This window comes from Methylocapsa palsarum (genome assembly GCF_900114285.1).
Lineage (GTDB): Bacteria > Pseudomonadota > Alphaproteobacteria > Rhizobiales > Beijerinckiaceae > Methylocapsa > Methylocapsa palsarum.
In genome coordinates, this window is record NZ_FOSN01000021.1 from 1 (window position 1) to 43,733 (window position 43,733).

At 61.0% G+C, this 43,733-nt stretch carries 48 protein-coding genes; 11 read left to right on the plus strand and 37 right to left on the minus strand.

Annotation, left to right across the window (positions count from 1 at the left end):
* Window positions 1-354 (minus strand): cupin domain-containing protein (locus BM177_RS16750; protein WP_139223689.1); only part of this gene is annotated, 354 nt, incomplete at its 3' end.
* Window positions 355-545: 191 nt separating this feature from the next.
* Between BM177_RS16750 and BM177_RS16755 the strand changes: the two genes are divergently transcribed.
* Window positions 546-776, plus strand: a complete 231-nt coding sequence (locus BM177_RS16755) for a hypothetical protein (protein ID WP_091685912.1) — start codon at window positions 546-548, stop codon at window positions 774-776.
* A 416-nt stretch (window positions 777-1,192) separates the two neighbouring features.
* Here the strand turns inward: BM177_RS16755 and BM177_RS16760 are convergent, their stop codons facing one another.
* Window positions 1,193-2,779 (minus strand): beta/gamma crystallin family protein, encoded by a 1,587-nt coding sequence (locus BM177_RS16760; RefSeq protein ID WP_175492665.1) that lies wholly within the window; start codon window positions 2,777-2,779, stop codon window positions 1,193-1,195.
* A 404-nt stretch (window positions 2,780-3,183) separates the two neighbouring features.
* Between BM177_RS16760 and BM177_RS16765 the strand changes: the two genes are divergently transcribed.
* Window positions 3,184-3,426 carry a hypothetical protein gene (locus BM177_RS16765; protein ID WP_139223690.1) on the plus strand — a complete coding sequence of 81 codons (243 nt, stop codon included), beginning with the start codon at window positions 3,184-3,186 and terminating at the stop codon, window positions 3,424-3,426.
* 687 nt (window positions 3,427-4,113) lie between these two features.
* Here the strand turns inward: BM177_RS16765 and BM177_RS16775 are convergent.
* From BM177_RS16775 to BM177_RS16860, 18 genes are all read right to left on the minus strand, one after another.
* A complete protein-coding gene (locus BM177_RS16775; protein WP_342028934.1) occupies window positions 4,114-4,701 on the minus strand; it encodes an SOS response-associated peptidase in 588 nt (195 codons plus the stop codon).
* Between the two features lie 584 nt (window positions 4,702-5,285).
* Window positions 5,286-5,729, minus strand: a complete 444-nt coding sequence (locus tag BM177_RS16785; RefSeq protein ID WP_139223691.1) for a hypothetical protein — start codon at window positions 5,727-5,729, stop codon at window positions 5,286-5,288.
* 249 nt (window positions 5,730-5,978) lie between these two features.
* On the minus strand, window positions 5,979-6,269 hold the full coding sequence (locus tag BM177_RS19640) for a hypothetical protein (protein WP_139223692.1): 291 nt from the start codon (window positions 6,267-6,269) through the stop codon (window positions 5,979-5,981).
* A 157-nt stretch (window positions 6,270-6,426) separates the two neighbouring features.
* Window positions 6,427-8,520: a hypothetical protein gene (locus tag BM177_RS16790; protein WP_091685924.1), complete on the minus strand. Its 2,094-nt coding sequence runs from the start codon at window positions 8,518-8,520 to the stop codon at window positions 6,427-6,429.
* Complete coding sequence (locus BM177_RS16795; protein ID WP_091685926.1) at window positions 8,520-10,268, minus strand: hypothetical protein; 1,749 nt, start codon at window positions 10,266-10,268, stop codon at window positions 8,520-8,522. Before BM177_RS16795 ends, BM177_RS16790 begins: the two co-directional genes overlap by 1 nt.
* Window positions 10,261-11,190, minus strand: a complete 930-nt coding sequence (locus tag BM177_RS16800) for a tail fiber domain-containing protein (RefSeq protein WP_175492666.1) — start codon at window positions 11,188-11,190, stop codon at window positions 10,261-10,263. The genes BM177_RS16795 and BM177_RS16800 overlap by 8 nt, the downstream gene beginning before the upstream one ends.
* Window positions 11,191-11,285: 95 nt before the next feature.
* A complete protein-coding gene (locus BM177_RS19645) occupies window positions 11,286-11,630 on the minus strand; it encodes a hypothetical protein (RefSeq protein WP_139223693.1) in 345 nt (114 codons plus the stop codon).
* Window positions 11,624-11,923 (minus strand): helix-turn-helix domain-containing protein, encoded by a 300-nt coding sequence (locus BM177_RS16805; protein ID WP_091685930.1) that lies wholly within the window; start codon window positions 11,921-11,923, stop codon window positions 11,624-11,626. Before BM177_RS16805 ends, BM177_RS19645 begins: the two co-directional genes overlap by 7 nt.
* Window positions 11,920-12,120 (minus strand): hypothetical protein, encoded by a 201-nt coding sequence (locus BM177_RS20960; RefSeq protein WP_280140578.1) that lies wholly within the window; start codon window positions 12,118-12,120, stop codon window positions 11,920-11,922. The genes BM177_RS16805 and BM177_RS20960 overlap by 4 nt, the downstream gene beginning before the upstream one ends.
* A complete protein-coding gene (locus tag BM177_RS20180) occupies window positions 12,044-12,841 on the minus strand; it encodes a hypothetical protein (RefSeq protein WP_175492667.1) in 798 nt (265 codons plus the stop codon). Before BM177_RS20180 ends, BM177_RS20960 begins: the two co-directional genes overlap by 77 nt.
* Window positions 12,838-13,248: a hypothetical protein gene (locus BM177_RS16820; protein ID WP_091685934.1), complete on the minus strand. Its 411-nt coding sequence runs from the start codon at window positions 13,246-13,248 to the stop codon at window positions 12,838-12,840. Before BM177_RS16820 ends, BM177_RS20180 begins: the two co-directional genes overlap by 4 nt.
* Window positions 13,248-13,541 carry a hypothetical protein gene (locus tag BM177_RS16825; protein WP_091685936.1) on the minus strand — a complete coding sequence of 98 codons (294 nt, stop codon included), beginning with the start codon at window positions 13,539-13,541 and terminating at the stop codon, window positions 13,248-13,250. The genes BM177_RS16820 and BM177_RS16825 overlap by 1 nt, the downstream gene beginning before the upstream one ends.
* Before the next feature lie 63 nt (window positions 13,542-13,604).
* The gene (locus tag BM177_RS16830; protein WP_175492668.1) at window positions 13,605-15,002 is read right to left on the minus strand and encodes a toprim domain-containing protein; all 1,398 of its coding nucleotides are present in this window, start codon (window positions 15,000-15,002) and stop codon (window positions 13,605-13,607) included.
* Window positions 15,003-15,203: 201 nt separating this feature from the next.
* On the minus strand, window positions 15,204-16,037 hold the full coding sequence (locus BM177_RS16835) for a helix-turn-helix domain-containing protein (RefSeq protein ID WP_091685941.1): 834 nt from the start codon (window positions 16,035-16,037) through the stop codon (window positions 15,204-15,206).
* 241 nt (window positions 16,038-16,278) lie between these two features.
* Complete coding sequence (locus tag BM177_RS16845; protein WP_091685947.1) at window positions 16,279-16,713, minus strand: hypothetical protein; 435 nt, start codon at window positions 16,711-16,713, stop codon at window positions 16,279-16,281.
* A 65-nt stretch (window positions 16,714-16,778) separates the two neighbouring features.
* Complete coding sequence (locus BM177_RS16850) at window positions 16,779-16,988, minus strand: helix-turn-helix domain-containing protein (protein ID WP_091685949.1); 210 nt, start codon at window positions 16,986-16,988, stop codon at window positions 16,779-16,781.
* Window positions 16,989-17,092: 104 nt separating this feature from the next.
* Complete coding sequence (locus BM177_RS19650) at window positions 17,093-17,719, minus strand: hypothetical protein (RefSeq protein WP_139223694.1); 627 nt, start codon at window positions 17,717-17,719, stop codon at window positions 17,093-17,095.
* Window positions 17,720-17,815: 96 nt separating this feature from the next.
* Window positions 17,816-19,120: a tyrosine-type recombinase/integrase gene (locus BM177_RS16860; protein WP_091685953.1), complete on the minus strand. Its 1,305-nt coding sequence runs from the start codon at window positions 19,118-19,120 to the stop codon at window positions 17,816-17,818.
* Window positions 19,121-19,559: 439 nt separating this feature from the next.
* On the opposite strand from BM177_RS16860, the gene BM177_RS16865 reads away from it, so the two are divergent.
* The 6 genes from BM177_RS16865 (at window position 19,560) to BM177_RS16885 (ending at window position 27,502) form a co-directional block, all read left to right on the plus strand.
* On the plus strand, window positions 19,560-20,312 hold the full coding sequence (locus BM177_RS16865; protein ID WP_091685955.1) for an ImuA family protein: 753 nt from the start codon (window positions 19,560-19,562) through the stop codon (window positions 20,310-20,312).
* Window positions 20,227-21,750: a Y-family DNA polymerase gene (locus tag BM177_RS16870; protein WP_091685957.1), complete on the plus strand. Its 1,524-nt coding sequence runs from the start codon at window positions 20,227-20,229 to the stop codon at window positions 21,748-21,750. The genes BM177_RS16865 and BM177_RS16870 overlap by 86 nt, the downstream gene beginning before the upstream one ends.
* Window positions 21,747-24,989 (plus strand): error-prone DNA polymerase, encoded by a 3,243-nt coding sequence (locus BM177_RS16875; RefSeq protein WP_091685960.1) that lies wholly within the window; start codon window positions 21,747-21,749, stop codon window positions 24,987-24,989. Before BM177_RS16870 ends, BM177_RS16875 begins: the two co-directional genes overlap by 4 nt.
* Window positions 24,990-25,272: 283 nt before the next feature.
* Window positions 25,273-25,590, plus strand: coding sequence for a tyrosine-type recombinase/integrase (locus tag BM177_RS20770; RefSeq protein ID WP_244532401.1), 318 nt, complete (start codon window positions 25,273-25,275; stop codon window positions 25,588-25,590).
* Window positions 25,591-25,760: 170 nt separating this feature from the next.
* Window positions 25,761-25,925 (plus strand): hypothetical protein, encoded by a 165-nt coding sequence (locus BM177_RS20185; protein ID WP_175492669.1) that lies wholly within the window; start codon window positions 25,761-25,763, stop codon window positions 25,923-25,925.
* Window positions 25,922-27,502 (plus strand): SIR2 family protein, encoded by a 1,581-nt coding sequence (locus tag BM177_RS16885; protein ID WP_091685962.1) that lies wholly within the window; start codon window positions 25,922-25,924, stop codon window positions 27,500-27,502. The genes BM177_RS20185 and BM177_RS16885 overlap by 4 nt, the downstream gene beginning before the upstream one ends.
* On the opposite strand, the gene BM177_RS21190 is transcribed toward BM177_RS16885, so the two are convergent.
* The 6 genes from BM177_RS21190 to BM177_RS16910 all read right to left on the minus strand — a co-directional run bounded on the left by BM177_RS21190 (window position 27,492) and on the right by BM177_RS16910 (window position 31,226).
* On the minus strand, window positions 27,492-27,731 hold the full coding sequence (locus tag BM177_RS21190) for a GcrA family cell cycle regulator (RefSeq protein WP_175492670.1): 240 nt from the start codon (window positions 27,729-27,731) through the stop codon (window positions 27,492-27,494). The genes BM177_RS16885 and BM177_RS21190 overlap by 11 nt on opposite strands.
* Window positions 27,728-28,204, minus strand: a complete 477-nt coding sequence (locus BM177_RS20195; RefSeq protein ID WP_175492671.1) for a hypothetical protein — start codon at window positions 28,202-28,204, stop codon at window positions 27,728-27,730. Before BM177_RS20195 ends, BM177_RS21190 begins: the two co-directional genes overlap by 4 nt.
* A gap of 186 nt (window positions 28,205-28,390) precedes the next feature.
* Window positions 28,391-29,080: a hypothetical protein gene (locus BM177_RS16895; RefSeq protein WP_091685967.1), complete on the minus strand. Its 690-nt coding sequence runs from the start codon at window positions 29,078-29,080 to the stop codon at window positions 28,391-28,393.
* Between the two features lie 69 nt (window positions 29,081-29,149).
* Window positions 29,150-29,644, minus strand: coding sequence for a hypothetical protein (locus BM177_RS16900; protein WP_091685970.1), 495 nt, complete (start codon window positions 29,642-29,644; stop codon window positions 29,150-29,152).
* 51 nt (window positions 29,645-29,695) lie between these two features.
* Window positions 29,696-30,373, minus strand: coding sequence for a hypothetical protein (locus BM177_RS16905; RefSeq protein WP_091685972.1), 678 nt, complete (start codon window positions 30,371-30,373; stop codon window positions 29,696-29,698).
* 487 nt (window positions 30,374-30,860) lie between these two features.
* On the minus strand, window positions 30,861-31,226 hold the full coding sequence (locus BM177_RS16910) for a hypothetical protein (RefSeq protein ID WP_091685974.1): 366 nt from the start codon (window positions 31,224-31,226) through the stop codon (window positions 30,861-30,863).
* 454 nt (window positions 31,227-31,680) lie between these two features.
* Between BM177_RS16910 and BM177_RS16915 the strand changes: the two genes are divergently transcribed.
* Window positions 31,681-32,235 (plus strand): recombinase family protein, encoded by a 555-nt coding sequence (locus tag BM177_RS16915; RefSeq protein ID WP_091685976.1) that lies wholly within the window; start codon window positions 31,681-31,683, stop codon window positions 32,233-32,235.
* On the opposite strand, the gene BM177_RS16920 is transcribed toward BM177_RS16915, so the two are convergent.
* The 6 genes from BM177_RS16920 to BM177_RS20200 all read right to left on the minus strand — a co-directional run bounded on the left by BM177_RS16920 (window position 32,205) and on the right by BM177_RS20200 (window position 36,171).
* Window positions 32,205-32,603 carry a hypothetical protein gene (locus tag BM177_RS16920; RefSeq protein ID WP_091685979.1) on the minus strand — a complete coding sequence of 133 codons (399 nt, stop codon included), beginning with the start codon at window positions 32,601-32,603 and terminating at the stop codon, window positions 32,205-32,207. The genes BM177_RS16915 and BM177_RS16920 overlap by 31 nt on opposite strands.
* 6 nt (window positions 32,604-32,609) lie before the next feature.
* On the minus strand, window positions 32,610-32,951 hold the full coding sequence (locus BM177_RS16925; protein WP_091685982.1) for a hypothetical protein: 342 nt from the start codon (window positions 32,949-32,951) through the stop codon (window positions 32,610-32,612).
* A gap of 143 nt (window positions 32,952-33,094) precedes the next feature.
* Window positions 33,095-33,574 carry an HGGxSTG domain-containing protein gene (locus BM177_RS21195; protein ID WP_091685985.1) on the minus strand — a complete coding sequence of 160 codons (480 nt, stop codon included), beginning with the start codon at window positions 33,572-33,574 and terminating at the stop codon, window positions 33,095-33,097.
* Between the two features lie 334 nt (window positions 33,575-33,908).
* Complete coding sequence (locus BM177_RS16935; RefSeq protein ID WP_091685987.1) at window positions 33,909-35,363, minus strand: primase-helicase family protein; 1,455 nt, start codon at window positions 35,361-35,363, stop codon at window positions 33,909-33,911.
* Between the two features lie 158 nt (window positions 35,364-35,521).
* Entirely contained in the window at window positions 35,522-35,806 is a 285-nt protein-coding gene (locus BM177_RS16940; protein ID WP_091685990.1) for a hypothetical protein, read from the minus strand.
* Window positions 35,807-36,027: 221 nt separating this feature from the next.
* On the minus strand, window positions 36,028-36,171 hold the full coding sequence (locus BM177_RS20200; RefSeq protein WP_175492672.1) for a hypothetical protein: 144 nt from the start codon (window positions 36,169-36,171) through the stop codon (window positions 36,028-36,030).
* A gap of 14 nt (window positions 36,172-36,185) precedes the next feature.
* On the opposite strand from BM177_RS20200, the gene BM177_RS16945 reads away from it, so the two are divergent.
* A complete protein-coding gene (locus BM177_RS16945) occupies window positions 36,186-36,416 on the plus strand; it encodes a hypothetical protein (RefSeq protein ID WP_091685993.1) in 231 nt (76 codons plus the stop codon).
* Between the two features lie 66 nt (window positions 36,417-36,482).
* Here BM177_RS16945 and BM177_RS16950 read toward each other — a convergent pair whose 3' ends face one another.
* Entirely contained in the window at window positions 36,483-36,893 is a 411-nt protein-coding gene (locus tag BM177_RS16950; RefSeq protein ID WP_139223696.1) for a hypothetical protein, read from the minus strand.
* 338 nt (window positions 36,894-37,231) lie between these two features.
* Complete coding sequence (locus tag BM177_RS16955; RefSeq protein ID WP_244532402.1) at window positions 37,232-37,489, minus strand: hypothetical protein; 258 nt, start codon at window positions 37,487-37,489, stop codon at window positions 37,232-37,234.
* Between the two features lie 342 nt (window positions 37,490-37,831).
* Here BM177_RS16955 and BM177_RS16965 point away from each other — a divergent pair, with 342 nt between their 5' ends.
* Window positions 37,832-39,406: an alkaline phosphatase family protein gene (locus tag BM177_RS16965; protein WP_091686012.1), complete on the plus strand. Its 1,575-nt coding sequence runs from the start codon at window positions 37,832-37,834 to the stop codon at window positions 39,404-39,406.
* A 737-nt stretch (window positions 39,407-40,143) separates the two neighbouring features.
* Here the strand turns inward: BM177_RS16965 and BM177_RS16975 are convergent.
* The 3 genes from BM177_RS16975 to BM177_RS20205 all read right to left on the minus strand — a co-directional run.
* Window positions 40,144-41,937, minus strand: a complete 1,794-nt coding sequence (locus tag BM177_RS16975; protein ID WP_175492673.1) for an ABC transporter ATP-binding protein — start codon at window positions 41,935-41,937, stop codon at window positions 40,144-40,146.
* Between the two features lie 28 nt (window positions 41,938-41,965).
* Window positions 41,966-42,484 carry a hypothetical protein gene (locus BM177_RS16980; RefSeq protein ID WP_091686006.1) on the minus strand — a complete coding sequence of 173 codons (519 nt, stop codon included), beginning with the start codon at window positions 42,482-42,484 and terminating at the stop codon, window positions 41,966-41,968.
* A gap of 241 nt (window positions 42,485-42,725) precedes the next feature.
* On the minus strand, window positions 42,726-43,733 hold a 1,008-nt coding region (locus tag BM177_RS20205; RefSeq protein ID WP_175492674.1), incomplete at its 5' end, for a hypothetical protein.

Genomic DNA, 43,733 nt, shown 5'->3' on the forward strand with positions numbered 1-43,733 from the left:
ATCCTTGGCCGCAACGAAATGCGGAACGTTCGGCACCTCGGAAAAGAACGTTCCGGCCGGATAGGGCATCAATTTGCTGTCGTCAAATTGGTCGCAGAGAATGGCGGAGAAGCTGGCGTCAGGCTCCGCAAAGCCAAGTCGGAGAGCGCCGCGGAACTCACCCATCAAATCGAGGCCTTGGATGATAAGATCACTCAAATCAGCGTCACCGGTGAGCCCAGCCCCGAAACCGGCATGAATCAGTTGCGGAAAGCGTTGGCCAAAAATCAACGAACGAAGCTCAAGAACCGGCGCACAAAGATCAAAAGCGAGGAGTCGAAGTGAGCAAGGGCGTCGAAATCGAATTTCTTCCAATCGACGACGATCATGTCCGGGCGAGGATCAGTTGGCGTGAACAGGATGCCCGGGGGAGGCACGCTGACGGTTTAACGAGAGACTCAAGGCCGATGCGCTGGCTCTAGCAGTGCGCTTCGCCCCGATCGTTCGCCGACACGATCCAGGGCTGAGGATCCCAGATCAAAACCATAACCTTAGGGACCGACGCCGTGACGCTCTCGAAAGTATTCAACCTTGTCGCTGCCGTTCTGGGCATGCTCGGCGCTCTCATACTGTACAAAGGCTCCTTCGCCTATGAATCCCCAGGAGCTTACATGGACAACGCCATGGTCGACGCCATGCGTTCACGGAATACGCGCAGACTATTTGCTCAGCGCCTTGGGCTCGGCCTTATCTCGGCTAGCTTCGCCTTGCAGATCGCAGCGCTATTGCTCGAATGATCGGCGGCTGCCGGCGTAGAGTTCATGGCCGAGAATGGCGAAGGGGCAGGCGTGAGGTTGTAGATGGGCACTTATGAAGCGTCTCGACTCGGCACCGGGGGGAACCACGGCGCCAGCGCCTCGCGATCATCGGCGTCTTTCATAAGCGTAACTGCGATCAAAATCTCGCTTAAACGCCTCGGCGGCCTCGGCTTATGTGAAAGGCTAACCAGCATAGTGAGTGCTTCCGCGCATCCAGACAAGAGCCGGCACCTGACCGGGTAAGAATGCACTCTCCGTCTTGAGCCGGTAGTGGGTCTTCAAACCGACCCACTACCCTTTGGTGCATAGGCAAAGAATTATAGCGCCGGGGTCAAAGCCAACCCGGCTTTCACGCTTCTGAAAACCGAACCGCTCCTGATGCCTTGAATTGGTGGTTAATCGATCGATGGTAGCGTCAAGCTTGGCCCGTTAGCGTCTCCAAGGAAAGGCTGCGTAAACGGCGAGACAACGCAGCCCCCAGTCTGAGGATCATTAACCCCACCGCAGATGGTCGAGCCCGGATCGACCGCGACGAACTCTATCTGATGCCCGTTGGTCAGCTTGATGATGAAGGGGGACGCCGCTGCCGGGCAGGAGCCGCTCGCGTCGTATTGCGCCGGCGAGGACCCCTCCTCCTTGAAGGGCGCGCCGGATGTCAAGTCGCGCGTCCAGTAATGTACTGTCCGTTTTTCGGTTTGGCAGTTGAACACCGCGAGCTGGCTATAGCCTTTTGGAGGGGGCGCCGCCACCGCCTGGCAAAGAGCCCCCGGCGTCTGCACCTTAAGCGATGAGACAAGGTCGTTCTCGGCAATTAAGGGACTGTCGCTCGTATATTTCGAGCACATCGTGCCGAAGTTCTCGCCAGTGCAAATGCACGCCTGCGCGCCTGGTCCAAGTTCGAGCGATGAAATCGATTTATCGTCGAGGCCGATATGCGTATGGTCGTTATAATCGCCAACGCCGAGGCTTACGCAGGGCGCTAGAAAATCGGCGTGCATGAAGAACGAGGCTTGATTGGCGCGCGGCACGCAATCCCTAGCGCCGCGCGGCTGCACCTTCAGCGCCGTGATGGAGTCGTTGGGAACGCGGTCGCCACTTAGAAATCTGACGTCCGAGGTCAAGAGGATGCAATCGCCCTTGAACTGCGCATCGGTGCAGATCTCGACCTGCGCCTTACCGCCGATCCTCACCGAAGAGATCGAATCATTGGGCAGGCCGATCGCCTCCGATGTTGGATAATCGCCGATATTCTTCACCACGCAATTGCCGAGGAAATCAGCATTCGTGAAAAAGGACGCCTGATTTTCCGCGGGCTGGCATTCGCTGGTTCCGCGCGCCTGGACTTTCGCCGAGGAAATCTGGTCGTTGCCCACGCGGCTATCGTTGACGAAGGGAACATCCGCGGTGACCAGAATGCAATCACCCTGGAACCCTATATCTTTGCAGACGACCACCTGAACATTGGCGCCGACGTGGATAGCCGAGATTGAGTTGTCGCGGAGCCCGATCGCGCCTGAATTCGTATAGTCCCCGATCTCCTTGACGACGCAGGAACCGAGAAAATCGGCGTTCGTATAGAAGGAAACCTGATTGGCGTTGGGAATGCATTCAGCGAAGCCGAGCGGTTGCACCCTCAACGAGGTCGTGTTGTCATTGCCGACACGGTTGTCATGAACGAAGGACTCGCTCGCCTTCAACAGAATGCAGTCGCCGCCAAAATTGACATCCTTGCAGAGGACAACCTGCACATTGGCTCCGAGCTTGACCGACGAAATTGAATCGTTCGGCAGACCGATTGCGTTCGCATTGGGATAGTTGCCGACGCCCCTCACCGAGCAGGACCCGCCAAAATTGGCGTCCTTGAAAAATGCAGCCTGGTCGGCGCCGGGGTTGCACGCTGCGTAAGCGGCCGGACTAAACAATACCGTCAAAAGGAGCGCGCCTATTGCGACAACGCCACGCTTGTCAAGCAAGACTGACATCTTACCGAAAAATTCCTGGCCCATAGAGTCGCTCCTATATACGTAAATTTGCTGCCCACCTCCCTATTATCGCCAATCTCCCGTCGCGTCGTCCGCTGAACGGGTGAAACGGAGGAAGTGACACCATCAATTCGTACGACCGGTTCCATAACGGTCGCTTGTCACTCCCGTTCCTTGGGTCCTGCACGGTCGGTCATCAACAGCGCGTCGAAGCTTTTCCTCTTTCTACAAAAACCTCTCTTGCGTGTGTTTTTAGAGGAACAGCACGAGCGCTGCAGTGCAATATGGGTTGCAAATAAAGCGGCTGCCAGCATTGCTGCAAGGCCAAAGGCGATCGGCCTACTATCGCGGCAACCAACGCCGCCCTCGCCACGTTCACCGCGAAGTTAATGAAGGAGGTTTAGATGTGCACCCAAATTCGCCTCGCGGCCATGTGTTTGATTTTGTCGGTGGCTTTCGCCTCGGCGCAGCAGGCGGGAGTTACGACAGGTCCAGCTTCAGGAACGAATATTGAGCCCAGCACAGCAATTCAAAAGGACGCCTCCGGGCGCAGCGCGACAGAAGCCGGCGCGCCCGGTGTCGAGGCGAAGCCGGGCTCGGAGGGCGGCAGATCGCCCGAAAAGTCCGATCAATCCAAAATGAAGTAAATTCGTCAACACAGAACGCCGCGACGCGCGCGACCGCAGCCCTGTGAGGAACGGCGGAGGTTCTTTGGCGCGTGGCCGGAGAACGTGCTCCGGCTTATCCCTATCGCGAGCCACGCGCTCGGGAGGCGCAGGGGCTGCCTGAGCTGATCGGCGCTGTGGTTTTTGAGCAGGGTTGAAGGCCCACAAAAAAGCCGCTCATTTCTTTCGAAGAGCGGCTAGTTAAGGTTTTAGGGCGGCTCGTAGGGAGGAGATACGGGCCGCCCGCCCGCAACCTTTGAGGCACTTCAATTAATCCCAAAGCCGGGCTGAAGTTTCGCTGGCGCTAAAAATTCCATCGCCGCCCCCGCAGTCGCGACTAAAGCAGCCTGCCGGCATCGACAGGCTTTTTTGTCAGAATCGCGCCGACCTACCGCGTGCTTGGAAACCGTCGCGGCGCGCCGGCGGTCGAATACTGCAGCCGATCCCCGGACGGTCACGCCTCGCCCGCCGCATTTCGCGCAAACAAAGCGCCGCGCCTTCGGAATGTCGATCAGGATTAAATCGTCCGGCAGCTGGAGCGCGTCGGACAAAGCCGGAAATGCCGAGCGCGCGATGTGTCCGATCGTCGGGAGCTGGCCTAGCATGACCCGGAAGCCGCGAGAGGCATGGTTTCGGGCTGGTCACTTTTCGCGCCTGAGGCGACGATTTTTAACAGATCGTTGGACGCGGGCCTTTGCAGCGCCGTCGCTTCTTCGATCCGCCGAGCCAAATGTCCCATTCTTCGGGCGTCGTGAGCAGAACGGGCATGGCCTTGGCGTGAATTGGCCGGACGGTCTCGTTCGCCTCCGTCGTCAGGAACGAAAACGTGCGATGCTCCCGCGCCTCGCCCTTGCGTTCGCCGGTCCAGAGCCGCCAGATCCCGGCGAAGGCGAACAGCGGCCGGCGTTCGTCGAGAGCAAACCAGTTCGTGACCTTCGGCCGGCTGTCCGTCCATTCGCAGAACGACGTCGCCGGCACGAGGCACCGCCATTCGGCCTTGAGCCAGCCGCGCCAATAGGGCGAGCCCAGATTGCGGACATTGGTGACCGGCACTTTGCCGAGATTCGGCGGCGGTGGAAATCCCCAGCGCATCAAGGAAAGCTCGCGTTCTCCGTCTGGCGCGAGGCGCACGACGGGAGCCATCGTGTCAGGATAGATCGCCGGCAAAAGCGGCAGATTGCCGGACAGGTCGCGCCGGACCCTGAAGAGCTGCCGCATCGCGTCCTGGCTTCGGGTCAGCGAATAAAGATTGCACATTCGGAGAATTGAGCGGTTTTTCGGGGCCCGGTCAAAGCTTGGCTACGCGAAGAGTCCTCCCCTCCCCGCCCCCGCGCGAAGATGGCTTCGATCTAGCGTCATCGCCGAATTCCTTCGTCTCTGAACTTTGCGAGCAAAGAAGCGTTCTGGGGCCTTATCAGGAGGCGGTCAAATGGCGATGCTTGAGATGGATACGAAAGACAGTGAGAATCTTCCCGTTCCGTGTGTCCCTTGCGAGGTTACCGACAATAGCTTAGCCGCCCTGGCCGGGCTTTTCTTGGCCGTTTGCTTCGGTACGGCGGTTTTGGGAACGGCCTTCGCCATGGTGCCGCCCCCGATCCACGGATTCACGAGCCCAGTGCAGTAGCGGCGCCGAGCATCGGCTGCGGTCGCGGGGCGTCGTCTTCCTTCGCGTGCATCCGCGCACCGAAGCGCTGCGTGGCGAGGTCTATCTCAATTCTAGGCCTCCCAGCCTACCCTTGGCCCCGTTGCAAATTAATGCGGCGGGGCCTTTTTGCTTCTCCCGCAGCGTTACCGTCGGGGCGACGCCGATCGGTAAGGCCTGCGGAGACCAACGTGGGGTGTTATTTGTCCGTCTCCGGCGTCGCTAGGCCGCCTATACGGATAAGTGCGGCCGCTTGTGTTAGGCGATCCTGGTGGGCGCGTTCCGCATCTGTCGGGTTTGGAGGCAGCGGCCCAATCTCGCGATCTATGCGCGCGTAGTCTTCCTGAGCCGGCTTAACAGGCACAATAGGCGTGGCGAACATATTGGGGCTCATTGCTTGGGCAAGCTCTTTTGGGCCGTGCTCGGCCGGCGCGATCGGGGGCTTCGGCCCGCCCCCCTTCACGGCGGCCTCCTTCGCCTTTGCACCGTCGATAAGGAGGCTCGCTATTAGGTGGAGCTTGTCAGGCTCTTTGATCTCATCAACCAGCGCGCGGGCAATTTCCGCCGCTGTGTTCTTCGCAGGCTCGATCCGCAAACCCGCGGGCTTGACGGGCGGCCTGGTCGGCTGTTTGGGTTCGGTCATACCTAGAACATAGCACCGGGAGGACGGATTGGCCATGAAATGTCGATAAAGGTCAGACGTCCGGCAGATGCGTCGATTCGACCCGCCAGCTGCGGGGATGGAGTGGACGCTCGTAGTCCGAGACGAAGCCGGCCATGCCCCAGCGCGAATGTCGGCGAGCGTTGGGAGCTGGCTTCGATCTGGCGTCATGGCCTAAGACGGCTGCGACGAGGCGGCTAAAATTTGCCATCAACTAAAAATATGCAGGCGTCAATAAAAGAGCCGCCAGCATTGCTGCAAGCGGCCCAAGTCATGGGAGGAAACGCCCAAGGAGGGCATCCAGGAGCAAGCAAAAGATGTGCCGCGCAAGTGGCCAATTGCGGCCTGTTCGCGGGCTTGGCGCGGGTTTGGCGTCCCCGCGAGGTCTTGGAACGGTCCGCTCTGCTCACCGATAACCGCGCCCTCACCGACAAGCTGGTGAGCCAATGCGCGGACCTCGACGTTTTCCTGTAAACTCAGAAGAAAACGCCTGAGACCTTCGACGGTGGAAATTGAAGTCATGAAGTGGATTCTCTTTCAGACCACTATTATTAGTGTAATTTGTTGGGTAGTTTGGCCTGAAATCGCGCGCGGCCGCATCGATTTTATTGCTTTTTCAGTATTGGTTGCGTGGCTATTGACCGACGGTATTTCAGAAGCGGTAGACGGAACAAAACGTCTATGGCCTCGATTGCGAAATCGAACCCGTGCGGCCGGCAAGAAGAGCAGCGGCGAGGTCACGTTCCGCCCGCCCAACGGGGGCGGCGCGCTGGGCAGCTCCGATAGCAGCGAACGCTTCCTCAGGATTGGCAAGAAGAGCATTCGCAAGAGCCGATGAACGGCTGCCAAGCCGCGCGCGGGTCAGAGCGTCGGACGCTTTCCCCCAGATCGCGCCGGGGCTCAGCGTCATCAAGGCCTGCCCGAGCGCAGCGGCCGAACCCGGTTCGGATAGATTTTTTAGATCTTCCGCATTAAAAGCGGTGAGCGACCCTGGCGCTTGACGCTTCCCCGTGGCTTCGAGCGCCGTCAGCAAGTCGTGAACATCGGGGGCAACCGCCGCGCCGTTCGGGAGAGCCGTCAGACCGGCGTTCAAAGTCTCTCGCTGCAAAGGGTTCCCGGCAATCTGAGCGGCAAATTTAGCGCCGCCCCATTGGTTGTCGCCGGGGATATTATTCTGGCTGGCTTCAGAAAAGGCCGTCGCTAGATGTTGTCGCGCGAGCGCCGACGCGATAGCTGGGTTCTGCTGGTTCAAATGGCCGATCGCCTGCGACGTCTCGTCAGCCGCTCCTTCAAGTGGCGCTGACGGGAACAGCGCCGCGGTCTGCGCGCGAACAGCCGGCGTCTGGCTCATCGTCCCGAGCGGGCCAGCCTGCAACGGATCGAGGAATTGCTGGCGTCCAGCCCTCTGAAGTTGAAGCGCCGCGTCGTAATCTCCGCTGCCGCCGCGCGCCGGATCACGTGCAATGTCTCGTGCGTCTCGGGCACCGCCGCCATACGTCGCGGCCTCTTGCGGCTGAAAGCCTGGGTTTGCGGCGTTAGAGAGCGCCTGCCCCCGCGCCCGCATGTCCTTCGTCACCGCATCAATGACGCCGATCGAATTGTCTGGCAAATGAGCGTATTGCGGCGCCAAAACCGGATTAGCGCGGAGTCTGTTCAGCGACGCCTGAAAAGCCGGATTGGTCGCAATTGGCGCAAAATCGTGAGGGTCGATCTGCTGCGTCTCTGCGGCTTGATAATAGGGTCGAGACGCTTGATTGATCTGCCCATTGACGCCTTCGATTGCGTTGCCGGCCGCTTCCTGCCCCTGCATCCCGAGGACGGATGGCTGCGTCGTCGCGGGCGCGATCCGATCCAGCGTATCGTTGACGGCGCCTGCCACTTGGCCAGGCCGAGCGGCCATCGCGGGAGCCATGATCTCCCCACCTTCCCGCGTTCCTTCGACGAGACGCTGAACGCGGCCCATCTGCGTCGCCCCGCCGCTCGGCTGCTGGATCGCTTCGGCTGAGGTTAGCCGAATCCCGCGTTGCGCAGCACTCTCCATGATTTGCTGGGCTGCCTGCATCGTTTGTGGATCGACCCCGCGCGTGGCGTTCGCGAGCATTGACTGTTCGACGCTCGGGCCGGTCGCGAATGACGCTGCACCGCCAGCCAAGACAGGAGCGATGGCGCGCGCCGCGCCTTCATAAGGCGTTCCCGCCGTTGCCTGCCCGGCCGCTTCGGAGGCGACGCCAGGAATGACGCCAAATCGTAGCGGCGATCCTCCAGCTGCGGCCAGAGGTAAGAACTGCCCTACGGCGTCGGCATAGAGGCCCGCTTCGGTTTGCGGCTGATGATAAGGGCCTGTCACGCCTTGCACTACCCTATCGATCTGAGCCGAATTAGGCATCGCGAAGCTATCTGCCGCGCGCGCGACGCGGCCCAGCAGACTTGGATCGGCGTTTGCGTCAACGGGAGGCACGGGCTTATTAACATCGGCAAGCAGGTCAGCTGCGGTTTTTCCAGGTGGAAGCTGGCCGGTATGTTCGAGACCGTAAGCAGCTAATCCCTGTGACAAATTCGATAATAAATCCCGCGCATCGCCGATCAGGCTCGGGATATGGGCGATTCCCTTCCCGAGCCCTGTGAGGCCGCTTTGCGCAATGTCCTTCGCAGCATCCCACGCGCCAGGGCCGGCGTCTGCAAATGGATCATGATCGACCTGCGTGATCGTGCCGCCAGCCTGAGCTGGCGCTGCGTCTGCGAAAGGATCGTAGTCGATAGCGGAAACCGGCATTACGGACTCCACTTCAGGAATTTGCCGGGCCGACTCGGGTCGGGCGCATAGAACCCTCCGTCCTTTGCCTGCTTGAACCCTGCTGGCGGGGCCGCCCCGGACGCGCCCGGGCCACTCTCCGGCAGCGATAATTGCAATCTAGGCGGCGGCAGGTTCTGGATTTCCGTCATCCGATGCTGGGCCGGTTTCGTCGTGTCGCCGGCGATCTTCCCGATTTGCGCTTGATATTGACCCATGAGTTCGAGGTTTTTCACCGCGATCTCACGACCCTGCGGCGTCGTCATGAGACCGCCCAGCGCATTTTTAAATGATCCGGCAAGCGCTGGGTTGGGCGCCAAGGCATCGATTGCTGAATTATAAGCCTGGATGTCGGTCAGGCCCGGCGTCGCCATTCCATATTCGCCGAGCACCTTCTGGACCGACGGAATGACGCCGTAACCGGCCTTCTTGCCAAGTTCTTCCACCGAGCCAAGCTGACCAAGTGCGCCTGCAGCTTTAACGCCTTGATCCTTGTAATTCGCGAGCGCATGGACGGACTGCCCTAGTTCTTCGGCTCGCGCCGCATTCTCCTGGTTCTGCTGGATGATTGAACCAACTGCGGAATGTGGCCCCAAAATCGCAGATCCGACATCGTCCGTGCCCGCAGCCGGAACGCTAGGCGCCGCTCCTCGAACAGTCGGCACGGCGACGCTGTTGGTCGGGTTTTGACCGGAGCCGCCAAGTACGGTCGGAATTTCGCCGGTCGGGCCGACGTGGCTGAGGACGCCGCCATGGAAGATCGGCGCGGCAGGAGCCTGATTCTGATAACTCACTGAGGTATTACCAAGAGCATCAGTCATTGCTTTCGGCGCAATCGTATCAAGCAATTGATGCTTAATGCCGGGATCAATATTAGGGTTGGCGAGCACCGCGCCAATTGCAGCGGCAGAAACCGGAAGGGCGCTTCGCGGGCCGGCCTGGATAGGGGCCTGCGGAGCGCCTTGGGCGACTTGAGCCGCTGGCGCGGGGGCGCTATCTGGCGTCGGAACTGGCCCGGCGAGCTGCGTGCGGCCCTGCGGGGCGCCGCCGATGCCTTGATTATCGGCGATTCCTACCGCGCGGGCGCCATGCCAAGCGCCCCACCCATTTTTCGCGGCGTTGTCGAGCGCGAAATCGGTCTGCGCCTTCCACGTGCTTGGATCGCGCGCGTCGAGGCCGGTTTGTTTGGTGAAGTCGTCACCCATGCCGGGCGTCGCGTTGCCGCCAGAAGCGACGCCGCCATAATGGAGCTGAAAGGGTCCAAAAGATGAATTCTGGTCGCCAGCGTAGGCCGATGCGCCGAGGCCTTCACTGCGGGCGACGCGGACCGCGGTGTCAGGATCGATGCCGCGCTGCTGCGCCGCTTGCCGAATGTAGGCTTCCTGTTCGGTCGGAGCGATGCTGGACTGCGGCCCTGCGGCGCCCGGTGCCCCGGCGGGGGCCACAGGAGGCGAATATGCCGCTCCAGCGGCGTCCGTCAGCTGCTTCTGATTCAGGGCGCGGGACGCCTGCTCCTGCTGATCCGCCATGTATTGCGCGTTGCCGCCGACCAATGCGCGCGCGAGCGAGCCGAACCCCTGCGCCCAGTTGGCGACCGGCGTCGGATGCAGCATTTCCTGCGCATAGGCATAAAGCTGCTGACGCTGCTGAGGCGTGCTGTACGCCGGATTGACAAAGTTCGGCGATGCCTGAAGGGCGTTCGCGAGATCATCAAATGAGCCGTCAGTCATTGGCGCGCCTCGCCGCGTTGTCTGTTGCGCGCCCGTAATCGACCATCATGAACCCATTGTCAGCGACGCCCACAGCTTCGGGGTGAATTTCGGCGACGTCCTGCGCCATAAGGCCGATATGCATCGTCGGATCATCGCGATAGCGGAAGCGATAGATCGGCTGACCGTCAAACAGCGTCCCGACTGGCTCAATGTGCCGTTTCATGCGGCGATCGGAGAATAAGCCCGCGAGCCCCTTCGCCGCATTTGCGACGCCCCCGCCTTGCGCCCAACCACCGAGCACCGCGCTTGGGATCGAGAACAGCCCGGACATCGTGTTCGCATATTGCTGATTTTGGTTCTGGTAATTCTGCTGGGCGACCCCTGTATAATTCGCTGGCTGAACCTGCTCTTGCGGCGTCTGTGTGAACGAAGACGACAAATTCGCTGGAGCGGAACTCCCAAGCAAGCTACCCAGCGTGCTTAGCTGGTTCTGATAGGTCGAGAGTGATTGATTGTAGGCTTGGTTCTCCGTGTTCGCCATCGCATTTTCGACAGTTCCGCTCTGGCTCTGCTGGAGCTGACGCTTCGCATTGTCATAGGCCGCCGACCCTTGCGTAATGCCCTGCGCTGCCAGCTGTGAATCCAGATTTGAATTCTGATTGTTGAACGTCGGCTGCATATAGTCGGTCTGCCACCCCATCATTTTCTTGACGAGGGCGTCATTCGACAAATCCGGCCCGTTCGTGAGCGAACTGGCCATATTGCCAGCCAGCTGATTGGCGTCGCTGCCAAGCGTGGCTTGCGTCGCCTGCTGCTGGTTTAGCAAACCCTGCTGCGCGGAACTGAGCTGTTGCGTCGCGGTGTATTTCGGCGTTCCGTCCGGGTTCGTTCCAGTCTGCGAATAGGTCAACGTACCATAAGGCGTTGACTGATTCACCATATTCATTCCGGCCTGTGACTGCGCGGCCTTGGTATTATATTGTTGTTGCGTATTCGCCGTCTGCGTCGGATCTGGCGATGATGGCTGGTTTAGGCTCATTTCGCCGCCCTCTCAGTCGCAAGGTCGCAATCCAACGCCGATGGCGTCACGTCGGAGCATTCCATGACATCGATTTTTGCGAAAACGGCTGAGCGCACGAATTCGGCTGCCGAAACGCCGCGATCTTCTGCGATCCGCTTAATCTTGGCGCGCAATCCACGTGGCGCGGATACCCGCAGCACGTCTGGAAACTTGGCGCGTCTATTATGAAGCTCGACATCTGCATGCATGAGTCCGTCTCCGTCATCTCGACGAAACTCGTGATGCCGAAACAGGCGTCCGTCTACCGAATGAGCATCAAAGGCTGCGGAGATTTGTAAAAGCTGCGAAGATTTCAACATCCCGCGGCGGAAGAAGAGATGCCCGCCCGATCGAAATAGAGGCGAACGTCAGCTCCGGTTCGATCTCCGGAAAGATAGGCGCTGAGGGCGACATGGTCTCCGTCCAGAAACATCGCCAGCGCAACGCGGCTGACGCGCCAATTGCCGCCCGCCACTCTTCGCCCGATATCGTGGAGCGAGCACCACGATCGGACCGTGGCCTCCGATCTGTCCGCAATCTCCGCCGCTTGGCTCAGAGTCAGCGCCTCGCGCTTGTCGAAGGGAACGAGGACAAAGCATTTTGGATCGTTCATTTGCATCTGCCTGCGAGCGACCCAAGGGCTCCTCTCGCGGCGCGAATGAAGTTCCTCAGCGCTTTCCGTTCTTCGACTGCCTCGCATGTGAATCGCCCGCTGCGATAATTTCCGTTGCCGTCACCCTTTGGCGCGCCGCTTCTCGGAGCGCCACCGTGGAGGCGACATCTTTTTTTCTCCTTCGCCGCCGGTCGCATGCACGGTCTCCCCTGGCGTGTTTTCGCCAAGCAACGCGGGGCCAAGCGCAATGGCGACGGCTCGTTGGTCAATCGCTTCATGGGGTTGCCCTCCGTTTGCACTCTTGTCCCCTCCCTCTGTGCAAATATTTCCGACAATGGCCTGCCCACCCTGATAAACGTGAACATGCTCGACCCTGACCGTTTGCGCCCCGCCGCGACGTAGCCGCGACAGCGCCTCGATCTGAGCCACAAAAGTCCGCTGCAGTTTGGTCGCGAGATTGCCGCGTTCACGCAGCACGTCGAGGCTTTGAGCCCTTCTCGTCCGGCCAATGTTGTCCATCGCCAGCGCATGCGTCGCCGCAAGCTGCGAGAGAAGCATCGCTTCGATCTCACTGTCGGGCTGCTGGCCGTCAATTACCGCGAGCGCGCTGTTGAGATCGCCTTCATCAATGTTTCCATCGGCGCCCGACAGAGCGCCGCAAAGGCGATTGATTTCCCCAAAGAGAAAGCCGTCGGATGTCGTCCCGAATGCGTCGTAAAGTCTGAAACGAAATCCCAGCTTGTCCGAGTGTGGCGGATCGATCGATACCTCAAATCCAGTGGCAGACCGCTTCTGGTTATATTTCACCTCTACACGTCTATGGCGCTCCCGACTGCGCTTTCGCGATTTTTGAATGAGGGAGGCTTCCGTGTCAGACGGCCCTTCGACGGGTTTTGTGTCCGGGACGGCCTCGGTCATTGGCCGGCCCATGTGTTGCGATAGGCGGCGCCGCTCAATTGGTGGCAAAGGCCGATCGGCAATTCGGCAGTTTGCGCAAGAAGTGCTCGTGCGCCCGCGTGTTCGTATTCAGATCTCACCTCTTCGCAAATCAGACCGCATTCGATTGCGGCGGTGAACAATTCGACCGCAATTGGGTGAGGCGCGATGACGAGCGGCCCCTCGGAGGTCGCTATGTTGGCCAAACGCCTACCCCAGCCCGCCTGAAGCTCGCGCAATAGGGCGGAACGTAGGGCGATCGGATAATTCAGGACCCCCAGAAGATCGCTTGTCGCATGCCATGGCAATTCCGGCCGTCCATTGGGGTTACGGAAAATTCGCAAGCGGCGACCATTGACGAATTCGATGAGGAGCGGCTTGCAAATCATCACATATTTACCTTTGCGGGCGAGGGCGAGGAAATTGAATTCGCCGTTGCGGCGGGACTCGGAGATAGGGACGGCGGATCGGTGCCCGCGGGCGAACTCGCCTTCGGCGGGAGGGGCAGTAGCAGGAGGCTGCCGGCTTCGGCAAATTCGTCGAGAGCATCAGCCGCGAACGGAATGCGAGTCGGCTTCCACGATGGATCCGCGCTCAGCGCCTTGGCGACGATTTTGGCGTGATCGAGCGCGGCTTGGACGCCGGCATTGTAGGCCTCAATTTCATATCGAGTTTTGAACATCGCCGTCAGCCGTAATCTGTCGAGACATAGCGCCCCTTTGCGATGGCGTAGTCGAGGGTCAACTTACACGGGTATCCCAGCTCTTCGAACCGTGCCTCGCGATGGTAGAGGACCGCTTCCGTCTTGCGGGAGCCTCCGTCGAATATCTCCGGCCGATGCACCACGAATCCTTGATCCACCATGTTGTCCCAATGCTTCGAACCCGAAATATCCTCTAGGCTCGGCGGAGAACCTCGGCGGGTTGAGTCCATTTTTGCGGGATGAGCAAGAATCTGCACATGGCAATTCATGTCGTGCGCGAAGGCGTGGATTGTTTCGGAGGCAGCGGCCAATATAGTCGGTCTCCGACTCGTTGCGTTCGCGCGCGCCCTCGAGGCGGTTCCATGGGTCGACCTGAATAATCCGGGCGCCGTGCCGCACGACGGCGACCTCCGCCATGTCGAGAAACCACTCGAGCGTCGGCTTCTGCTCGGGATGCACAACAAAAAGATAGCGATCGTTGATCCAGGCGTCGGCGGCGGCGATTTCCCGTTCGGTCAGATCCTTTTCGAGGCCGCCGGCGTGAAGGGTGCGGAGCTGGCGGCGCAGATGCGGCTTCGGCCTGGTCTCGAACGATGCGACGCAAATCCCGACGCCGTAAGTTTGGACCACCTTGAACCAGATTTGCGCCCAAAGCGCGGTTTTGCCGTGGCCAGGATGGCCGGTGACCACGGAGAGCGTGCGCGGCGCCAGCATGACCTTGCTTTCCCATTCCGGGAAGCCAGGCTTCCACAGGGTGAAGGGCGCGGGCTCGGGAAGCTCGCGCATGCGGTAGAGCCCCGCCACCGGCCACGGGAGAGCGCCGTCTTCGACAAGGCTGCGCAGCGCCTCCGGTCCGTCGCCGGCGAGGAGATCATTGGCGTCCTTGCAGCCCTCCGGCCAGTCGACGAAGCTGAACCGCGCCGCGCCGAGAAGCCGCGCCATGTCGGTGCGCAGAGCCAAACCGGGGCCATCGCCATCGCCACACCAAACGAATTGCTTTGCACGACTGAGGCCGGCGCGCATCGCTTCGTCGACGTAGGCATAGCCCGCCTGATCCTGCGGCGCGTCAGCTGGGCGCTCTTTCGCGCCGTTCGGGACGGAGAGCACAGCGTCGGGCGACACGCCCGCCTCAACCAGCGCCAGCGCATCGAACTCGCCCTCGACGATATAGACGCGCGGCGGGTTGGCGACAATCACTCGGTCGATATTCCAGAACGAAAGCTTGAACCCCTTGCCGGCTACGAAGGCCTTGTCCGGTATCGCGCGGGCTTTCCAGCCGTTCGGATAGCGGAAAAATAATCCCTCGCTTCTCCGATCGAGTTCAGGAAAATACGTTGTACCGGAGCCGACGCCGAGCCGCGCCAAAGTCGCCGCGCTGATTCGGCGCGCGCCCTTGGCCCAGGCCGCCGCTTTTTCGGAAATCATGATCTCGGCTGTCAAAGAATTCTCCGCCCTGCCAGCCGCAATGCCAGCAATTCCATCGGCACCCGTCTCGGTCGATTGAAACGGATAGGCACTGCTCGTGCTTTTTCCGCCGATTTGGGCTGCATTTGGGGCAGGTCGTTCGATGGTTTCCATTGTCCAGCCGCCTAAGAGAAATTCCATTGTTTCGAATGATTTCCGAGATCGTCTGCATCGGCGTCACCATGCGTCGCCACGCGCTCGAGCCTCGGCTTTGTAGTCCGCCGCAGTCTTGGCCTCGGGAGAGCCCCGAATGACGCCGTTGACATATTCGCGCGCGCTCTGCTTGGTCGAGGCTGTCTCGATGGCTGCGCGCGCCAGCGCAATGTTGCGACCTTTGGCCTTGAGGAGCTTTACGATCAAGCCGCCAGCGTTGGTTCCTAGAACCTCTTTGCCGCGCCGGAAAAGGTCGGCCTCCAAATCGCTCGCGCCCCGCGCCGCTGTTTCCAATTGTTCAGCTTCCGCCGCGCCTCTCCCAATGAAAGGGATTGCCGGGACCAAACTTATCGGTTCGAGCGAAGACTTCCTGAAATCCGAAATGGCCGGCTTGCCGGCATCTTTCTTTTCAAAGGGTTCCTTCAAAGGGTTCGGGTGACAATCCTGTCGGGGTTTATTGACGCAAATTGTCACCCTTTCTTGGGTCAAAGGATGACAATCCTGTCGGGGTTCTTCATTAGAAAGGGTGACGGCGGCGTCGGGGTTTTCATCGTCAAAGGGTGACAATTCTGTCGCTGTTTTGATGATTTGGCAGTATCGGTTTGTCTTGTTGCGACCGCCGCCGCTATCAACTTCAAGGTGGCCGTGCTCGATGAGGAGTTTGACCATCCTTTGAACGGACCTATCCGCGATACCGAGATCACGCGCTAATCGTTCAATCGACGGCCAGGCGCTCCCGCTTTCCCGGTTGAAATAACGGCAAAGCACTATCGCCAATCGCGCCACAGTGGGCGGCAGATCTCCATCGGCCGCGACCTGATCGAGCCAGAGAAATTTATTGCGGATGAAGTCGCTCATGACCTGCGCCTCCGCTCAATTTCAAGATCGATTTCACGGTCGCGTTCTAAGTCCCGCTCTATTTCGGCGGCGTATTCAGCTATCGCATCCCAATCAAGCCAATCGCCCGTTTCGAGCCCATATATGCCCCTCAGGCCGCCCGGCGCGCGCAGCGCTTCAAGCAACACATCCCGCCCCGCCGGCGTCAGGGGAAGCCGGATAACTGCGGCGGGCATCCCAAGCCCACGAGGTTGCGCTTCGCTCATCGGCGCATCCCCATCGAAAAGGCGCGGCCGATGATTCGGTTCAGGCAAATTATTTGTTTTTGCGACAAGCGCTCGATGTCCGCAGGATCGCGAGCGCAAATGTCAGCGACGAAATCTGCCTCCCATACCGATAACCAATGCTGGCGATGGATGGCGGATAACCATGCGCCCCGCTGCGTTACGGTGAGCTTATTCCAGACGGGGGCGACTTCGGCGGCTCGACCGTAGTACTTCCGGCTCGAAGAGGTCCGCACCGAGGCTGGCTTATTGAGGCAGCTTTCGCTTATATTGGCGACATCGTGCCAGTCCAAGCCGGCGCTCTTCAATGCTCGCCCGATTGCTCTCGCCGTTGCGACAACCTCGCCGTCGAAATCAGAAGCGAGCCTTGGGATGAGCTTTGTTATTTTCGATTCTGCGGTAAGCACGCTCATGAAAGCGTCTCCCGTCTGCCGGCCGCATCGCAAGTGCGCCGGGTTTCGGACTTCGCGGCCATTGGTCAGACGGCCTCGGAGTTACGAGGCCGAGATGCCGGCAATGAGGTAAGCCAAGCAATTGCATCGTCTTTGAGAATAATTGTGCGGCGACCAATCTTCCTGGCCTTGAGGCGCCCTTCCGCGATTTCCTGGAAAACAGTTGTTCTGCCAATGCCCGCAATCTTAACAAACGCATCGATTCCATATGAGAGATTGCATTCAATGTCTGACATCTTAACGTCTCCTGCGCCGCATCAAACTTCGGCGAACGCAAGAGGACTATTACGAGACGGGCGGCAAAGAACGTTGGTAAGGCGTAAGTATTTTGCGGCGAACCTTACCCCCGGCCTGACATGCTTTTCTTACGCATAACACAAGCATTTTTAATGGCTTCCGCTGACGGTACCGTCATCCCCATGCAGAATTGACGTGATGCCTCTTGTACAAAGCGCACGAATGGGCCGCCAATATCTTTTTGATCATTAATTCGGCTGATCCTTGGCTGCCTGCCAGATTTCTCGAAATAGATTTTGGCGACGCGTTGAATAAACAACCGGTCTGCCGAGCCGAATTGATCGCGAAATGCAGATCCGCCGCTAAGCTTTTGCGCTCGTCCCGCCGCTTTGCGGATCGCGGCGAGGCCTCGTCTAGTGCAACCTAAACTAGGCGGCGCGCTTTTGATCGGAAAGTGCGGCCAGCAGTACACTATGTCATCTCGTGTTGCACAATCCTCGGCAAGTAGCCGGGCCAAGTGAGACGCATGACCTTCGATTTGTTTCAGTCGGTCGCGCTGGCGACGCGGTGTCGTCGAAGCGGCGACCGAGCGCCAATATGCGGCTCTTTTGAGCGCTTTCCCAAGTATCGCCGCGCCCTTGTCTTCAAGTGATACGCAGTTTGGTATGCGCGCTACAGCCCATACGACTCGCGCATTATCAGCGTCGGTCGGTTCAGCAATATCGTCCATCACGCGCATCCGCGAGCATCAGAGGAACGCGGGGAAACCAAGTGATGCGCCTTGGCTTGTCGGCTGGCCGGCCTATCCCCGCGTAGCTGAAGTGATCTACCCAGCGGCCTTCCGATGCAAGGCGGCCACATTGCTTTCTTCGAATATCCCCAGCCCAGGCAGGGCAGCCCGAACCGTATCGGCGACATAAGACGGCGCCAGGTGGGCATAATGTTTCTCAGTCATCCGCGTATCGGAATGGCCAAGCTGCGCCGCGATGACGCCCATCGGGACGCCTTTCATCGCAAGCGAGCTGGCGTATGTGTGGCGCAAGATGTGAAACGTCGCCGTCGGATCGAGCTTGGCGGCTTTTGAGGCCTCCTCAAGCGGGCGCTGTTGATGCGACGCTCCCCATGCGGCCCCATCGGCGCGCTGAAATATCAAATCCTGCGGAGCCCGGCCGAGGGTGAGCGAAGCGAACAGCGCGCGGCCTTCGTCTGCAAGGGCGACATGGCGAGGTTTCCCAGCCTTGGAGAGCCTAACCGAAATCATGCCAGCCTCAGCATTGAAGTCGGCTGCCCGCATCCGCGTCAGTTCACCATATCGGCAGCCAGTCACGAGCGCGCCGCGGACAAGATCACGGAAAGACTGGTCGCAGGCGTTCACGAGCCGCAGGCATTCGCTGGGGGAAAGATAGCGGACAACCGGGGAATCCGCCTCTCGGAACGGCTTAACCTTGCGCCACGGTTCGTCGGAACCAATCCTGCCTTCGTGAAATGCGTGGTTCAGCGCGGCCTTGAGAACCGTCAAAAGCCGGTTCGCGGTCGAGCGGCGCGCGCGGACCGCCTCGGGGTCTTTCAGGTCGACGTCTTTCGTTGCGCGCCTTTCAGCCGCCTTTGCCGTGCGCAAGAGCCTGGGCGCCCTGGCGACAGTCGTTAGCCAGTCTCTAATCCGTTTCGACGTGAGCTTATCCGGATCGATCGCCCCGAGTTCGGGAACGATCCGCGCCTCTGCGGCGTATCGATCAGCGCGGACGCCCTTCGATCCACGGCCTTCCCGAGCGATGAAATAATCTTCGAGGGCGTCCTTCACCGTATATGGGCCCTGTGCCGGCGCCATATGGCCGGCAAGCGCGCGAGCTTTGTCAGCGAAGAACTTTCGGGCCGTCTCCTGCGCCTGGCTGAATGAAAAAACGGTCAGGCCGTCTGGGTCTCTGGTGTCATCAGCCGCGCCTAGCGATTCGTAGTGTTGCCGCCCCTCGTCGTCGCGTAGCCGCGCGATCCAAGTCCCGCCCTTGGCGCCTTTGCGATATCCGATCGCGCAACCGGACGAGATCACCGTCCAAAAAGGCTCGCGCCTTTCGGTCAATTTCGAGCGGCCAGAGCGGGTGTCGATTTTGACGTTTTTGACGGTCCTGGCCATGGAAATATTCCGTACGGAAATTATACGGAAATGATGTAGGCGAACCGCGACGAACGCGCAAGAACTGAAACTCGCTTATTTACAGGGAGATTAGAATTCACTGACGTTCGCCGGAAAGCTGAAAACGGTTCGTTATCCCTCTTTCACGGCGAAAACAGGGGTTCGATTCCCCTTGGGCGCGCCAACGAAATCAATGAGTTAGGCGATTTCTGAGCTTCGTCTCACACAGCCGTCTCACACAAGCTTTTTTTTGCCGTGTTGCTTCGTGCGAGCACGCGCGGGCGCGATCCGTTCGCCCTGCTTCAAACACTGAACGCGAAAGACCGAGCGTCGTCGAACACCTTTGCCCGCCTTTCGATCTGGGGCCTCAATCGCTTGACTCTCGCCGTAAACGGGAACAAATAAAGAACATCGTGGTCTGGTTTATCCAAAGAGGTCCATGCGAGACGTGCGGTCCGAGCCCGCCATCAAGGCTCTGCGCGCGCAGATCGAACAGATCGAAGGCCGCAGGCGAGCCAGATCGACGCTTCCTTTCGGGATCGCCGAACTGGATTCGCGCCTTCCCGGCGGGGGCCTTGCTATTGGCGCGCTGCATGAGGTCGCGGGCGACGGCGGGTGCGGCGCGGCGGCGACGCTGTTTGCCGCCGGGATTGCTGCGCGCGCCAAAAACAAAGTTTTATGGTGCGTCAGCCGCGCGGATTTGTTTGCGCCGGGACTGGCTCAGGCCGGGCTCGCGTCCGGCCGCGTGATGTATGTCGAGGCCGGCGACGACAAGAGCGTTCTGGCCTGTATGGAGGAAGGCTTGCGTCATGGCGGCCTTGGCGCTGTCGTCGCCGAGGCGGCGCGTCTGTCCATGACAGCGTCGCGGCGCTTGCAGCTGGCCGCCGAAGCAAGCGGCGCAACGATCGCCATCGTTCTTCGGCGCGGGCGCCGGCAAGCTGGAGCAGCCGATTTCGGAGCGCCGACCGCGGCTGCGACGCGCTGGCGCATCTCGGCGCTGCCCTCGTCGCCGCTGCCCGTTCCCGGCATCGGGCGGCCGCGATGGCGGGTTGAACTGATCCGCGGCCGCGCCGGCGAAGGCGCGGAATTCGAACTGGAGGCATGCGATGCCAAGGGTCGTCTCGCTGTTCCTTCCGAGCTGGTCGACCGATCGGACGCGCCGCGCGCACGGCGAGGCGGCGCCAGCGCCTGAGACTCCTCTCGTGCTGGCCGGCCGCGAGGGCAATCGCCGCATCGTGCTGGCGGCGGATGGCGCGGCCAAGACGGCCGGCCTGCGCGTTGGCATGCCCCTCGCCAAGGCGCAAATTCTCGCGCCCGGCCTCATCGTTCAAAATGCGGACGCCAAAGCGGACGCCAAAGCGCTTGACCGGCTCGCCGTCTGGACGCTTCAGCGCTACGCGCCGATGGTCGCTGCCGATTATCCTGACGGCATTGTCATCGAATCGACTGGCGCCGACCATCTGCATGGCGGCGAGGCCGCCATGCTGGCGGGGCTGGTCGGCCGCCTTGCCGCCTCGGGATTTGCAGCAAAGGCTGCGGTCGCCGACACGCTGGGCGCAGCCCATGCGCTCGCCCGTTATGCCGCGCGGCCGACGCTGATCGCCACGCTCGGGCATGGCACGGCCATACTGGCGCCCCTGCCGCTGGAAGCCCTTCGCCTGCCGGACGCCCTCTCGAGCGAACTCTACAGGCTCGGTTTCGAACGCATCGGAGATGTGCTGGCGCAGCCGCGCGCGCCGCTCACGCTGCGCTTTGGACCCGAACTGGTCCGCCGGATCGAACAGGCGCTCGGCGAACGCGCCGAGCCGATCGAGCCGATCCGCCCGCCCGACATGATCGAGGCGCGCCGCGCTTTTGCCGAACCCATCGCCGCCGCGGAAACCATCGCCCGCGCGATCGCCCATCTCACCAGTCAGCTTTGCAAGGCCCTGGAGCTGAAGGGGCTCGGTGCACGCCGGCTCGATCTCCTCTGCCGGCGAATCGACAATCAGGCCGTGGCCGTGCGCGTCGGCCTGGCGGCGCCAAGCCACGACGCGCGGCGCATCACGCGGCTGTTCTGCGACAAAATCGAAACGATCGATCCTGGCTTCGGCATCGAAGTCATGACGCTCGCTGCGACGGTTGCTGAACCGCTGGCGCCGAAGCAGACCGTCAGCCCACTCGGCGAGGCGGCGGCGGCAGACATCTGCGATCTTGTCGACACACTCGCCAACCGCGTCGGCGAGCGAGCGATCTATCGGATCGCGCCGGTGGCCAGCGATGCGCCCGAGCGGTCGATCCGCCACATCCCAGCTCTCGCGCCAGAGACGGGCGCGACATGGTCGCCTCACTGGCCGCGGCCCGCGCGCCTCTTTCCCCGGCCGGAGAGAATCGAGACGGTCGCGCTGCTTCCCGATCATCCGCCCGCCGTCTTCACCTGGCGCGGCGTGCGCCGGCGCGTGAGGCGCGCCGATGGACCCGAGCGCCTGTTCGGGGAGTGGTGGAAGCGCGAGGTCGAATTATGCGCCGTGCGCGACTATTTCCGCATCGAGGACGAAAGCGGCGCGCGCTACTGGATTTTTCGTTCGGGCGACGGCGAGGATGCGGCGACGGGATCGCAGCGCTGGTTCCTGCATGGAATCTTCGGATGAGCCGCCCGCGCTACGCCGAATTGCAGACGACTTCGCATTTCAGTTTTTTGCGTGGGGCGTCCTCCTGCGAGGAGCTGTTTGCGGCGGCGGCCGCGCTGGGCGTCGAAGCGCTGGCCATCGCCGACCGTAATTCGCTCGCGGGCGTCGTCCGCGCTTATGAGGCCGCAAAAACCACAGGCGTGCGCCTGATCGTCGGCTGCCGGCTCGATCTCGTCGAGGGCGTCTCCCTTCTCATCTATCCGACCGATCGCAGCGCCTATTCGCGCCTGTGCCGGCTGTTGTCGCTCGGCAAGAAGCGGGCCGGCAAGGGCAGATGCGCGCTCGCCTTTGCCGATCTTGTGGCCCATGCCGAAGGGCTGATCGCGGTGTTCGTCCCCGATGCCGCGGATGAAGAGTGCGGGCTCTGGCTGCGGCGGCTGCGCGAGGCCTTCGGCGATCGGGCCTATCTCGCGCTGTCGCTGCGCCGGCGCCCCGACGATCAGCTTCGTCTGCACGCGCTCGACGCTCTGGCCGCCGCAACGGGCGTCGTGAGCGTCATCACCAATGACGCTCTCTTCCACGAACCTGGCCGGCGCATCCTGCAAGATGTCGTGACCTGCATCCGCCACGGCGTCACGATCGACGAACTCGGCGAGCGCCGCGAGCGCCATGCCGACCGTCATCTCAAATCGCCAGAGGAGATGCATCGGCTGTTTGCGCGCTACCCGCAAGCGCTGGCGCGCACGCTCACGATCATGGAGCGCTGCCGCTTCTCACTGGATGAACTCGCCTACCAATATCCCGAGGAGCGTGACGACCCGGCGCTGACCCCGCAGCAGACGCTGGAGAAGCTGACTTGGGAAGGCGCTGCCTGGCGCTATCCGGCGGGATTGCCAGACAGCGTCCGCGGCGTCCTTGTGCATGAGCTGCGGCTGATCGAGAAGCTGTGCTACGCGCCTTACTTTCTGACCGTCAATTCGATCGTGCGCTTTGCCCGCACGAAGGACATCCTCTGTCAGGGCCGCGGCTCGGCGGCGAACTCCGCCGTCTGCTATGTGCTTGGCGTCACCTCGATCGACCCTGTCGCCAGCAATTTGCTATTCGAGCGCTTCGTCTCCGAGGAGCGGCGCGAGCCGCCGGACATCGACGTCGATTTCGAGCATGAGCGCCGCGAGACCGTCATACAATGGGTGTTCGACCATTATGGCCGCGACCGCGCCGCCCTCTGCGCGACCGTCATCCGCTATCGCTCGAAAGGCGCGCTGCGGGACGTCGGCAAGGCGCTCGGCCTCACTGAAGGCCTGATCAAGACCTTGTCCAGCCTGGTCTGGGGCTGGTCGAAGGATGGCGTCGAGGACAGGCATGTCGAAGCGCTGGGCCTCAATCTATCCGACCATCGGCTGCGGCTCGCGCTCGATCTCTCTCGCCAGCTCATGGGCGCGCCGCGCCATCTTTCCCAGCACCCCGGCGGCTTCGTCCTGACAAACGATCGTCTCGACGATCTCGTGCCGATCGAACCCGCCGCCATGGCCGGCCGTCAGGTGATCGAATGGGACAAGGACGATATCGACGCCCTGCGCTTCATGAAGGTCGACGTGCTCGCCCTCGGCATGTTGTCCTGCCTGAAGCACAGCTTCGATCTTCTAGCCAGCCACAAGGGCCTGAGCCTCGACCTTGCCAGCATCCCGCAGGAAGACCCGCAGACCTATGCGATGATCCGGAAGGCCGACACCATCGGAACCTTCCAGATCGAAAGCCGCGCGCAAATGTCGATGCTGCCGCGACTCAAGCCGAAGACTTTTTATGATCTCGTCGTGCAGGTGGCGATCGTGCGGCCCGGCCCGATTCAGGGCGACATGGTGCATCCCTATCTGCGCCGCCGCGATGAATTGGAGCCCGTCGTCTACCCCAAGCCCGAACTAAAAGAGGTGCTGGGCAAGACGCTCGGCGTGCCGCTGTTTCAGGAGCAGGCCATGCGAGTGGCGATCGTCTGCGCCGGCTTCACGCCGGGCGAGGCGGACCTTCTTCGCAAGTCGATGGCGACGTTCAAACACACCGGCGGCGTCTCGGCGTTCCACGACAAGCTCATCGCCGGCATGGTCGGCAACGGCTATGAGCGGGATTTCGCCGAGCGCACGTTCAGGCAGCTGGAAGGCTTTGGCAGCTACGGCTTTCCCGAATCGCACGCCGCCTCCTTCGCGCTGCTTGCCTATGCCTCGGCCTGGCTGAAGCGATGGCACCCGGACGTGTTCTGCGCGGCTCTTCTGAATTCGCAGCCGATGGGCTTTTATGCGCCGGCGCAGCTCGTGCGCGATGCGATCCAGCATGGCGTCGATATACGGCCCGTCTGCGTCAACGCCTCGCGCTGGGATAGCGCGCTGGAGCCAGCGGGTGAGGAGGGCTGCTTTGCCGTGCGGCTCGGCCTGCGGATGGTGAAGGGGTTGGGCAACGCCCATGCGGCTGTGATTGTCGCGTCGCGGGAGGACAGGCCTTTCGCATCGGTTGACGATCTCTGGCGGCGCGCGGGCGTTCCGGTTGCAGCGCTCGTTCAAATCGCCGAAGCCGACGGCTTCAGGCCGGCGCTCGGCCTCGCGCGGCGTGAAGCCCTCTGGGCAATCCGGGCGCTGCGCGACGAATTGCTGCCGCTGTTTGCGGCGGCATCCGCTCGCGAAGGCGCGGCCCTTGCCGAGATCGACGAGCCGGCCGTCGCGCTACGGCCGATGACGGCAGGAAGCGAGGTTGTGGAAGACTATCGCCGCGTCGGGCTGACGCTGCGCGCCCATCCCGTATCCTTTCTGCGCGCGGAGCTACGCCGGCGCAGCATCGTCCCTTGCAACGAAGCCATGGCCGCGCGCGACGGCCGCTGGCTCAAGGCCGCCGGTCTGGTCCTGGTGCGCCAGAGGCCTGGCAGCGCCAAGGGCGTCATGTTCATCACGCTCGAAGATGAAACCGGCGTCGCCAATCTCGTCATATGGCCGAAAATCTTCGAGACATTCCGGCGCACGGTGATGACGGCGAGCATGATGGTCGTCAGCGGCCGCATCCAGCGCGAGGGCGAGGTCGTGCATCTCGTCGCGCGCGAGCTGTTCGATCTCTCGGCGGAACTCGCGACCGTCGGGCTCCGGGACGGCCCGTTTCCCGTGCGTCACGGCCGCGGCGACGAGGCCAAAAGCGGCGGCTTTCGTCCCGATCCCCGCGACGCCCCGCCACGAGGCCCGCATATCGACACGATCAAAGTGAAGACGCGCAACTTTCATTGACGCCAGCGTTATTCAGCGCTTCGGCGTCCTGACGCTGACGAGCTGTTGCGTGGCTGACGCCGGACCGCCGGTTAATTTGAAGTATCTGGATCGGATGGGCGCCATAGCGACAATCCCGATTCTCGACGCGAACGAAGCGCTGGCAACTTTGAAGGCCTCGCTCAATTGGGCGTTTGACCATCGGCTCGTCGACGACAATAGCGCCTGGTGACTGGTTAAACTCTATCGCAGCGCGACGTCGGCCAGCGTCCGGTTTCTGACTGCGGCCGAGCAGCAGGCGCTTGTGAACAGCGCCGAGGGCGAATTGCGCGATCTCCTTGCTCACGCCGGCGGCCGATGGAAGGCCGCAGCCTATCAGCGCGAGTTCAAGGCCGCGGTCGCGCGGGCCGAACTCAGCGACATCATGCTTCACGAATTGCGCCACTCCTACGCCAGCACGATGATGCGGGCCGGCGCGCCTCTCACGGTCGTGGCGCAGGCGCTCGGCCATTCAGGCACGCGCATGGCCGAAATGCACTATGCGCACTTGGCCCCGTCTTATGTCGCGGATACGATCCGCCGAACCGCTCTCGCTCTCGCTCTCGCTCTCGCCGAGGCGTGATCTCCTTGTCGAGACGGGCGAGCGGCCAACTACTATTGCGACGCCTCAAGGCCCTGTGGATAACCGTCCAAAACGCTTTCGTGCTTGCCGCGACCGCCTCTCGGTGTTGACGGCATTTGCTAGAAGCAAACGAACATCGGCGAGAACCCTGTTCGTTTTGAAGGTAGCAAATGCTCGATCTTGACCCCTTTGACGCGCTGGCTCTCTCTCTCCATCACAATCCGGGCGTTTTTGCGCTTCTCGTCGGATCGGGATTGTCGCGCGCTGCCGACATTCCAACTGGCTGGGATATCACAGTGGAGCTCGTCCGGCGGCTCGCCGCTACTAGGGGGTGACTGAGCACGAAGACTGGACGGCCTGGTTCCAGGAAAACTACGGCGAGTATCCGAACTACTCCGAGCTTCTCGACAAGCTCGCCAGCACGCCAAGCGAGCGCCGTGCGATCCTTCATTCCTTTATTGAGCCCCGAGAGAGCGACGAAGCGCGCCGGCCGACAAAGGCCCATCATGCCGTCGCAAAGCTTGCCGCTGAGGGCGCAATCCGCTTGATCCTCACGACTAATTTCGACAGGTTGATTGAAAATGCATTGCGAGAGGCTGGCGTCGAGCCGCTAGTAATCGCAAGCGAAGATGCGCTCGCGGGCGCCACGCCGGTAGTCCACGCAAGATGCACCGTGATCAAGCTCCATGGCGACTACCAGGACGCGCGCATCAAAAATACCGACGCAGAGCTCGCAGGTTATGCGCCAGCGATCGACGGCCTTCTGGACGAAATATTTGACCGTTTCGGGTTGATCGTAGTCGGCTGGTCAGGAGAATGGGACGCGGCGCTTCGGGCGGCGTTGTTGCGCGCGCCCTCGCGGCGCTATCCGTTCTACTGGGCGGCTCGCGGCCAAATCGGGCCGCTTGGCCAAGACCTGATCGACCATCGGGCGGGACGAAGCATCGCGATTACAGACGCAGACAGCTTTTTTGCTCGGCTCTGTGATACGGTCGATGCGCTGAGGCAGGCGGCGCGCCCACATCCGCAAAGCGTCGCTATGGCGGTTTCCCTCGCTAAGAAGTACTGTCGAGACGATCGGTACGCGCTCGAATGGGCGGAGATGCTGACCGGCGAGGTGGCCAAAATAAAGAGCTTCATAAACAGCACAGATTACCCAACCCAGCAGCTGACCGCAAAATCATTGAACGCGCTGGTGAAAAAATTTGCGGCTCTTTCCGAAGTTCTGCGCCGCGTATGCCTTGTGTGCGGTCGATGGGGAACACTAAAAGCTAATCAGGCTATCGCGCAAACTGTTCGTTCGTTGTGGTTCCGCTCACATCCGTTAGCCGGGATCACATACCTATCTGATCTTCGAGACTTTTGCGCCAGCTGCTGTTTTTATTGGGCCTTGGCCGGAGAGGTTGTTCGCGAAGATTTTTTCGCCGTATTTCATCTCATGCATGGGCAAATCAAAAACAACGGGGTGAATCAGGCGCTTGTGTCAGTGTTGCCTGTGTGGGGGCTGGTTACGGACATAGATTGGAGACAACTTGACGGCTTTGAAAGGCGTCGGACGCCTGCCAATGATTATCTTTTTACGCTGTTCAAAGATGAACTTTGCGACGCCGCGATAGATGAAGATAACGCCGAAGAGTTGTTTGATCGAGTAGAGTTGTTGATATCGCTTGAAGCCTGCCATATCCGACTTCTTGAGATCGCGGCCAACAAGCGAAGCTGGTTATGGGTCCCCCTCGGCCGGTATATGTGGAAGAGGGGCGGCGTCGCAGAGAGGTTAGCCGAGTATGACGATCTGGATAATGATCGACCTTTGTTGCAAGCCGGTCTTCTGGGCGGCTCGCCAACCTCGGCGAAACAAACTTTAGATAGAATGCGCAAGTATTTTGCGGAAAACCCTTCGCTTACTTTTTAGTTATTCTCGTGCTTCGTGATCCCAGGCGTGGGCTGCCAGACCGCACTTCGGGCTGCTTCACGCGCGGCCGAAAGGCTAGCGCCAGATGCGCCTGACGATAGGGTGAGGGGCGGAGCGCCGAAATCATCCGCTCGGCTTTGAGCTCGCCGCAAAACAGAAATTCGCCGCGCTCGACTTCGCCGACGGGCCAGCGGCATTCGGACGGGTTGAGCTCGTCAAGCGTCTTCAATGCGCCTGCGCCCGCGGCGCGGACATATCTGAGAGCGCCCGGCTTCCGATCGCCCCAACGCCGGCCGCTGCGGCGCGCGCTCCCCCTGGCCCGGCGACGCGCGCGCCTGCCGCGAGCTGATTGGCGAGATAGGCCTGCATCGCTGGCGACATGAGCGCGCGGCCGGCGATGGCCGACACAACGAGAGACGCGACGGCCGCCGCGGGATGACCAGCGAGGGCAGCGCCAACCACACCGCCGCCCTGAAGCGTGCTGATCGTGTGCATGGCCTGCTGGCGCGGAGCCGTGCCGGAATTGGGAAGCGGTGGCAGGACGCCGGCCCCGGCCCGCGCCAGCTCGGTGAGATCGCCCTGGCCCTTGACATAATCGGACTTGGACCGGCCAGCCGCGGCGATGCGGAGCTGCGCCGGCGAAATGGCCCCTTGCGCTGTCTGCTCGCCGGCGCCGCCGAGCGCCTTTTCGAGGGTTTTCATGTTGCCATATTCGCCGCGGGCTTCGACCCAGGCCGCGGCGTCGGCCGGCGAGATCGACCGCCGTCTCTTGCTGGTTCCGGATCGCGTTGATGGCGCGCAGCGCGCCGAGCGCCTTGTCCTGCCAACCGGCGGCGTCGAAAACCGCCTCGTTCTGTGCCCTAGATCGCGCGGCGTGCGGATGGCGCTTTACACAAATGGGAGGTTGTGGCTGCCGGCGGGTTGTGGCGCGTCTTTCAGATCATAGCCGAAAAGAGAAGTGAGCGGGGATGAGTTTCGGAACTTCCTCCAGCCCTCGCCGAGCCCGGCCTTTAAGCCCAAGCCGCCGAGGCCGGTGGCGAGCGAACCCGCCACATCCCAACCGTCGCCTGAGTGCGTGTCCTCGTTGAGCTTTAGGCCCAAGACGCCAGTGTCGCCGCTCTTGAAGTTGGCGATCTGCCCGAGCTGCGAGCCGTCGCGGCCCTGCGCGATGGCGTCGTTTCCTAGCACGTCGCCGAAAGCGCGGACTTTCGCCCCGGCGGTTGCTTGCTGGTTCGAATATTTCTGCGCCACACCGCGCGCGGCTGCCTCCGCTTGCTGCGTGTTGGTCGAGCCCGCGGGCGCGACGTTCGCGCCGCTCACACCCTGCGGCGCGACGGCCTGCGTAAAATAGTCGCCGAGCGACTTGGCTTTCGCGTCAGTCTGGCCGGAGAAATCGCCGTAAAGCCCGAGTGAATGGTCATTGATCGCCTTGGCCTGCGCGTCGAGCTGTTGTTGCTTGGCGAGGTTCGCGGCAAGCGTTTGCGACGTCGCGTCGGCGACTTTCCCGGCGCCGATCGAGTTAGCCGCGGCGCCGGCACCGCCTAGGGCAATTCCGGCAATTGTGATCGGATCGCACATTTTAGGCCTCTCTCAGTCGCCGGTGTTTGAGCTTCACGGGTGCTGGCGCCGCGATGGCGCAGCCGTTTGTCAGTTAATTGTGCGCGGCTCGTCCGCACCAGAAACCCAGGCGTAAAAGTCGAAGTCCTGACCTGCTTTGCCGCATTTTTGGATTGTGCTTTCAAAGGAAAGCCCGAGCGTTTCGATCCAATTATGGACGGCGCGGTAAGATGACAGAGAAGCAAATTCGATCCGATGCACGCCGGCGGCGATCCGCAGGGCGAACAGCTCGCGCGTGACGTACTTTGTCAGCGGCAACGCAATCGAGGAAAACTCATCGGTCGCGAAAAAGAGAAGCGACAGCACGTTTGGCCGGAGCTCGATAAGACCGCAGATCGCAACCGGCTTGCCGTTGAGCCCGACAGCGAAGACGTCGTCGCGGGAGCCGTAGCGCTCGGATAGCAGGCGCGCCAGGTCTTCGCGCGTGTTCGTGTGCGATACCGCCTCAAGCTCTTCGAAATCTCGCGCGCGCATCTTCAGGGCGATATCATAGACCGCTTGAGGAAGGTCGGTCTCAATTTTCATGTCTATATCGCCTTTGATCTCGGAGCGGTTGAGTCCGGAAGCTGAGCGGCGTCACTGCAATGCGCCCTTCGACCTGGCGCGCGCAGCCTCCTCGTAAGAGGCGCGTTCCCTCGCGTCCGACGCGCCAAGCTCGGCATAACAGGCGGCCCTTTCTGCCTCTTCGGCATCGCAACTCGCTTCCATCTTAATGCGGTCGCGACGCCAACGTTCAGCCTCCGCGGCCTCTACAACATACGGTGCGCGCACTTTTTCAAGTTCATCACCCTTCCGGATCGCTTCTCGGGATGCGAGTTCATGCAACAAGCCCGTCTTAAAAAAATGAAGCTCGGCCAAGGCAGCGTCCAGCATTGCCGACTTGACGGCGTCAATGGTCTTGCATTTTTTCACGAGATCGGCGGCCGGCTCTTCGTCGGTCAGCCCCCCATTGAAGCCCATCCAAGCGTAGAATTCCGCACCCTCACAAGCGACGGCGCGCAAAAGCAATAGCGTCTTTAGAGCTCTGGCTCCGTACAGAAACAGCGGCGCACGCTCGGGACAGGCGTGGTCTAACGACCCGCGCGCGTCTAGCAGGCGAACGAACAGTACCTCAAGATTGGCATCGGAAAGAACGAACTCATCATCGGCAACAAGGACATCGATCGCGGAGACCATTGCTTTGAGCGGATTTTTGTTGTGGCAGACGGCGGAAAGAGCTTTGTCGATTGCCTCAAATCTACTGCCCATCGCCATCACTCCCCTCCAGCGCTGTCAACCGCAGCGTAGCGTCGTTTGTCTGGCTTTGTCAAGTCTTGCCTGGTGTTTTTGCGCTCCTGCCGGCGTGGTGACGGGGCGGTTAAGCGTGTAGCACCTGTTGGGCTCGCGCCCGTTTATCGCGTCGATTGGCGTGTCTCGCGGCGAGGACAATCCGGCTTGGCGCCGAGAGCTGATTGAGAGCGCCAATTTCCAGCTCCGGCCAAATTTGTTCTCGCGCTCCCCGCAACAAATCCTATCGAGGGCGGTCTATCAGGCCGGGGGTCGACCAGTTCGCTGGCGCCGGCGGGGGCGCGGAAGGCCGGCGGGCTTGCGGAGATCGGCGTATGCTCCTCGCGTTTCGTGGGGTTGCCTGCGCCTGGGCATACACCCGCCGGTGCGGTCGAGGACGGGGACGAGGGCTATGAGGAGCGCGATGGGCGCTCACACTTACAGTGGTGCGGACAAAGAGCCGTGGTTGGAAGGGTCAGGCGCGCCGCCGGCGATCGATCTGGACGAACTGCCGCCGCCAGGCTTTGAGCGGCCGGCCGTCTTCGTTCTGATAGTCCGGGTTCTCAGGATCGCACATAGCCGCAGTATGCTCGTCCTCTAGGCGCTCATGCTCGGCGCGCCCGGCAGCGGCGCCGTCAACCCCGAACTCGGCGATGAACGTAGCTTCGTAGGCCTGTCGGGCGAGCCGGGACATATGGGGATCATCGCGCGCCGTGTATTCGAACAGACTCCGAAAGATTTGCCTTGTGCAGAACCGTTCGTAGGAACTCGCCGCGTATTCGGCGCTCCGCGTCAAGTTCATTTCCGCCCAGTAGTTTCCTGCGTTTAATTGTTTGCTCATAGCGGTAGCCTTTCCGTGAAATTGCGCCGCAAGGATGCTCGCCGTCCTGCGCCGTGTCAAGCCGGCAACATTGCATAATATATTGATTTTACTGGTAGTTCTGCATACTGTTGACACACAAATGGCTGTGGAAAATGCTCTCGGTCGCACGCAGACTGTTGATTAAATTCAATCTGCGGCATGTATGCCAACCTACAATCCAAGGCGCCTTTGCCCATAAAATAATTTTGTGACCTCACGTGCGGACAAGAACCGCCGAGAAATCTGATTGGTTGCGCCTTGTGCGTGGATCGCGCGGAATTGTCAGTTTATGCGCGGCTACCCTGTCCGATTTGGGTACACCCTCATGAAGCACCGCCGTGAGACACATTTCTCGTCTTAATAGGGTTGACTTTGGATTTATGAGACGACATAAGGGAAGGGTCTAGAGGCTATCGAGACAATTGAGGATGACATGGCCACTTACGGATATGCGCGGGTTTCGACGACGGACCAGGACCTTGGCTTGCAGAAAAGCGCGCTCAAGGCGGCTGGCTGTACCATCGTCCGGGCCGAGAAGATGACGGGAACGAAGCTCGCAGGCCGCACAGAGCTGCGCACGCTGCTCGACTTCATCCGCGCCGGCGACGTCCTCACGGTCACGCGCATTGATCGCCTGGCGCGCTCAATCGGCGATTTGGCGGAGATCGTGCACGAGCTCGAAAGCAAGGGCGCAGCGCTCAAGGCGACAGAACAGCCGATCGACACAAGCACGGCGGCCGGCAAAGCGTTTCTCGGCATGCTCGGTGTCTTCGCCGAGTTTGAAACCAATATCCGCAAGGAACGCCAGCGCGAGGGCATCGCCAAAGCCAAGGCCGAAGGCGTCTACAAGGGCCGCAAACCTTCGATCGACGCGGCGGCCGTGCGGCGCCTGCGCGACGTCGACGGACTTGGTCCGACAGAGATCGCCGAGCGGCTCGGCATCGGCCGCGCCAGCGTCTATCGGGTCTTGGGCGGCCCCGCGGCCTGACGCGCGCCGTACTCCGCGAGCTGCTTTGCGATGATCGCAGAGCGGTCCAGCGCGGCGGCGTAAGCCTCTCCGCGCGCGGCGATTGCCTCAGCGCCGGCATTCGTCCTTTCGGCTTCGCGGATGGCCTCCGCGGCCTCTTCGACCTCGCCCCACGCGGCCGCAGCCGCTTCGATCAAATCCGCCTTCCGGTGCCTTGATCGCTCGCGGGCAAAATAGCCGTACACGAGCGCCGCCAGGAAGGCGCCGGGAGCGGAAAAGACAATCGGCAAATCGAACCATCTGTCAGCAATGACGAACGCTGCGATCCATAGGGCGATCGGAGCCCACTCGCGCCAAGCCCTTTGGATATCGATAGCTTTTACCGGCATTCGCAATTACTCGAAAACGTCGGGCGCGTTGTCGTTTGGTATGCGCCGCTTGGCTTTTGCCTCGCTAGCGGCGAACACGCTCTCCCCGCGGCGAATAAATCGCTGTAGCTCCTCGGCGGACATTTCGGAAAGCGGCTTGTCGTCGATCTCCGCTTCCGCCTTATCAAACAGCCCGGCGGCGCGGAAGATCGAGGTCGCCGCCGTCGCGCGCGCTGGAGCCGGAGCCTTCGAGTCGTTGCAAACGGCGCGCAGGGCGGCGAACGCCTCTTCCGCCCCTTCACGCCGGATCAGCTTGCGCAGATCGGCAAGCGCTTCAAGAGGCGTTGTGCTGGATTGTTTCTTGGTCATGGAAATAGCTCCCTCAGGGTTTCGGGTGAAAACGAAATAGCGCTTAGATCGCCAGCGGAGGCCGCGGGTTGGCTTTCGAAATTTCGGGCGGCCTTGTGGCGCGGTTCTCCGCTTCCCAGGCTGCCTCGGAGGCCTCGACGAGCTCACGGAAGGCTTTGGCGTCGCGCCGCCGCTTTGCGGATGCCTGCGCGGTGCGCGACTGGTCCTGGCGTCGTCACACGCTTGGCGAACTGGTTGTCATAGGCCGCCCGCTGTTCCGGCGTCATAGCCGCCAGTTTCGCGGCGCGAGCGGCCGCCCGCTTTTTCTGGCGTTGGAAGATCATCCGTTCTTTGCGCGCCAAGGCGTCGGCGTCGGCGCCGGCGTCCGAGGGAGGGAGCTGGAGTTTGTGCCAGTTCTTTCCTTTGGGCGTCTTGCCTCCATGAAATTTACAGCGCCCGTTCGAAAAAAGCACGAGCTGCTGGCACGGCTCGCCATCGCGCTTGCGGCGGGCGCCGCACCGGCCGGCCGGGCCGGCGGCCAGGCGCTCGGCGTTGATCCGCTTCATGAGATCGGAGCAACGTTTGCGCCATGCCGGCGAGCGATGAAAGGTGTAAAGACGTTTGGCCTTGCGAGGAAAAGTCATGCGCGCCTGCCGATGCTGTTTTATCTAAAAGATGGGGCGAACTTAAATCTGATCGGCCGCCGCGATCCTGCGTTTGGGGGAGGGTTTTTTATACGTGAGACGGGTGCTACGGGTAATCCGGGTTTTTTTTCCAAAATTACTATACGGATGGGCTGGCCAAAGGGACCATGTGGTTTTACCTCTTTGCGCTAACTTTTAACTTTTAAACACACATACAAGGGCTTCGTTATCTGACTTACCATTTCACCTGTCTCACTAGTCTCATTCGGCTCTGTCTTTGATTTAATTACGTTTTTTTCGATAAGGGTTGAGCCGGGTGAGCCGGTATGACTCACTAATTTTCATCCCAATTTATCGGGGATTTAAGATGATCGCTAAAATGCTCACGACAGATCGTAAGCGCCGGCGGTAAAAATATCCGGCGCTGCGCGCCACCCGTATCACGAGGCTTGTATTCAGACTCCCTTGTCTCAATTTTCAGCATCTTCCGCAAACTTCGCCAGAACATGGAAACATCTAAAGCACGCGTATTCTTGCGTTTCGCGAAGGCTTCGTACGAACGATAAACGTCCGTCTTCTGAATTTCTGCTGGCCCCTCTTCCCCCGCAAGCTGCCCTTCGCGCAAGCAGTCGAGCAGCCAGCTATCGAGCGGCGGAAGCGTCTCGAGCTTTTGTTCGAAGAGCGCGTCCGTTTTGGGGATCGCCGCCAAATCAACACGGGTAAGATCGAAGCACTGTAAATAATGCAGAAACGCCGCCGGCCCCGACGTGTTCATTTCATGTTCGAAAGCCTCTCGTTCCGCCGTCGAATGTTTGACTGCCCGCACGTCGAAGACGCCATATCGTCGCGCGGCCGGACCGGCCGGGACAACCCAGTCTTTGTTAGAGGTCATGAGTACACGCACGCTATTCTTGCCCACGACTGCCTCAAGGCCCTTTCGTTCGATCCGCATTGTGTCGTTTGTGATCAAATCCTTGAGAACGCCGTCGCCTGTTTTGTCGCCCGCCCAGGACGCTTCGTCGGCCTGGAGCAGCAGTGTACGCTCCAAATGCGCGTTGAAGTTTCCGAGGAGGTGTCTCGGCTGAGAAACGGAGGTGTAGCGCGCAGGCATGATCTTGCCGAAATATTTTCCGACAGCGGTTTTGCCGCCGCCCTCTTCTCCTCTGAGGACCAGCGCCACGCCTGGCTTCTTTCCGGGGTTTTGGATTATGTCCGCGAAGAAGGCGACTACCCAATCGAAATGTGCTTCGTTGCCTCCGCAGACGTTGTTTTTAAGATGCGCTAGCAGCAAGTCGCAGCTAGCGTTCGCGTCCGCCGCGACACTCCACCCACGAAACAAGTTATATGCTCCGGCCACGTTTTCGCCCGGAGCGAAGACGAGTTCCTCGTAACCCCTGCGCTGACGGTGCGCTAGCCAAAGGCTCGCGACGCCTGTCTGCTTGCCGCCGACGGGCACCATATCGTTCGCGAATTTCGTCCGGAAGTCCGCAACTTTCAGGAAAGCAATTCTCGGAACTCCGTCGCGCCCGCTTGTCTCGCTCAGCACCCTGACGTTGCTGCCTAACGTAATCAACGCATGGTCTTTGTTTAGCCTTTGAACAGCCCGCTCAACCTCGTCAATCTCGGGCGCAGGCAACAAAAACGAGGGGTTGGTGAGATCGTCGCTCCACAGCCAACCAGTCTCAAGCATCTGTTCTACGAAGGCTGTTCTATCCCGGCCGACGCAATGCGAATGAAGGCAATGTACCAGAAAACCTTTGCTCTCGGCTTCTCCGGCGTTAATCGCCATTGTTGCTGTGTCAGGCTTCTCCGTCGGCGAATGCTCTGCGTCAAAGGGGCATTCAATGGCGTGCTTCCCTTCTGCGCATGATCCCCTGAAAACATCAGGAGCGCGAGTTTTAAGCGCGTCGACAATTTTGAACCGTTGCCCAAATCCTCCGGCCCACTTCATAAGATCGACGACTTTGCCAGTGCTGCGATCGGTCCAGGAACAGAGCGCTCAGAGAATGCCGCCCGGGGCCGGCCGCGTCGGCCTTCGGCAGCTCGGTCGCGGAGGAGCGCCACGCCTCCGAGCAGCGCGAATTTCATGGAAGACAGGAGGTGCAGATCAGCCTGCGGCTTTCCGGTCAGAGAAAGCTCGATCGCGATGAGATTATCGACGGCCCATTTCGTTAGCCGCGGTTCGATCATCAATTCGTCATATCGGTCCGGCGCCTGTTCGATGCGCCGCATAGCTTCCTGCAGGATAAGCTTGCGCCACGGTTCAGCGCGAGGTGACGGTGCGCTCATGATTTGGCCCCGCCTAGCTCGAGCCTCGCGGAAGCTCTCCCCTCTTTTCGCTCGTGCCTTCGGTAGGCTGCTTGCGCCAGCCGCCGCGCTACGCGTGCTGAGCGCATCCGCAGCGAGCCAAGCGGCGACGTTGCTCTGTGAATTAAGTTGAGGCTTGATCGTTTTCACAGAAAATACTCCGCATTCGTTGGCGCCGGGCTGTGGCGCGGTTGTTGCTCAGGGCCGGTCAGCGCCAAGCGCGACGGCCCGAGCTCTTCCTCAGCCTCTTCGATCGCAAGGCAGGACAGCAGGACGTCGAGCGCTCGCATGGCGTTGTTTCGCTGTGGCCGCCGCATCGGCCTGTCGTTCTCCGCGGCGCCATCAACAAGCCTTCGAAGATATCGACGGCTTCAGCCACGCCGGCGTCGGCAAATGGCAGCGTGAAGCGGCCTGCGACAGCCTCGACGCGAGCTCGGGCGCCGAGGCACTCCGGCGTATCGCAACAGGCAACGAGCAGCGCAAATGTCCGCAGGTCGCGAACGCGCCGGCCGAAAGCAGCCTCGAACAGTGCTGACGCGTTGGATTGGTCCGGGCGCCGGATTGTTGCTTGCAAACAGATCAGCCGCCCGCGTGCGGCTGGTCACGCCGCACCGCCGCTCGTGCGCCAACTCGCCCGCGCGAGTTCGGAGCGCTTGGCGCGCGCCGCCTTGCCGCGGTCCGACGGTGCCCAGGGCTCGGCGCTCCCAATCAGCTTGACGAGGCCCGGGGTCTCTACCAGCACACGCCCGGCAACGCGGCGCAGAACTAAGCGGCCCTGGCTCGCCATGCGGTAGATCGAAGTTGAGGAAATGCCGCTTACCTGACTGGCCAGTTGAAGCGGAACGAGCGGGCGTTCCGACCAAGGCAATTCATCCTTTTTGGAGGGGGAGGTTTTGCGCGTCCGCGGCACGGCGGTAGACGAACGCGGGTCTTTTGTGCTCAGCATGGTAGCCCCTCCGGTTATTGAGGATACCAAAATACCCCAGGAGATCAGTGTTGTGTAAAAACCCATTTACAAAAAATCGACCTGGGTAAGCCGATGATCGCGCATCTCAGGAGAGTTGTGCACCCCGCCCTCGTTCGCCATAGCGGGGGCGGCATATCGCTTTTTCCATTCCGTCATGACACGCTGCCAGCGAATGAGGCTTAAAATCACATCGCTGGCGGGAATGTTTGGCCGCCCCAGCGCCGCTTCCCTTACGATTTGCGGGGAAAAAGCGGCTTGAGCGGCCCTTTCACGGCGAAAACAGGGGTTCGATTCCCCTTGGGCGCGCCAGCGAAAGCCGGCTCACACGGCTTGTCTCGCGCAAGGCGTCGCGGCCACGCATCCGCCCAAGGAAAGAAGCCTCTCTAGCCCCGGCTGGGATGGCGTTTGTGATGCGCGTGGCTGCTATGCCTGTGTTTCTTGAGGCCCCAGCTCGACGCGATCGACGGTCCCGCCGTGTAGCCGACGACGCCGCCGGCAACCAGCCCGATCGGCCCTCCGACAAGGGCTCCGGCCAAGGCGCCCATCGCGCCGTCCCCGAGTCGCTCCTGCCCGTTGGCGAAGGTCGGACGGAGGAACAAAAGCGACAAGATCGCGATCGTGGCCAAATGCTTTTTCGTCATGAAAGCTCCGGGGATTTTTGCGCGACGATCGCGACGCAGAGCGCCGACCGCAATTCCCCGTAACCGCTAAAAGAGGTTCTTTTTCGGCAGGTTCTTTTTCCGGCAGGTCCTTCCGCGTGAGCGCGCGTCTCGCATGCCCGTGTCGTCTCGCCGAAAGATCGATCACTGGAAAAAACGAACATTGCAGCGGCCCTTTGAAGCCAACGATGCCGCAGACGCCGCGATCGGGACTCGCCGGTGATTTAAACTGGGACAAGCCCGAGAACGGCGGCTCCGTCATGGCTTTGCAATAAATGACTGACATATGGCTTGCAGATAAAATGGCGTTTGCGGGAGAAATTAATGATGCTGAGGAAAATGCTGATCGGCCTCGTGACCGCGGCTTCGATAGGCGTGAGCGCCCAGGCCGACGACGTCCGCCATGTGCTGCTGATCAGCGTCGACGGACTCCACGCTTTGGATGTCACCCACTATGTTGAGAGCCGTCCTAGATCGGCTCTGGCCGAATTGTCCGGACACGGCGTCACCTACACCAACGCCCGCACGCCTGCTAATTCAGATTCCTTCCCCGGTTTGCTCGCGCTGGTGACGGGCGGATCGCCAGTCTCCCACGGGATCTTCTACGACGTCAGCTATGATCGCAAGCTGTTTGATCCGACGAATACGACCTGTTCGGGAACGCCTGGCAACACGATCGTTTTCGATGAGAGCATCGACGCCTACAATGGCGTCATTTCTCTCAATAGCATCGACCCCTCTAAGCTCCCTCGTGGACGGAACAGATCTGGCGAATGCGTCGCCGTTTATCCCCACGATGCGATCAGGACGAACACAATCTTCGAAGTGGTCAAGAAAAATGGCGGTGCTACTGCCTGGGCGGACAAGCATCCGGCGTATGACCTTGTCAACGGTCCGTCCGGCAAGGGCGTCGACGATCTCTACACCCCCGAGATCACCAACGTCGGCGGGTTTGACGCCACGACCAGCGTCGATTGCACGATCGCTAACGATCAATTGAAGGTGAACGCGATCCTCAACGAGATCAAGGGCCTCACGCATGATGGCAAGCCGGGCGCCCGCACGCCGGCTGTGTTCGGCATGAATTTCCAGGCCGTCAGCGTCGCGCAGAAGCTTTCCGCCGACAAAGGCGGTTGCCCGTCAGCGAAGCACGTCGGTCAGCCGGGCGGCTACAAAGACGGTCTCGGGACGCCGACCGAGGTTCTCGCCTACGGTTTGGAGGAAACGGATGAGGCGCTGGCGAGCATGATCAAGGCGCTCAAGGATCAGCATCTCTATGAGTCCACACTGTTCATCGTCTCCGCCAAGCACGGTCAATCACCGATCAATCCCGAGAAGGTCAACAAGCCGGGACATTTCGCGGATCTCGTGGCGGCTCTTCCGGACGCCGGAAGCAGCACCGCGGCCAAGGCCATAGCGGACGCCGGCAACTGCAGCGCCGGAGCCTGCGGGTTCGTCCAGGATGACGATATCGCGCTGATCTGGCTCGCGGATCAAAGCAAGACGAACGAGGTGGCCGCTTATCTCAACACGAACGCCAAGGCGCTATTTATCGACGAAGTGCTCGCTGGAGACGAACTCAAGTTAAAGTTCAACGATCCGGCGCACGACAGCCGCACGCCGGACATTATCGTGCAGCCGCAATACGGAACGATCTACACAACATCAAAGAAGAAAAACGCCGAGCACGGCGGATTTAGCTTTGGCGACGCCAATGTCGCTCTGATCGTCTCCAATCCGCGCCTGCGCGAGGCCGTAGTGAAAACGCCGGTCGCGACCTCTCAGGTCGCGCCGACGATCCTGCGGGCGCTTGAGATCGATCCAAACTCCCTGAATTCGGTCCAGGTCGAACACACCGACATTTTGCCCGGCCTCTGGAATGGTTCCGATCATCACTAACGATGGAAACACTTATAGAAAGGGCTCGACTTAAATCCGGGCTTTTTCACATGCAGGAAATTTCCGGCGCCGCATTCCGTAACGACGGCGCCGCAATCACGTCTCCCGAATAAAAGGCGCCCGACGACGGGCGCCTTTTCTCTATCCGAGGCGAGCCAGGACGCGGAGGCGATGTCGCCTGCGCTTGTCGTTCGTTACGGCGCGCCCCAACATTCCTCCAGAGCGGCGCACATGGCGACGAACACCTCCCGCGCGATTTGCCCGAGACACTCCTCGTGAAATCTGGCTTCGCCTGATAAATGAGATGAAAGCGCAACGCAGCGGCGCCGGCTTCCGTCATTTCATTGCTGATTTCAGCGCCCTCTGGAGATTTTATCTGGTTCATTTTTTCCACTCTCCTCACCTTGTCTTAGACGCTGCATTGGCATGTACGCGACGATGACTCTCTCGTGTCGTTCCCACGAATCTCGCGCTGCGACGACGCGCGCCGATATCGCAAGCGCGCCCGTGAGTCTCGCTGAGGCGTCGAACCGCGCATTTCAGTCCGTCTACAGACAGCCCCTCGAACAGCAAAGGATGAGTCAGGTCGGCCATCTCGAAGTCCGAAGCGTTCAAGAGCCGCGCTTCGGGACCTCCTATCGCTCATGAGCATTTCCCGGCTCGACGCTCATGAACGCGGTCTTTGGCGCGTTTCCGGATTCGCCGCCCAAGTGTCGCGCCCGATGCGGCCGCCGATCTCAGCGCCGCCAGCGGCGGGCGAGCCTGTCAGGGAAGGTCTCCGCGCGCCTTGTTTCAGAAACAATCCTCCCCTGATCCAGCCTGATCACCCTGTCGCAGGCGGCGATGGCTGAAGGGCGGTGCGCGACGATGAGGATGGTCAGGTCGCGGCCGAGGGATTCGATCGCATCGATCACGGCCGCCTCGGTTTCTTGATCGAGGGCGCTCGTCGCCTCGTCGAAGACAAGGACGTCCGCCAGCTTGTAGAGCGCGCGCGCGATGCCGATGCGCTGTCGCTGACCGCCCGACAGCCTCACGCCGCGCTCGCCTACAGATGTGTCATAGCCCCCAGCCAGCTCGCCGATGAAACCGTCGATGTCCGCCTGGCTCGCGGCCTGACGCACGCGATCCATGTCGATTTCCCCGAGCGGGACGCCGAAAGCGATATTTTCCGCAATCGTCGCGTCCGCAAGATAGATAAACGGAGGCACATGGGCGATCCGCGCCTGCCAATGCGGGATCATTTCGGCGTCGAGACTAAGTCCATCGACCCGCAAAGCGCCTCGCGTTGGTTGAAGCAGTCCCATGAACAGATCCATCAGCGTGCTTTTTCCGCTGCCCGTCTTGCCGGTGAAGCCGACCCGTGCGCCTTTTTCGATCGACAGCGAGATATCGCGCAACACCGGCGGCCCCGCCGCGGAATATTCAAAGCACACCGATTGAAAGGCGACGTCGCGCTCGAACGGCAGTCTGGCTCTGTCGGCCGGAGCAAGGCTGGCCCTCGGGATGGGCCGATCGAGAATATCGAGAACGTCAAACAGCATCTGGCGATTGCCGGCGATCTGCGCCCAGCTGTAGTACATCGACTGAAACAACGGCAGGAGCCGCTGCGCGCTGATGGCGAGCGCCCCCAGCACAGGAAGCGCGGCGGCGACGCCGCCCGGACGCCCGCTGAGGATCATCGTCATGCCGGCGACCAGCGCCATTCCGAACGCCTCGATCACAAAGCGCGGCGACGACCCGATAAAGAGGCTTCCGGCCTGCGCTTCCTGGAGCGCCCGATCGGCGGCCGCGAACTTTCCAGTATAGACCTGCTGCGCCCGGTCGATCAGCACATCCCTAATTCCGCCAAGACCCTCCTGGATGGTCTGGACGCGCTGTGACGCCGCCGCGGCGGCCGCCTTGCCGTAGGCGCGCAGCCGGCGGCGCGCCGCATAGGCGACCGCAAGGTACATGGCGGCAAAACAGAATGTCGCGGCGAAGGCCGTTCGCGCGTCGATCGCGACAAGAGCGGCGAAGATGAAAAGCCCGATCACCGCTGCGGAGACAATCTGCAGCACGGGAGACAGAACGCCGAAGATCACGCTTTGCACCTTCCCGACGCCTGCGATGATTTCGCTCGTGTTGTGCGCGACATGATAGCTGTAGGGTTGATGCAGGGTCCGGCGATACACTTCGACGCTGAGATCATGTCCAAGCCGCGACATGACTCTGTGGTTCATCCGGATCAGCGCCAGCCTCACCCCTCCGGCGAAAATCGCCGCAAACGCAAAAAGAAGGGTCGCGGGAAACAGCATCGCCTGCCGATCGTGCCACCCGAAAACATCAAGCAGGATCGGGGCGAGACGATGCGGGAGCGCCGCATCGGGATTGGCGATCAGCGTCAGAAACGGCAGAATCGCTCCGATCGTCATCACCTCGGTGAGCGCGCTGAGCGCCATCAAGGCCGCCACCGGCGCGAGTTGTCTGCGGCGGGCCGGCGAGAAATGCCTGTAGAGGCGCGTCATCGCGGCGGCGAGACCGCCGGCGAACACGCGCGGACCGCCGCCTGGACACATCAGATCAGCGATTGTCGCGCTTCGCCTGCATGTTCTTGTTGTGCTGGCTGATGGCGCCCAGCTTCGCGCCGTCGCGCGCCCGACCCGGCGTTTTCTCCTTGGCGCGAATTCCGAGATTCGCCGTCTGCGACGCGGGGCGGCCCGGCGCCTGCGCGCGGATGCGGCGCATCTCCAGCGCGCGCGCGACGCTGTCCTTCATCGCCTCGCGCGCCGCCTTGGCTTCGCGGCGGGTGGTTTCCCGGTTGAGACGCTGCATGGCCGCGGCGAGCACGTCTCGTTTTTCCCGTGATCCCGTGTCGTCCGCGGCGGCCTGCGCCCCCCTGGGATCGGCCTTGCCGCGCATTTCCCGGCGCTGGCGCGCGGCGATCTGGCGCGCACGGTCGCGCCTTTCGCGCACGAGCTTGCGCAGTTCCGCAAGATCCTTGTCGGATAAAAGACCAAGCGCGGGATGATGACTGTCCTCGACAAGCTTGGCTTCATCGACAGTCAGCAACTGCCGTTCCCGCCGAACGCTCCGACCCATCACGCGCCTCCTCTCGATATGGGGCCATGAGCCCCAATGGATGCGGCCGACATTGCGTCATAACCGACAAATCGGCAATAGCGTGTTCTCTTGAAGCGTCGCATCAGGATCTCTTGCATGAAGGAACGCCGCGCAAGAAGGAGGCGGACTGGCCGCCTCCTCATTTTTCCGAAGAGAGAAACCAAGAGTTCGCATCGGAAGATCCAGGGCGGCTTACGACGCGTCGGCGCGGCGAACGACCTCAATCCTTTCCGACGTTTGTCGAGGTTGAAATCACCTTTGTCGAGCTCCAGATCGGCGTGTCGGTCATGAAGGTCGACTGGAAGCCGCTGGTGTTCGGCGACGTCGCGTTCCAGATCACCGTGGCGTAAGCGCCTCCGGTCAGTTTGTAGTTGACCGGGCAGTTCGCGCAGCTGTTGCCCTGGAACACCGAGCCGAGGAGCGGCGTCTCGTTCGTCTCGACAAAGGGCGCGCCGGCGTATTGATAGGCGAGCCAGGCGGCGTAGCCCTCCGCGAAGGGAAAAAGCGACAGATTCGTGCCGGGGCGCGCCGTCACCTGATTGTTGCGCACCTCGACCGTATCGACGCTGCGGCCGAAGAGAGTCTTTTGATCGACAAGCCTGAAAAATATGTTGATGTAGGCCGGATAGTATCCGGATTTGTTCGTTATGATATTGTTGTTGATCTCGATATTTCGATAAGCGCTAAACGTCTTCCATGAGTTTTTTGTCTTTTGCGATGGACTGAGATATATGCCGCCATTGTCGGTCAATTTATTGCCGGTCACCGACACGTTGAGGAACGTGCCGTCGTACATGGCGACGCCAAAGGGGTTGCCGCTCATGATGTTGTTGCGAATGATGACATTGAGGTACGACGGCTGCGCGATGACGAAATGGTCACCGACCGCTGGTAGCGTATCGAGAGGCTTGTCCATCCTGAAGGCGTTGTTCGCCGATGCGACAATATTTCGCCACTGACCGGCGCCCTGTCCGCTGACGATCACGATCACGGACGGCTTGGCGGGATTGTAGTTCCAGGTCTTCGAGCCGCGAGAACTGTCGGTGATGCTGAGCGCGTCGGCCGCCGTCACCGAACCGCTGTCTTCCCTCGGCCACGCGGAGCCAGCCTCGCTCAATATCGTTTCGCCATCATTCCAGTTGTATTTGATGACGCCGTCCGCCGTGTCGAAAATGTTGTTCTGGATGACCGAATTGGTCCCGAAATCGGCGGAGATCTGACGTCCCGG

Bases quoted from the DNA above. Each gene is read 5' to 3' on its own strand.
- BM177_RS16875 (WP_091685960.1), top strand. From the start codon at position 21,747: ATGAGCCGCCCGCGCTACGCCGAATTGCAGACGACTTCGCATTTCAGT.
- BM177_RS16925 (WP_091685982.1), bottom strand. From the start codon at position 32,951: ATGACCAAGAAACAATCCAGCACAACGCCTCTTGAAGCGCTTGCCGAT.
- BM177_RS16870 (WP_091685957.1), top strand. From the start codon at position 20,227: ATGCCAAGGGTCGTCTCGCTGTTCCTTCCGAGCTGGTCGACCGATCGG.
- BM177_RS16825 (WP_091685936.1), bottom strand. From the start codon at position 13,541: ATGTTCAAAACTCGATATGAAATTGAGGCCTACAATGCCGGCGTCCAA.
- BM177_RS20200 (WP_175492672.1), bottom strand. From the start codon at position 36,171: ATGCGAGCGCTCGACGTCCTGCTGTCCTGCCTTGCGATCGAAGAGGCT.
- BM177_RS16845 (WP_091685947.1), bottom strand. From the start codon at position 16,713: ATGAGCGTGCTTACCGCAGAATCGAAAATAACAAAGCTCATCCCAAGG.
- BM177_RS16775 (WP_342028934.1), bottom strand. From the start codon at position 4,701: ATGTGCAATCTTTATTCGCTGACCCGAAGCCAGGACGCGATGCGGCAG.
- BM177_RS16805 (WP_091685930.1), bottom strand. From the start codon at position 11,923: ATGAACGATCCAAAATGCTTTGTCCTCGTTCCCTTCGACAAGCGCGAG.
- BM177_RS16760 (WP_175492665.1), bottom strand. From the start codon at position 2,779: ATGTCAGTCTTGCTTGACAAGCGTGGCGTTGTCGCAATAGGCGCGCTC.
- BM177_RS16820 (WP_091685934.1), bottom strand. From the start codon at position 13,248: ATGATTTGCAAGCCGCTCCTCATCGAATTCGTCAATGGTCGCCGCTTG.
- BM177_RS20195 (WP_175492671.1), bottom strand. From the start codon at position 28,204: ATGAAAACCCTCGAAAAGGCGCTCGGCGGCGCCGGCGAGCAGACAGCG.
- BM177_RS16965 (WP_091686012.1), top strand. From the start codon at position 37,832: ATGATGCTGAGGAAAATGCTGATCGGCCTCGTGACCGCGGCTTCGATA.
- BM177_RS16835 (WP_091685941.1), bottom strand. From the start codon at position 16,037: ATGAGCGACTTCATCCGCAATAAATTTCTCTGGCTCGATCAGGTCGCG.
- BM177_RS16865 (WP_091685955.1), top strand. From the start codon at position 19,560: ATGCGAGACGTGCGGTCCGAGCCCGCCATCAAGGCTCTGCGCGCGCAG.
- BM177_RS16980 (WP_091686006.1), bottom strand. From the start codon at position 42,484: ATGGGTCGGAGCGTTCGGCGGGAACGGCAGTTGCTGACTGTCGATGAA.
- BM177_RS16905 (WP_091685972.1), bottom strand. From the start codon at position 30,373: ATGGCGATGGGCAGTAGATTTGAGGCAATCGACAAAGCTCTTTCCGCC.
- BM177_RS16765 (WP_139223690.1), top strand. From the start codon at position 3,184: ATGTGCACCCAAATTCGCCTCGCGGCCATGTGTTTGATTTTGTCGGTG.
- BM177_RS21195 (WP_091685985.1), bottom strand. From the start codon at position 33,574: ATGACTTTTCCTCGCAAGGCCAAACGTCTTTACACCTTTCATCGCTCG.
- BM177_RS16950 (WP_139223696.1), bottom strand. From the start codon at position 36,893: ATGGGTTTTTACACAACACTGATCTCCTGGGGTATTTTGGTATCCTCA.
- BM177_RS16920 (WP_091685979.1), bottom strand. From the start codon at position 32,603: ATGCCGGTAAAAGCTATCGATATCCAAAGGGCTTGGCGCGAGTGGGCT.
- BM177_RS16955 (WP_244532402.1), bottom strand. From the start codon at position 37,489: ATGACGAAAAAGCATTTGGCCACGATCGCGATCTTGTCGCTTTTGTTC.
- BM177_RS16910 (WP_091685974.1), bottom strand. From the start codon at position 31,226: ATGAGCAAACAATTAAACGCAGGAAACTACTGGGCGGAAATGAACTTG.
- BM177_RS19650 (WP_139223694.1), bottom strand. From the start codon at position 17,719: ATGGACGATATTGCTGAACCGACCGACGCTGATAATGCGCGAGTCGTA.
- BM177_RS16940 (WP_091685990.1), bottom strand. From the start codon at position 35,806: ATGCGGCGCATCGAACAGGCGCCGGACCGATATGACGAATTGATGATC.
- BM177_RS16900 (WP_091685970.1), bottom strand. From the start codon at position 29,644: ATGAAAATTGAGACCGACCTTCCTCAAGCGGTCTATGATATCGCCCTG.
- BM177_RS16915 (WP_091685976.1), top strand. From the start codon at position 31,681: ATGGCCACTTACGGATATGCGCGGGTTTCGACGACGGACCAGGACCTT.
- BM177_RS16935 (WP_091685987.1), bottom strand. From the start codon at position 35,363: ATGGCGATTAACGCCGGAGAAGCCGAGAGCAAAGGTTTTCTGGTACAT.
- BM177_RS19640 (WP_139223692.1), bottom strand. From the start codon at position 6,269: ATGACTTCAATTTCCACCGTCGAAGGTCTCAGGCGTTTTCTTCTGAGT.
- BM177_RS16850 (WP_091685949.1), bottom strand. From the start codon at position 16,988: ATGTCAGACATTGAATGCAATCTCTCATATGGAATCGATGCGTTTGTT.
- BM177_RS16860 (WP_091685953.1), bottom strand. From the start codon at position 19,120: ATGGCCAGGACCGTCAAAAACGTCAAAATCGACACCCGCTCTGGCCGC.
- BM177_RS16790 (WP_091685924.1), bottom strand. From the start codon at position 8,520: ATGCCGGTTTCCGCTATCGACTACGATCCTTTCGCAGACGCAGCGCCA.
- BM177_RS19645 (WP_139223693.1), bottom strand. From the start codon at position 11,630: ATGTTGAAATCTTCGCAGCTTTTACAAATCTCCGCAGCCTTTGATGCT.
- BM177_RS16795 (WP_091685926.1), bottom strand. From the start codon at position 10,268: ATGACTGACGGCTCATTTGATGATCTCGCGAACGCCCTTCAGGCATCG.
- BM177_RS20960 (WP_280140578.1), bottom strand. From the start codon at position 12,120: ATGCGACCGGCGGCGAAGGAGAAAAAAAGATGTCGCCTCCACGGTGGC.
- BM177_RS16895 (WP_091685967.1), bottom strand. From the start codon at position 29,080: ATGTGCGATCCGATCACAATTGCCGGAATTGCCCTAGGCGGTGCCGGC.
- BM177_RS16785 (WP_139223691.1), bottom strand. From the start codon at position 5,729: ATGACCGAACCCAAACAGCCGACCAGGCCGCCCGTCAAGCCCGCGGGT.
- BM177_RS20180 (WP_175492667.1), bottom strand. From the start codon at position 12,841: ATGACCGAGGCCGTCCCGGACACAAAACCCGTCGAAGGGCCGTCTGAC.
- BM177_RS16800 (WP_175492666.1), bottom strand. From the start codon at position 11,190: ATGGTGAATCAGTCAACGCCTTATGGTACGTTGACCTATTCGCAGACT.
- BM177_RS20185 (WP_175492669.1), top strand. From the start codon at position 25,761: ATGCTCGATCTTGACCCCTTTGACGCGCTGGCTCTCTCTCTCCATCAC.